Origin of the sequence: Nostoc sp. DedQUE05 (assembly GCF_034530955.1) — a bacterium.
In the GTDB taxonomy this organism is placed as follows: Bacteria; Cyanobacteriota; Cyanobacteriia; order Cyanobacteriales; family Nostocaceae; genus Nostoc.
Genome location: NZ_JAVRCB010000011.1, coordinates 109,814 through 167,484 on the forward strand (window position 1 = coordinate 109,814; position 57,671 = coordinate 167,484).

General features: G+C 39.9%; 46 protein-coding genes and 3 pseudogenes. 23 read left to right on the forward strand and 26 right to left on the reverse strand.

The features are described 5' to 3' along the window. The 3 genes and pseudogenes from RMZ42_RS10360 to RMZ42_RS10370 form a co-directional block, all read left to right on the forward strand. Positions 1–323 (forward strand): annotated as a pseudogene (locus tag RMZ42_RS10360) (calcium-binding protein); the annotation flags it as partial. Between the two features lie 231 nt (positions 324–554). After that, positions 555–1,448 carry an RnfABCDGE type electron transport complex subunit D gene (locus tag RMZ42_RS10365; RefSeq protein WP_322671344.1) on the forward strand — a complete coding sequence of 298 codons (894 nt, stop codon included), beginning with the start codon at positions 555–557 and terminating at the stop codon, positions 1,446–1,448. Positions 1,449–1,474: 26 nt separating this feature from the next. Continuing rightward, the gene (locus RMZ42_RS10370) at positions 1,475–2,848 is read left to right on the forward strand and encodes a DUF2330 domain-containing protein (protein ID WP_322671345.1); all 1,374 of its coding nucleotides are present in this window, start codon (positions 1,475–1,477) and stop codon (positions 2,846–2,848) included. Positions 2,849–3,054: 206 nt separating this feature from the next. Here the strand turns inward: RMZ42_RS10370 and RMZ42_RS10375 are convergent, their stop codons facing one another. From RMZ42_RS10375 to RMZ42_RS10425, 11 genes are all read right to left on the reverse strand, one after another. After that, positions 3,055–4,344 (reverse strand): MFS transporter, encoded by a 1,290-nt coding sequence (locus RMZ42_RS10375; protein ID WP_322671346.1) that lies wholly within the window; start codon positions 4,342–4,344, stop codon positions 3,055–3,057. An 11-nt stretch (positions 4,345–4,355) separates the two neighbouring features. Further along, positions 4,356–5,276: a phosphatidylserine decarboxylase gene (locus RMZ42_RS10380; RefSeq protein ID WP_322671347.1), complete on the reverse strand. Its 921-nt coding sequence runs from the start codon at positions 5,274–5,276 to the stop codon at positions 4,356–4,358. 6 nt (positions 5,277–5,282) lie between these two features. Further along, on the reverse strand, positions 5,283–5,918 hold the full coding sequence (locus RMZ42_RS10385) for a CDP-alcohol phosphatidyltransferase family protein (protein WP_322671348.1): 636 nt from the start codon (positions 5,916–5,918) through the stop codon (positions 5,283–5,285). A gap of 161 nt (positions 5,919–6,079) precedes the next feature. Beyond that, positions 6,080–6,997, reverse strand: a complete 918-nt coding sequence (locus RMZ42_RS10390) for a phosphatidate cytidylyltransferase (protein WP_322671349.1) — start codon at positions 6,995–6,997, stop codon at positions 6,080–6,082. Between the two features lie 8 nt (positions 6,998–7,005). After that, positions 7,006–7,815, reverse strand: coding sequence for an SDR family oxidoreductase (locus RMZ42_RS10395; protein ID WP_322671350.1), 810 nt, complete (start codon positions 7,813–7,815; stop codon positions 7,006–7,008). Continuing rightward, on the reverse strand, positions 7,812–9,545 hold the full coding sequence (locus tag RMZ42_RS10400) for an FAD-binding oxidoreductase (RefSeq protein WP_322671351.1): 1,734 nt from the start codon (positions 9,543–9,545) through the stop codon (positions 7,812–7,814). The genes RMZ42_RS10395 and RMZ42_RS10400 overlap by 4 nt, the downstream gene beginning before the upstream one ends. Beyond that, complete coding sequence (locus tag RMZ42_RS10405; protein ID WP_322671352.1) at positions 9,526–10,230, reverse strand: lysophospholipid acyltransferase family protein; 705 nt, start codon at positions 10,228–10,230, stop codon at positions 9,526–9,528. Before RMZ42_RS10405 ends, RMZ42_RS10400 begins: the two co-directional genes overlap by 20 nt. A 140-nt stretch (positions 10,231–10,370) precedes the next feature. Further along, positions 10,371–11,756 carry a thioester reductase domain-containing protein gene (locus RMZ42_RS10410; protein WP_322671353.1) on the reverse strand — a complete coding sequence of 462 codons (1,386 nt, stop codon included), beginning with the start codon at positions 11,754–11,756 and terminating at the stop codon, positions 10,371–10,373. Beyond that, positions 11,753–12,064 (reverse strand): acyl carrier protein, encoded by a 312-nt coding sequence (locus RMZ42_RS10415; protein ID WP_322671354.1) that lies wholly within the window; start codon positions 12,062–12,064, stop codon positions 11,753–11,755. The genes RMZ42_RS10410 and RMZ42_RS10415 overlap by 4 nt, the downstream gene beginning before the upstream one ends. A gap of 49 nt (positions 12,065–12,113) precedes the next feature. Then, positions 12,114–13,043 (reverse strand): acyl-CoA desaturase, encoded by a 930-nt coding sequence (locus tag RMZ42_RS10420; protein WP_322671355.1) that lies wholly within the window; start codon positions 13,041–13,043, stop codon positions 12,114–12,116. A 283-nt stretch (positions 13,044–13,326) separates the two neighbouring features. Continuing rightward, positions 13,327–15,030 (reverse strand): fatty acyl-AMP ligase, encoded by a 1,704-nt coding sequence (locus RMZ42_RS10425; RefSeq protein ID WP_322671356.1) that lies wholly within the window; start codon positions 15,028–15,030, stop codon positions 13,327–13,329. A gap of 411 nt (positions 15,031–15,441) precedes the next feature. On the opposite strand from RMZ42_RS10425, the gene RMZ42_RS10430 reads away from it, so the two are divergent. After that, complete coding sequence (locus RMZ42_RS10430; protein WP_322671357.1) at positions 15,442–16,092, forward strand: sigma-70 family RNA polymerase sigma factor; 651 nt, start codon at positions 15,442–15,444, stop codon at positions 16,090–16,092. A gap of 227 nt (positions 16,093–16,319) precedes the next feature. Here the strand turns inward: RMZ42_RS10430 and RMZ42_RS10435 are convergent, their stop codons facing one another. Beyond that, positions 16,320–16,991: a LuxR C-terminal-related transcriptional regulator gene (locus tag RMZ42_RS10435; protein ID WP_322671358.1), complete on the reverse strand. Its 672-nt coding sequence runs from the start codon at positions 16,989–16,991 to the stop codon at positions 16,320–16,322. 100 nt (positions 16,992–17,091) lie between these two features. On the opposite strand from RMZ42_RS10435, the gene RMZ42_RS10440 reads away from it, so the two are divergent. From RMZ42_RS10440 to RMZ42_RS10475, 8 genes are all read left to right on the forward strand, one after another. Continuing rightward, complete coding sequence (locus RMZ42_RS10440; protein WP_322671359.1) at positions 17,092–17,748, forward strand: DUF3386 domain-containing protein; 657 nt, start codon at positions 17,092–17,094, stop codon at positions 17,746–17,748. Between the two features lie 163 nt (positions 17,749–17,911). After that, the gene (locus RMZ42_RS10445) at positions 17,912–18,421 is read left to right on the forward strand and encodes a HugZ family protein (protein WP_322671360.1); all 510 of its coding nucleotides are present in this window, start codon (positions 17,912–17,914) and stop codon (positions 18,419–18,421) included. Positions 18,422–18,679: 258 nt separating this feature from the next. Then, positions 18,680–19,564: an alpha/beta hydrolase gene (locus tag RMZ42_RS10450; RefSeq protein ID WP_322671361.1), complete on the forward strand. Its 885-nt coding sequence runs from the start codon at positions 18,680–18,682 to the stop codon at positions 19,562–19,564. A gap of 556 nt (positions 19,565–20,120) precedes the next feature. After that, positions 20,121–20,906, forward strand: a complete 786-nt coding sequence (locus RMZ42_RS10455) for a hypothetical protein (RefSeq protein ID WP_322671362.1) — start codon at positions 20,121–20,123, stop codon at positions 20,904–20,906. Positions 20,907–20,911: 5 nt separating this feature from the next. Further along, positions 20,912–21,871 (forward strand): DUF1822 family protein, encoded by a 960-nt coding sequence (locus RMZ42_RS10460; RefSeq protein WP_322671363.1) that lies wholly within the window; start codon positions 20,912–20,914, stop codon positions 21,869–21,871. A 20-nt stretch (positions 21,872–21,891) separates the two neighbouring features. Next, positions 21,892–24,240 carry a CHASE2 domain-containing protein gene (locus RMZ42_RS10465; protein ID WP_322671364.1) on the forward strand — a complete coding sequence of 783 codons (2,349 nt, stop codon included), beginning with the start codon at positions 21,892–21,894 and terminating at the stop codon, positions 24,238–24,240. 13 nt (positions 24,241–24,253) lie between these two features. Then, positions 24,254–25,063 carry a DUF928 domain-containing protein gene (locus tag RMZ42_RS10470; RefSeq protein WP_322671365.1) on the forward strand — a complete coding sequence of 270 codons (810 nt, stop codon included), beginning with the start codon at positions 24,254–24,256 and terminating at the stop codon, positions 25,061–25,063. A 163-nt stretch (positions 25,064–25,226) separates the two neighbouring features. Then, positions 25,227–27,728, forward strand: a complete 2,502-nt coding sequence (locus RMZ42_RS10475; RefSeq protein WP_322671366.1) for a filamentous hemagglutinin N-terminal domain-containing protein — start codon at positions 25,227–25,229, stop codon at positions 27,726–27,728. An 80-nt stretch (positions 27,729–27,808) separates the two neighbouring features. On the opposite strand, the gene RMZ42_RS10480 is transcribed toward RMZ42_RS10475, so the two are convergent. Beyond that, positions 27,809–27,937, reverse strand: a complete 129-nt coding sequence (locus RMZ42_RS10480) for a hypothetical protein (RefSeq protein WP_322671367.1) — start codon at positions 27,935–27,937, stop codon at positions 27,809–27,811. Between RMZ42_RS10480 and RMZ42_RS10485 the strand changes: the two are divergent. Together RMZ42_RS10485 and RMZ42_RS10490 are read left to right on the forward strand one after the other, a co-directional pair. Continuing rightward, positions 27,927–28,091: pseudogene (locus RMZ42_RS10485) on the forward strand (ShlB/FhaC/HecB family hemolysin secretion/activation protein); the annotation flags it as partial. The gene RMZ42_RS10480 and the pseudogene RMZ42_RS10485 sit on opposite strands and share 11 nt — an antisense overlap. Before the next feature lie 181 nt (positions 28,092–28,272). Then, positions 28,273–30,933: a CHAT domain-containing protein gene (locus RMZ42_RS10490; protein ID WP_322671368.1), complete on the forward strand. Its 2,661-nt coding sequence runs from the start codon at positions 28,273–28,275 to the stop codon at positions 30,931–30,933. A gap of 211 nt (positions 30,934–31,144) precedes the next feature. Here the strand turns inward: RMZ42_RS10490 and RMZ42_RS10495 are convergent, their stop codons facing one another. From RMZ42_RS10495 to RMZ42_RS10505, 3 genes and pseudogenes are all read right to left on the reverse strand, one after another. Then, a complete protein-coding gene (locus RMZ42_RS10495; protein ID WP_322671369.1) occupies positions 31,145–33,877 on the reverse strand; it encodes a zinc-dependent metalloprotease in 2,733 nt (910 codons plus the stop codon). Between the two features lie 402 nt (positions 33,878–34,279). Beyond that, a pseudogene (locus RMZ42_RS10500) lies at positions 34,280–34,687 on the reverse strand (Coq4 family protein); the annotation flags it as partial. Between the two features lie 12 nt (positions 34,688–34,699). Then, positions 34,700–34,879, reverse strand: coding sequence for a hypothetical protein (locus tag RMZ42_RS10505; protein WP_322671370.1), 180 nt, complete (start codon positions 34,877–34,879; stop codon positions 34,700–34,702). A 557-nt stretch (positions 34,880–35,436) separates the two neighbouring features. Between RMZ42_RS10505 and RMZ42_RS10510 the strand changes: the two genes are divergently transcribed. Continuing rightward, positions 35,437–35,733 carry a hypothetical protein gene (locus RMZ42_RS10510; RefSeq protein WP_322671371.1) on the forward strand — a complete coding sequence of 99 codons (297 nt, stop codon included), beginning with the start codon at positions 35,437–35,439 and terminating at the stop codon, positions 35,731–35,733. A gap of 581 nt (positions 35,734–36,314) precedes the next feature. Beyond that, a complete protein-coding gene (locus tag RMZ42_RS10515) occupies positions 36,315–37,763 on the forward strand; it encodes an AAA-like domain-containing protein (protein WP_322671372.1) in 1,449 nt (482 codons plus the stop codon). A 111-nt stretch (positions 37,764–37,874) separates the two neighbouring features. On the opposite strand, the gene RMZ42_RS10520 is transcribed toward RMZ42_RS10515, so the two are convergent. Next, the gene (locus RMZ42_RS10520; protein WP_322671373.1) at positions 37,875–38,252 is read right to left on the reverse strand and encodes a hypothetical protein; all 378 of its coding nucleotides are present in this window, start codon (positions 38,250–38,252) and stop codon (positions 37,875–37,877) included. A 636-nt stretch (positions 38,253–38,888) separates the two neighbouring features. On the opposite strand from RMZ42_RS10520, the gene RMZ42_RS10525 reads away from it, so the two are divergent. Continuing rightward, a complete protein-coding gene (locus RMZ42_RS10525; protein WP_322671374.1) occupies positions 38,889–39,380 on the forward strand; it encodes an orange carotenoid protein N-terminal domain-containing protein in 492 nt (163 codons plus the stop codon). 354 nt (positions 39,381–39,734) lie between these two features. On the opposite strand, the gene RMZ42_RS10530 is transcribed toward RMZ42_RS10525, so the two are convergent. Continuing rightward, entirely contained in the window at positions 39,735–41,378 is a 1,644-nt protein-coding gene (locus RMZ42_RS10530) for an acetolactate synthase large subunit (protein WP_322671403.1), read from the reverse strand. A 198-nt stretch (positions 41,379–41,576) separates the two neighbouring features. Further along, complete coding sequence (locus tag RMZ42_RS10535) at positions 41,577–42,944, reverse strand: NAD-dependent succinate-semialdehyde dehydrogenase (protein ID WP_322671404.1); 1,368 nt, start codon at positions 42,942–42,944, stop codon at positions 41,577–41,579. Between the two features lie 224 nt (positions 42,945–43,168). On the opposite strand from RMZ42_RS10535, the gene RMZ42_RS10540 reads away from it, so the two are divergent. After that, positions 43,169–43,792: a Uma2 family endonuclease gene (locus RMZ42_RS10540; protein ID WP_322671375.1), complete on the forward strand. Its 624-nt coding sequence runs from the start codon at positions 43,169–43,171 to the stop codon at positions 43,790–43,792. 44 nt (positions 43,793–43,836) lie between these two features. Here RMZ42_RS10540 and RMZ42_RS10545 read toward each other — a convergent pair whose 3' ends face one another. The 4 genes from RMZ42_RS10545 to RMZ42_RS10560 form a co-directional block, all read right to left on the reverse strand. Continuing rightward, positions 43,837–44,307, reverse strand: a complete 471-nt coding sequence (locus RMZ42_RS10545; protein WP_322671376.1) for a hypothetical protein — start codon at positions 44,305–44,307, stop codon at positions 43,837–43,839. Positions 44,308–44,583: 276 nt separating this feature from the next. Then, positions 44,584–45,552: a lipase family protein gene (locus tag RMZ42_RS10550; RefSeq protein ID WP_322671377.1), complete on the reverse strand. Its 969-nt coding sequence runs from the start codon at positions 45,550–45,552 to the stop codon at positions 44,584–44,586. A gap of 751 nt (positions 45,553–46,303) precedes the next feature. Then, entirely contained in the window at positions 46,304–47,956 is a 1,653-nt protein-coding gene (locus tag RMZ42_RS10555) for an adenylate/guanylate cyclase domain-containing protein (protein WP_322671378.1), read from the reverse strand. 185 nt (positions 47,957–48,141) lie between these two features. Then, the gene (locus tag RMZ42_RS10560) at positions 48,142–49,482 is read right to left on the reverse strand and encodes a DEAD/DEAH box helicase (RefSeq protein WP_322671379.1); all 1,341 of its coding nucleotides are present in this window, start codon (positions 49,480–49,482) and stop codon (positions 48,142–48,144) included. Between the two features lie 216 nt (positions 49,483–49,698). On the opposite strand from RMZ42_RS10560, the gene infC reads away from it, so the two are divergent. Together infC and RMZ42_RS10570 are read left to right on the forward strand one after the other, a co-directional pair. Continuing rightward, positions 49,699–50,211, forward strand: coding sequence for a translation initiation factor IF-3 (gene infC / locus RMZ42_RS10565; RefSeq protein ID WP_322671380.1), 513 nt, complete (start codon positions 49,699–49,701; stop codon positions 50,209–50,211). Between the two features lie 581 nt (positions 50,212–50,792). Continuing rightward, on the forward strand, positions 50,793–51,416 hold the full coding sequence (locus RMZ42_RS10570; protein ID WP_322671381.1) for a PAS domain-containing protein: 624 nt from the start codon (positions 50,793–50,795) through the stop codon (positions 51,414–51,416). Positions 51,417–51,431: 15 nt separating this feature from the next. On the opposite strand, the gene RMZ42_RS10575 is transcribed toward RMZ42_RS10570, so the two are convergent. Together RMZ42_RS10575 and RMZ42_RS10580 are read right to left on the reverse strand one after the other, a co-directional pair. Beyond that, the gene (locus tag RMZ42_RS10575; RefSeq protein ID WP_322671382.1) at positions 51,432–52,139 is read right to left on the reverse strand and encodes a Crp/Fnr family transcriptional regulator; all 708 of its coding nucleotides are present in this window, start codon (positions 52,137–52,139) and stop codon (positions 51,432–51,434) included. A gap of 80 nt (positions 52,140–52,219) precedes the next feature. After that, on the reverse strand, positions 52,220–52,834 hold the full coding sequence (locus RMZ42_RS10580) for a TetR/AcrR family transcriptional regulator (RefSeq protein ID WP_322671383.1): 615 nt from the start codon (positions 52,832–52,834) through the stop codon (positions 52,220–52,222). A gap of 344 nt (positions 52,835–53,178) precedes the next feature. On the opposite strand from RMZ42_RS10580, the gene RMZ42_RS10585 reads away from it, so the two are divergent. The 3 genes from RMZ42_RS10585 to RMZ42_RS10595 all read left to right on the forward strand — a co-directional run bounded on the left by RMZ42_RS10585 (position 53,179) and on the right by RMZ42_RS10595 (position 56,656). Beyond that, positions 53,179–54,489, forward strand: a complete 1,311-nt coding sequence (locus RMZ42_RS10585; RefSeq protein ID WP_322671384.1) for an HlyD family efflux transporter periplasmic adaptor subunit — start codon at positions 53,179–53,181, stop codon at positions 54,487–54,489. Positions 54,490–54,683: 194 nt separating this feature from the next. Continuing rightward, a complete protein-coding gene (gene devC, locus RMZ42_RS10590) occupies positions 54,684–55,856 on the forward strand; it encodes an ABC transporter permease DevC (RefSeq protein WP_322671385.1) in 1,173 nt (390 codons plus the stop codon). Between the two features lie 95 nt (positions 55,857–55,951). Continuing rightward, positions 55,952–56,656 (forward strand): DevA family ABC transporter ATP-binding protein, encoded by a 705-nt coding sequence (locus RMZ42_RS10595; RefSeq protein WP_322671386.1) that lies wholly within the window; start codon positions 55,952–55,954, stop codon positions 56,654–56,656. Between the two features lie 57 nt (positions 56,657–56,713). On the opposite strand, the gene RMZ42_RS10600 is transcribed toward RMZ42_RS10595, so the two are convergent. After that, positions 56,714–57,343, reverse strand: coding sequence for a nuclease A inhibitor family protein (locus tag RMZ42_RS10600; protein WP_322671387.1), 630 nt, complete (start codon positions 57,341–57,343; stop codon positions 56,714–56,716). Positions 57,344–57,671 lie beyond the last annotated feature (328 nt).

Consider the following 57,671-nt stretch of genomic DNA (forward strand, 5'->3'; position numbering starts at 1 on the left):
ATGATGCCAATAATCTTCTCAGCGGTGGAGCGGGTAATGACTTCATCGATGGTGGTTATGGCACTGACGTACTCACAGGTGGTGCTGGCGCAGATAAGTTTGTCTTCAATAGCAAATTTGAAGGTATCGATATCATCAAAGACTTCGAGTGGAAAGAGGGTGACAAAATCCAGATTTCCAAGTCTGCATTTGGTGCTAGCTCTAACAACCAGTTCAGCTACAACAGCACTAATGGTGACTTATTCTTCGCAGGGTATCAATTCGCCACCATTGAGAACAAGCCTTCTTTATTCTCAGTTAATCTGGATGTTGTGCTGGTATAAATCTTTTCCTTTTATTCCATATCTTCATACTTCGGTGAATTAACTTGAAGAAGGTAGAGATGCGATCGCATCCCTACCTTTTTTGGCGATCTTTAAGTTCAAACAGCAGAGCGATCGCTTTGGTCTGTCAATGCTTTATTTTGTAACAAAATCTGTAACAGCAATGCCATTTTACTTAGTACTCGTCTAAATTGATGAGAAATCTACGGGATATCCCTGAATAAAAGGGTAATGTTGCTCAAAGATATACGAGATTATCAAATTCTATTTCTCGGCTTATTTCTAGTCTTGGGAATCGGTACACGAGATTGGACGTTGCGACCAGAGTTGATTGGGGTAGCGATCGCCACAAGTCTAGCAACTCAATGGATATTGTCATTAGTCATTAGTCATTGGTCATTAGCAAACAACAAAGGACAAATGACAAATGACAAAAAACAAATGCCGAATCTTCGCAGTGCTTTAATTACCTCACTGGGACTGAGTTTACTGTTGCGGGCTGACCACTGGACGACAATGGCAATAGCCGCAGCAATTGCGATCGCTAGCAAATTTATCTTTCGAGTCGGCGATAAGCATTTCTTCAATCCCGCCAATTTTGGCATCATATCTGCCTTGATTCTCACCCCCGATGCTTGGGTTTCGCCGGGACAATGGGGTGAAGAGTGGTGGTATGGGCTATTATTTCTCGGTACTGGCGGCATGATTTTGCAGCGCATCGGTCGCTGGGACACCACAGCAGCTTTTTTGGGTTCTTACTCTTTGCTAGAGGCGATTCGCAATTTCTGGCTGGGTTGGACTTGGGATGTTTACTGGCATCGATTGATGAGTGGATCTTTGCTGCTGTTCGCCCTATTTATGATTACCGATCCGCGATCGATTCCCAATTCCCGAATTGGGCGTGTAGTTTGGGCAATCTGCATCGCCGGATTGACTTTTATCCTGCGAAATTATTTCTTTGTTTCCACAGCAGTTTTCTGGGCGCTATTTGCCCTTGCACCCTTGAGCATCCTCCTAGATGTTTTCTGGTTAGCCCCAAGATTTACTTGGCAAGAAAAAGATGAGGAAGCAGGGGAAGAACTTCACTCTTGTACAGACGCGATTCATCGCGTCTCTAGTCTCTAGCACTAAAAAAATAGAGGTATAAAATAATGAAATTTTTTCGACTTTTAACACCATTATTGTTAGCAATTGTAGCTGTTTTGTGCTTTGCACCAGCAGCTTGGGCATTTTGTGGATTTTATGTAGCCAAAGCTGATACAAAACTGTATAACAAAGCTTCTCAAGTGGTTATAGCGCGGGATGGCGATCGCACTATCCTAACAATGGCAAACGATTTTCAAGGCGAAGTCAAAGATTTTGCAATGGTAGTACCAGTGCCAACGGTGCTGCAAAAAGAACAAGTTCGCGTCACTGAACCCAAGATTATCGAACGCCTAGATGCTTTTAGTGCGCCGCGATTGGTAGAATATTTCGACCCAGATCCTTGTGCCCCAGTTTACGATAGAGAATTATCAGCACCAGCGCCAGCAGCACCGAGAAGTGAGGCGGGGAATGCAAGGGGCGATGCTAGTTTGGGTGTGACGGTTGAAGCACGTTTTAACGTTGGCGAATACGACATCCTGATCCTCAGTGCGAAAGAATCTGGTGGATTGGAAACTTGGCTTAAACGCAATGGCTACAAAATCCCCAGAGGTGCGAAACAGTTACTTCAGCCTTATATTCGCTCCTCAATGAAATTCTTTGTTGCTAAAGTCAACTTAGATAAATTCGAGCAATCTGGCTACCAGTTTCTCCGTCCGCTACAAATTTCCTACCAATCACCTAAATTCATGCTGCCAATTCGTTTAGGCATGATCAATGCTACGACAGAGCAGGATTTAATTGTCTACATTCTCTCGCCCCAAGGACAGGCAGAAATCACTAACTACCGAACGGTGAAAATCCCATCCGATGCAAATATTCCCTTGTTTGTCAAAGATGAATTTGGTGAATTCTACAAATCCATGTTTCAAACTGTCTACACCAAAGAAGACAGGAAAGTTGGTTTTTTAGAATACGCTTGGGATATGGGTAGTTGCGATCCTTGTTCCGCCGAACCCCTGACTCCAGAAGAACTCAAGCAAGCAGGTGTATTTTGGCTAGATGACAATTCTACAAGTAATGTGCCAGTACCCCCTAGTTTTCGTCGTCCCTCTCCTAGTAGTAACGTCTTCATCTCTCGATTGCATGTTCGCTATACCCGCGACAAATTCCCTGAAGACTTGATATTTCAACAAACTGCCAACAGTGAATCTTTTCAAGGACGTTATGTTTTACAACATCCGTTCCAAGGGGAACTCAAATGTCAGGCTGGCAGACAATATAAGCAGTCTTTACCCAAACGTTTTGAACAAGAGGCGCAAACTCTAGCTAAACTAACCAACTGGAAAATCCAAGATATTCGCAACAAAATGAAGTTGAGTGTAGGTAATCTGCAATATTCTTGGTGGGAAAATGTCCTATCCTGGCTGGGATTATATTAAGGAGAGTGGGGAGTGGGGAGTAAGATTAATTCAAAAAATACTCCTCACATAACCTCTTAGGGCGATGGAACTTATTCTAGCTGCATCCTAGCTCTTTTGTCGCTCCATCAGATACCGCTTACGTCCCTTAATTTTTTTGTCAGGATCGAAACCACTTGTTTTGATACCATCGTTGCAGTTTCAACGCTTTGGCTATCCATGATTACCTAGACAGGTTTTACAAAATCAGGTAAGTCGTCTTCTACTCTGCGAATATAGGGATAGTTATAAGCGACAATTGTTGCCAGCATGACAAAAATTCCAACTAAATTAAATAACAAACCAATACCCCGTCCTGGGCCAACACCAATGAGTAGTCCAATACTGTTTGCTAGCAATCCATCTGGAAGTAGTAAAGGCTGAAATACATAGTCTGCTAAAGGGCCAGCCAAGAGATAAGCAAGGGGAAAAGCGGCCCAGGCGATCGCACCCCGCAAGGCAAAAACCCGACCTTGAACTTTCGGGTCAACCTTAACCTGCCAAATCGAATTATGAGAACTAATAATAATCGGAACGCTGAAAAAAGCAAAAAAAGCCGCAATAGTAATTAAGATTGCTGAAGGTTGCATACCAGCAACTAAAATCGATAAACCTAATATAAACTCAAAACATAAAACTGCATTAACTTTACGTTTAAAACCGCTCCATGTACTCATTAAAATTGCCCCAAATAACCAACCACTTCCACCGATGGAAAAAATTTGACCGAGGATTTTAGCATTAGCAAAGCTTAAAACCATTGGAGTTATCAAAACTTGTACTAAACCAATAGTGAAGTCAGTAATAAAAAAGAAAACCAGTAGCGTCAATAAACCAGGGCGAGCTTTTATATAATTCCAACCTTCACCGATATTATTTAATAGTGAAGTCTGAGAATGTTGAATATATTGGGAACTGGAAATACTAGGAAAAGGGATTGTCAACAGGATCAATAGAGCAACAATAAAGCTGATAAAATCAATTAAAATAACGCCGTAAATTTTAATTATATCTACCAATATCCCAGCTAAAATAGGAGATAATAATTGTCCCGCTCCTTGAGCAAGCTGAATCATGCCATTAGCACGACCAAAATGTTTTGGAGAAACAAAAAGAGTTGGGGTTGTATAATAGGCGGGTTGTTGAAATCCTTTGCAACCAGAACTGACTGCAACTGCTAAGTAAAGATGCCAGATTTGTAACCAATCTTGCCACATTAATAGAGCAATAGAAAGAGTACAAACAGCAGAAATACTATCACTGAAAATTATTAGCCAGCGTCGATTCCATCGGTCGGCGATCGCACCCCCAAAAGGAGCAAGAATAATATAGGGAAGTTCAGCACATACATACATCAAAGAAAATTGTACTGATGAACCAGTAGTCTGATACAACCACACTCCCAGCGCAAAGCTAGTCAATCCAGAGCCAATTAGAGAAATTAGCTGTCCAAACCAGATGAAAAGGAAAGTCCGCATTTTTCCATTCCTTAACTTTGAATTTGGTTTTTTTTTCCAATTTGATTACCAGCCTGAACGTAAACTTCAAGACCTTCTAGTGAATGTTGAATTAAATCGTCATCAAAACAAATAGTTCCAGGTTGGAACAACAGAACTAAAGTAGAACCTCCATACTGAAAATATCCTTTCTCTTGACCTTTATAAACTATGCCAGGAGTATAAGTTTGAATGATACTGCCAATAGTAAAAGCGCCTATCTCTATATAGGCGATTCTGCCAAAATTATCAGAAATAAATTCTGTTACCATTCTTTTATTGAGAGAAAAAATATTACATACTTTGGCAAGTGCAAGTGGATTAACGGAGTGATATTTTCCTTGAATATATTTTGCTGTTAACGCTTTTCCTGTATCAGAAAAATGGAATCGATGATAATCATAGGGAGCAAGACGCAGACAAAGTGCTGAACCTTGGCAATAGATTTGAGCTAATTTTTCACAGTTTAGTAATTCTGCGATCGTAACAGAAGAACTTTTCACAGGAATCTGAGTTTCTGCTGTCAATTTTGGATAAACTAAAATTCTACTATCTGCTGGAGCGCAAAATATATTTGACTCGGTAGTAAATACGCGAGCATTAGGTTTGAGTCGGCGTGAGAAAAAAGCATTAAAGCTGTGATAATTTTTCAGTGGCAATTCAGTCTCTTTAATATCAATTTGATACCGACAAACAAATTTATTAATTTGGCTTTTAGTCAAAGGTAAATCTTGATATTTGCCATAAAGCCAACAAAATGTTTTGTTATTAAGTAAATAGGTAAAAACTATAAACCCAAAATAATTTTCATATAACAAGCGTAAAGTTTTTTCAGCAAATATCTGCTCATAAATAATTTCTCCTGTCTGACGTTCGAGGTAATAAATTTCAGTTTTCAGCGTTTTACTTGTCATTTATTCCTAGAAGTATATGCCTACAGTACTTGCCCAACCATATACAGCCGTAAGTGCGATCGCGCCAAAAGCAAATATCCCATACCAAACGCCTCGCAGCTTGAGCATTTTAAAATTGCCTATCATTGCTAGAGCTAATAGTAGGTAAACACCATCTAAGATAAACTTCATTGTTTCATCAGGTAAAGCAAATCTAGCTGTAAATGCTAGGGGGATAAACAAAGCCGCGTAAGTTACAGGTAAGCCTGTATAATATTGTTCGCTTCCCTCATTCATTAAACCTGTAGTATTAAAGTATGCTAATCGCAAGGCGTTTGTTGCGAGATAAAATATTAGCACTGCAATAGATAATAAATCCTTCAATCCAAAGCAGTAAGCAAAAATTGCTGGAGCAAAACCAAACGAACAAACATCAACAATACTATCTAATTGCTTGCCAACTTCAGATTGTAATTCTGTGCGGGAAATTTTTTTAGCAACAAGACCATCAAATAAATCAATTATTCCTGCATACATCATGCAGATTACAGCTTCATTATAATGTCCATTCACTGCTAAAAAAACTGAGATTAAACTCAAAACTAGCCCTGTTAAAGTTAAACTGTTAGCTAAATCAATTTGCCGTATAATTGGACTAAACATAGCGTTTTTGCAGATAATATAAAAAACTTATTTGATTACATTTTGTCAGGACGGGTTTAACGAAGATATTGCTAAAATACCCAGATTTCAGCGAAATAAGACCCGACAAGCAAATTTAATTATCTCCAGAAATACGGGAGATTCAGAAAACTATTAAAAGGTTAGTTTAAAGACTGTTTGCAATGCACAATAAAATAAAAAATTGGAATTGTAAACATTACACTATCAAACTTATCTAAAACTCCTCCAGTTACTGCTAAAACTTGACCAAAATCTTTAATTCCTGCTTCTCGCTTTAGCGAAGACGCAATCAAATCACCAGTTAATGCCATCAAAGCAACTCCTCCAGACAATAACAAAACTTGCCAAAGTCGCCATTCTGGTAACATGAAACTAAGACTCCAGCCTAAAACAAGACAAGCTAGGAGTCCTCCAATAGTTCCTTCCCAGGTTTTATTAGGACTAATCCCAGGAATTAGAGGCGTTTTTCCTAATATTTTGCCAATTCCTTGAGAAAAACCATCATTAGTTAATACTAGTAAGATGAGTAGATTAAATTCTTGATAAGCAGAGTCGGCAAGTGTTAATAAGCTGGCTAAGGGGATAGTAATAAAAACTATGCCAAAAGCTGTAGTTAAAATACCGTGCATTGGGGGTGGATGACGCAGGATTAAAATTGGTAAAGCGATCGCCACCCAAGTAGCAACGATCGCACTGCAAAAAATAGCAAAAACATTTCCCCAAACTCCGCCCACAATCCCAATAGTTCCTAATAACTGCAACAGCACAGGTAAAGCGATCGCGCCATATTTAATTTGCACAGTTTCTAGTAATTCCTGCCAGCCAAAATAGGCTAAAAACAAAGCAACAGGTAGTAATCCGTATTTTCCTAGCCCTGCCGCAACAATTAAAATTAATCCAATGCCGATTAATATAGCTAACTTGAGAGCATCATGTTTAACTTTGTCCGGGTCGCGTCGATAAATAATAGCGAAAATCATGAAAACTAGTAAAGCGATCGCTATTTCCCCCCCAGCAATAACAAGCGTCGGCAAAATTAACGGGTTGAAAATTTCCACAACTTCTCTCACTTCTTATAAGAAACTTTAATTTTGAACCTAGATATTATCCATAAAACCAAGCCTGGTAGATGCCGTTTCAGAAAAATAATTACCTTACTGTAATTGGCGATCGCTTTTTCCTTCTTCCGTTGAGAAATCGCTTGCACAATTTCTTTTGCTGCTTGTGACGGCGATATCAGCAACATTGACGGAATAGAATCTTGCCACTCTGGATGCCAAATACCTTGGTTATCTACCTGACGAATTTCAGTAGCAACGTAGCCAGGACAGATATGTATTATCGATACACCATCGGGCGTTAACTCCTGAGATAATGACTCGCATAAAGCCCGCAACGCAAATTTGCTCATGCTATAAGCAGAATCACCACTCAAAGCAATGTAACTTTTGACGCTACTAATAACAACTAATCTTCCCTGCGTTTTTTTCAGGTCATCTAAAGTAGCGTAAATTGTGTTGAGAACTCCAAAAATATTTGTTGCAAACAGCTTGCGGTAATCATCCACATTTAAGTCTGCCAATTTGCCTTTTAAAGACCAGCCTGCATTGGCAACAACGATATCAATCTTACCGAATTGACTTCGAGCAAGACTGACAGCTTTTTCTACTTCGCTATCTAAAGTTACATCGCAGGATATAGCTAGTACCCTCTGATTGCTGGGGTCAATCTCTGCGGCTATAGTTGCTAATCGTTCCGTGCGTCTCGCCAAAAGCACAACCTTTGCACCTTCACGGGCAAGTTCTTTGGCAACTTCTGCCCCAATTCCAGAGGAAGCCCCAGTAATCAACGCCACTAAACCATTAAACTGACTCATATAGTTTTAGCGTCTGCACAAAAATTGCCGATCCCAAAAATGTTTTGTGGATCGTTGGCTTGTTTGATTTCTTTAATCAATTCAATACTGTCAGATGACAAAGTGTTTTTGATAAATTCTTGGCGGCTTTTCCCTACACCATGATGATGAGAAATAGAACCACCATTTTCCATAATTGCTACTCTGATATAATGCTCGATTTGAGGAGAAATTATTTCTGGAGATTCAACTCCTTTACTATAAAAGCCAAACATAAAATATAAACAAACACCTGTATGATAAATTTGACTAATTCGGTAAGATAAATAAGGTTTTCCAGGTAAGTTAAACTTTTCATGCTGCTCTTTTAATGTCTGGTCAACAGCATGACAAACCTGGTGAATTTGACTCCAAGAGACAGATGTTTCAAAACTTTCGCCAAGAATAAAAAAACTAGCTAAAAAATCTCGCATATAGGCAATAGCATAAGTTAGCATATAGCCTCGTTGTCCGTTTTCTGCCCCCGATGCCAAGCCTTGAAATTTTTTAGCTAACGCATATATATTAGTTTGTTGATAAGCGATTTCTTGAGCAGATCCTTCCATAACAATAGTAGCTGCTACCATTTGATAGGGATTAAAGCCACGCATCTTTAATAAATAAAACTTTTTGAGTTTATCAATCCAGCCTTTGATATTAGTTGGCTGTGGTTTCAAGGCTTGACCGAAGCGAAATTGATTATTATCTACCAAACGAATACTAGCTGGAACAAATCCGCTATGAGCTAAACTGTATAAAAATCCTACTCCTAACTCGAAGTTAGGAAAAACGAGAGATCCATATTTTTTTACCTGGGGAATAGGATGAATTTTAATCACAGCTTTGGTAATTAATCCTAAGTTCCCCTCACTACCAAACAAAATATTTTGAATCTGCATTCCCATTGAAGCGCGGGTAATTGGTTGTATTTGCTCAATTGTGCCTTTGGGGGTAATTAGAGTAATGTTTTCTACAATTTGCTCAATATTGCCATAGCGATTTTTTTTCATTCCACTCGCATTTGTAGAAATCCAACCCCCTAAAGTCGAAAACTCTAAACTATCAGGTTCATGACCGCAAATAAATCCATCTTTTCTTAACTGTTCCTCAAGCTGCTGACCTGTAATTCCTGCTTGTACACAAGCGCGGAGATTATCTCTATCTATCCATTCAATTTTATTCATCCGCCGCATATCTACAGAAACTACCATTCTTTTTTCATCTTCTGGTAGCTTCAAGGCGCAGCTAACATTAGTTCCACCACCAAAAGGAACAAGACAGATATTGTGTTCTATGGCAAGATTTATAATTTTTTGGGCATCTAACTCTGATTGGCAATAAAATACCATATCTACAGTTCGATCTAATTTAGAGTAAAGAACTTTGTAAACTTCTTTAAAAGCACTTTGCCCATGACTGTGAAAAAGACGTTCTTGCTCGTCAAATGTGTATTGATTACTAGGAAATATATTTTCTAATTGTTGACAAAAGCTTTTATTGATATTTAAAGGGTAAATAAATTTTTTTGTTATTTCTGGTTGCTGTTCATGTGGATTAATTTCAATACCTAATTGTTCTTCTATATGGGAAATAAAATAAGGCATTTTGTAGCCTGATAAATTATAGCGATCGCCTGTCAAAGTTACCGAGCGATCGTCATTGATGATAAACTGGGTATCGGCAAACCCCCATTTATGTCCCCAAGTTTCCATAATTCACTCCTCCTCTTAAATTGTCGTGCAGTTGGGCGATCGCTACATACACATCATTAATAATTTGTTGTTGAATTTGACGGGTGTCAAGCATATTCTGTTTAGTTTGATAATCCCTAAAGTCTAAAGGTAAGCCAAAACTCACATAAATTGGATGTCGTTTGGGAAAATGTTTACCTTTAGGCAATGCTTGATAAGTTCCATGAATATAAACAGGAATTACAGGAACGTTTAAATGCAGCACTAACAATCCTAATCCCAGTTTTAGGTGTTGAAGTTCACCCGTTATCGAGCGAGTTCCTTCTGGGAAAAACAGAATTACTTTGTGTTGTTCGACAATTTTTTGACAGGAACGCAGAGAATTTAAAAAATTACCTTTGCGTTCAAAGCAAATCATGTTGAAAAAATTCTGGCACATCCATGCTTTGAATGGTTGATTGAAAAAGTAGTCTTTTGCTGCCAAGCTGTAAACATTTTTAAAATGTTTGCCTTGGGCCGCTATCACTGCTGGGCCGTCAAGATGACTAACATGGTTAGCTGCAATTATATAAGCTCTATCCTGGGGAATATTTTCTAGTCCTTGACATTTAAGCTGAAACCAATGTTGGTAAAGCAATTTACCACTTATCCAAATGATATTTTGACCTATATTAACTAGCCAATTTAAAAGTTGATTTTCTGTCATTATTTTATCTTAGTCATTGGTCAGTAAATATTTATCAGCTATGAGTCATTAGGAAAATTTTTTCTTTGAATTTACTTATATCTTCACAAATTTTTAGAATTAGCTATGTTTGGTAATCTGATATTTACCTAGTTTTAACTTTATGAAGCTGGTTCTAAATAACCACTACTAAGGAAATACGAAAAATATATTTTAAGTAAAGCAGTATCTACAGGAGGGCAAATAATCGCAGTTTCTCTCAGCGTATTAAGAGTTTCTTGACAACTAATTTTTGGTCTTATATTTTGCTGGTATAACTCAGGAATTGTGATTTGTTCTTGTCCCCATTGTTTACAAAAGAAAGGTATTAGAGATGTTAAAACGTTTTGGTTTGTTCGCATAGTGGCAGACAACTGTTTTTGCCACTGTTGATAAGGAATGAGTTGGATAGAATAACCTAAAGAACAAAGCCAAGCAAACAAATCTTGCCAATGGTAAGGATGAGGATTATTCAGATGATAGCACTTGCCGATCGCTTGCTTTTGTCTGGATAAATAAACAATTCCTTGGGCTACATAGTCAACTGGAGATAAATCTAAAAAATAGTCGAGTTGAGGCATACTACCCATCTGGATATAACCCTTAATCATCCGGCAAATAATATCATTGTTTTTCCAAATTCCGCTTTGACTATCCCCAGAGATAAAAGCTGATCGATAAATATTTATTGGCAATCCGCGATCGCGGGCTTCCATAACCAACTTCTCTGCTACCCATTTACTTTGAGAATATCCCAAATAAATATCTTCCCAATCAGATAGTGATTCGTTTTCATCAACTATTTTTTGGCAATACGTTGATGATTCAAATACAGCAAAACTTGAAATGTAATGCAGAGATTTGGTTTTACTTTGGCAGGCTAATCGTAAAATTTCTTGTGTTCCCAAAACATTGCAAGGTTTCAATCGAGCATAAGAGTACACATAACTTAGTAATGCTCCACTATGATAAATACTGTCAATCTCATTTGCTAGTTTGCTAAATGTTGCTGTTGTCAAACCCAGTTGTGGCAGAGAAATATCACCTAAAACTGGTATAATTCTTGACTGGAAAGAACTATTCCACAAGTTGTAAAACTTTAAATTATTTTGCAATCTCCCTTGGGCAGTTTCAAGTTCGGATGCGCGCACAAGACAATAAATTTTTGCTTGAGTTTGTTGTAACAGTTCGGATAGTAAAAAAGCCCCTAAAAAACCTGTTGCTCCGGTTAAAAAAATAGAAGTGGGTTCAGTTACCCATGAGGTAGCGGTATTTTCTGGATAAATAGTTGATTCTAAAACTGCTTCTGCGGATAAATCTATAAATTTTTCAATTTTTTGATGATTTTGAGTCATAAATTCCAGAATTTCAGCTTTCCGTTCGCTGAGAATCGTCTGAATTTCTGGAGATAATACTCCTTTCGGCGCACGCAGATGTAGTTTCCCATCCTGAGCCGATAACTTAATTCCTTGTTTATTAAGCCAATCAAAAAGTTGATAGAGATTCATAAGGTTATTTCCTCTATATCACCCAAATGTTGAGCTAAAGCTTCAATAGTTGGGTAATCAATTAGTAAATCCGGTTCTAACTGACATTCCAGAAAATCACCCAGATCGCCAGTCAAACTGACTGCGGCACTAGAATCTAATCCGTAACTATGTAAAGGCAAAGTGACATCTATTTCATCTGAAGCTATTTCTAAAGCGCTAGCTAGATATGAAATTAACCAGGCTTGAATTTCTGCTACAGTAACCTTTGTTTTCAATACTTCTGAGATTTTTAATGTTGAGTCAATTTGTAAATTTTCAAGTTCCATTTTTTAATCTTTGAAAGTTTTCTTAATTATTTTTAGCTGATTGAGAGTATTATTGTGAAATTTCATTCAGTTTTTTGAATTCAATTGCATCTAAACTAGGATGCTTTACATCCCAAACTAAACCTATAGCTTGTAAAGTAAAAATCACCCAGTATCCTGGATCTATTTGCCACCACTTTAAACCAAATTTTGCTGAATTAGGAAAAGCATGATGATTGTTGTGCCAACCTTCACCAAGGGTAAGAATCGCCAACCAAATGTTATTTTTACTTTGGTCTATGTTTTTAAACAAGCTTTTTCCATAAACATGACCTATAGAGTTAATAATGTAACCACTATTAAAGCTGAAAAAAAGTCTGAGCATTCCTCCCCAGATAAATCCTTGTAAGAAACCCAGCCAACTCCAAGTAATAATTCCCCCTAAAATAGCTGGAAGAATTAAACCTAAAATAATCCATATCCCATATAGTCGGTTGATTTTTTGATAAATAGGGTCTTGGAGTAAATCTTTAGCAAAAACAAGAGAATTGGGGAGTTCTCCATCTAATAACCAACCAAGATGGGCATACCACAAACCTTTGAGCCTCCCGCCAATTCCTTCACCGTGAAGATGAGGAGAATGGGGATCTCCAGGGCGATCGCTATATTGATGATGACATCGATGAACAGACACCCAAGAAATCACCGAACCTTGACCTGCCATAGAACCAAGAATAGCTAGAATAATGCCGATTACTGGTATACTTTTGAAAGTTTTGTGAGCAAAATATCGATGAAAGCCAACAGTAATTCCTATACCAGTCAGGATTAACATGAACAACAATAGACCTATTTTCCAAGCCGTAATACCTAATAGAAAAAAATCAGCTAAAGCCGCTAGACATCCAAATAAAGATATAAAAAAAATTCCTAAAATAAAACGTCGCTTAATGTTTTCTAAATAACTACTTGATACTGAAACTTTAAGTTGAGCGGACATTTTTTACCCCTAGCAATAAGTTTAAATATAAAGTTATAATCAATAAATGAGTGGATTTAAACCCACCAAAACAAGACCACAAAATTGTTAATTTTATGGTGAATTTAAACCCATTTATACTCTTACTAAAAAGCAAGATACATCCGTAGATCGCGCAGAATTTAATTAGATAATTCTGGTGACTAACGTCCTTATTCTTTATTTCTGACTTATAGATTTCTCTTTCAGAGTAAAATTGATATTACTATAAAAGCTGCGGACTGCAATGCATTTTTATAGTTATTTACATATCTATCATTTGTAAATTTCCAGATAAAAATGCCTCTCGGCAAGCAAAGCGCTGAATTTTACCACTAGAAGTTTTAAGAAGACTGCCCGTTTTAACCAATACTATAGTATTAATCTGTATCCCATCTTCGGTTGCAACTGCTTGGCGAACATTTCTAACTACCTCTTGAACATTTAGCTTATGCAAGTAAGTACGCTCGACTTCCTGAACTACTACTAATTTCTGTTCGCCGTTTAAATCTACTACAAATGCCGCACCAGAACCGACAACTAGAGCAGGATGGCTTTGTTGCACTGTCTGTTCAATATCTTGAGGATAATGGTTGCAACCTCTAATGATAATTAAATCTTTAATTCGGCCAGTTACGAACAACTCACCATGCTGTAAAAATCCTAAATCCCCAGTTCTGAGAAAGGGGCCTTCATCTGCTAGATAAGCATTAAAAGTTTGTTCTGTTAGGTCTAGTTGCTGCCAATATCCCATAGCTACGCTTGCACCCGATACCCAAATTTCTCCTACTTTACCCTCTGGACATGGGATTTGTAACTCAGGATCGACTATCGCTATTTTCTGGTCTAATCTTGCGTAACCACAACCAACCATTTTCTGAAGATTTTCTGAAGTATTGACATCTGCAACTATCTGGTGTTTCTCTAATGCTGCTTTGTCAACTTGGCAAACACTAGGTAGAGATGTTTTCAAACCGCCAGAAACCAATAAAGTTGCTTCTGCCATACCATAACAGGGATAAAATGCTTCCTGCCGAAAACCACAAGACTTAAAAGCTGTTGCAAATCGTTCTAAAGTTTCTATACGAATAGGTTCTGCTCCATTAAAAGCTAATATCCAGTTACTCAAGTCAAGTTCTGCTTTTTGTTCTAAAGTAATTTTTTTTACACATAATTCGTAAGCAAAATTTGGCCCGCCACTGGTAGTTGCTTTGTAGCGAGAAATAGCTTGTAGCCAGCGCCAAGGTTTTTGGATAAATGCCACAGGTGACATTAAGATCGTAGGCGCACCAACATATAACGGTTGTAGCACTCCACCAATCAATCCCATGTCATGATAAGGTGGCAACCAAGACACTCCCAAACTATCTGGTGTGTCTTGAAAACAACTCTGGATTAGCTGACTGTTATGTAGCAAATTGCTATGCGTAATCATTACACCCTTTGGTATCCCTGTAGATCCGGAAGTGTATTGCAGAAAAGCCAGGGTGTCTGGTGAGGCTTGATAGGGGGTAAAATTTTCACTACTAAGGATATTGTTAGTAGCTATATAGTGCAAGTTGGGGAATTGTTGATTTTGACTTAGTTGATTGCTGATATTTGCAAATAAATCAGATGTGGTGAGAACAACTAGCGGTTGAGCATCTGCAATAATTGCCTCTAACCTAGACTGATGTTGATTTCGTCGAGGTGGGTAAGCGGGAACTGCAATTACCCCAGCATATAAACAACCAAAGAAGGCAGCAATAAAATCAAGTCCAGGTGGGTAGAGAAGTAGAGCGCGAGCGCCAGGATTTATGATACTTTGTAGTTGAGATGCGATCGCCTTTGCTTGTTGGTCTAACTCTTTATAGGTAAGCTTGGCAACTTCTGTTTCTCCGTCTTGCAGAAAAATAAAAGATGTTTTATCTGGCTCAATCAAGGCTCTCGCTTTAACAATATCAATAAAATTGGCAATCTCCAGGTTCATCCCACGTAATTTTCTCAAGTATAAATATTAAAGAATTTACCAAATTATATTAAGAAAAAATACCAGCAATTCTAAATTTAAGGATTGATAAGGAATTCAGCTGACTTTTCACGGGATGTGGAACCCGGATTTGTCAGCGAACGCGAACGCCAACGGCATGGCAAAGCTTAGAGCGAGTCCGCGTACTCTGTAAGAGTTGCAAGTTAGCAAGAGCGTCTGTCTGCGACACGCTGTTCGCGAACGTAGAGAGCGTCCGCAGGAGACAGGAAGAAAGAGGATTTTAGCCTACTTTACTTTTATTAAAATAGTATGATTTTTTCCACTCCTTCTACTTATCTTGAGGAAAGGTAATTCTTCGGGTGTTGTTATACGCAATACTAAGATATTCTTGCTTTCTTCGCCAAGATTGTCATGGTTCAATTCGATGAACAGCTACGCCGCTTAGTTACAGAAGCCTGTGGACACCAACCTGGAAGCCCTCAGCGTCAGAAGCTGCTCACGCAAATTATTCGCTTGACAGCAAATAGACTCTGGAGGGAAACTACTCCCTACTATCAAGACGCACTACAACAAACTTGGTTGTATTTCTGTCGCAATGTTTGTGAAGGTTTGACAGGTCAAATCTACGATCCAAATTATGGCAGTGTGATCACCTGGCTGAATGCTTACCTAAAACGGAGACTACAAGACTTTTACCTTAAGCAGAACCGAGAACAAGCCACAACAGTCCCTCTGAGAATTCGTCAGTCTACATCCGGTGGAACAAGTGAAACTATCGATCCTGTAGATAACCTACAGGCTACCCCCCAAGCACCTCCGATTTTGGAAGAGTTGGAGATATGGGCGAAGACAGATTCGGATGGAGAACTGCGCGGTACTTACATTAAAGGGCGTCCAGATGTGAATTGTCAGGTATTAATTCTCAAACGCTTACCCCCAGAAGTTAGCTGGAAAGATTTATCTGAGGAATTTGGGTTGTCAATTCCGACATTAAGCAGTTTTTATCAACGCCAATGTTTACCGCGTTTGCGTAAGTTTGCAGAATTGGAGGGATTATTATGATCGGTGCTGTTAGCGATGCTGAGATAACAGTTATCAGTTATCAGCAAGAATCGGTTGGTAACTGGTCACTGGTCACTAGTCACTGTTCACGAGGACACGTAGTGCAAGAAAAAATACCTTCTTATTTCAACTATGGGGTTATACTCAGCACGGGCTAAACCCCCGCTATCCATGTACAGCACTCAGCACTACTGAAACCAATGAACTGCCTCCTGCTTTTACCTCCTTCAAGAAACTTGTATATCTTGTAGCTTTGCTACCATTTCTGCACGCGCCGAAACCTTCAACTTCCGAAACATTCTCTTCAAAGCTTGTTTGACGGAATTTTGCGTAATCCAAAGTTTTTCTCCGATTTCTGCATTCGTTAACCCCTGTGCCACTAACTCGGCAATTTCTAACTCACGCGCTGTCAAAGGACTAACTAAAAGGGAATTGGATATTTTGGGTTTTGTTCGTAGGGTTGCCATTTTTGCTGACAAATGAATGCATAAAGCGCTCAAGTCAGCTAAATCGTTACCATTAAAAGCAGGATTTCCCTTGTCACGAGCCAAGTTAAGGGTTCCGACAAGACGACCGTCGCAAACAATTGGCCCGGTCATCACGTGTTCGTGATCGGAACGCGAACAAAAATGCTTCCAGTCTCCTGGCGATAATAATAACTGTTCGTGGGCGGGAGCATGACGCTCAACTACATAGCGTCCCACTGGATTGCTCTCTAAGCATACTGCTGGAATGCCTGGAACATTAATCTCAGTGGTTGGTTGCTCATCTAGGAGATAAATACCCCAATTTTGCACGCCAAAATGCTCGCTAATTTTATCCGTGAGAGCGAGTCTTAACTCTTGCTCATTTTGGACATTAGCGATCGCCTGAAATACAGCGTGTAGAGAATTAGCCATAAGTGTACCCAGTTGGGGACTATCCAAGCCTCAACAATTACTTCTATGCTAATACCAAGGAAACTAAAACGCTAATTACAGTAGCGACTAGGAGAAGCACATGACAGTTACACAACTCTCTGCTCAGGAACTTTTCCGGGCTGCTTATGAAAACCGCTATACTTGGGACAAGAATTTCCCTGGTTATACTGCAAATATTACCTATAAGCATGATGATAAAGTGTTTACAGGCAAAGTTATCATCAGTGCCAATCTCAAAGCCGAAGTTTTGGATGTAGATGATGAGTCAGCCCAGAAAGCAATTCATGGTCAAGCCTGGGAGATAGCAATTCACCGCGTCCGCCGCAGCTTTGAAGACACTCACAGCGCCAATACGTTTAGTTATGGTAAAACTGACGAAACAGGTGCGGTTGAGCTTTTAATGGGTGGTAAGGCTGAGGGCGATAAATACAAAGTCCGCAATAATGAAGTCTGCCATGTTCACCGTCTAATCCACGGGACTTACGTTACCATTGACACCTTCAGCAGTCACGATACCGGGGAAGGCTACTTGTCCCATACCTATGACTCTGTGTACCATGACCCCAAAACTGGGGAACAGAAGGGCGGTAGAAGCGAATTTATTGATGAGTATGAAAAAGTTGGTGACTATTTCATCCTAAATCGTCGGGAGATTCGCACCGAGACAGCAGGACAATTTTCTACTCAGGAATTTATTTTCTCTGACATTAAATTGTTGGAACCTGTTGCTGCTTAAGCTGTATTCTGTAAGTTAAAAATTAGCGATCGCTCTTGAGTTAAAGGGAGCGATCGCTTTTATTTTTTGGGCATTCCATGCGTAGCTGTAGCTCCTCATAGACATCGCTCAATCACGTTAAGATACTTAATTAGGTGTTCCTAATCAAGCGGTAATCTACTTTATGAGTCAACTTGAAAACATTCAAGCTGAGTACGAAAAGTTCCCTGAAGCATTTGAGAGTGTAATTATTAGCACTGTGAGCACACAGGCAATACCCAATGCTAGTTATGCTCCCTTCGTAATGGATGATTCTAAAAATATCTACATTTACGTGAGTGGTCTTTCGACTCATACCAAAAATCTCTATGCCAATCCTCATGTTAGTATCTTGTTTATCGAGGATGAAGCTAAAAGTAATCTAATTTTTGCCCGTCGTCGTTTGAGTTTTGATTGTACGGCGACTTTGATAGAGCGTGAAACTGACAATTGGAATCAAATTGTTGAACAATTTCAAGGGCGGTTTGGTGAAATTATCGAGGTGTTGCGCGGCTTATCTGACTTTCGGATTTTCCGATTAACTCCAAGTGAAGGTCGCTTTGTAGTTGGTTTTGGGGGAGCATATCATATTAGTGGCGATAACCTTCATCAACTTGTTCAAATCACAGGAGATGCCGAGAAAAAGCAAGGGTAAATGATGAATTATGAATTGCAATAATTCAGCATCTAGGAGTCATAATTTAGAATTTAGAAAGAATCAAGTCTAATGGATACAGCGAATTTCAAGTTAGAGAGGTACACAATCTAAGTTTAAAAGCCAGGTTGAAAGCCTGTTTTACTTCTGAATTCAGAAGGACTGAATTCTGCTATATAACTATTCAGACAGATGTATTTTGACTCCTGAATTAGTTTGACTGTAGGCAAATTCAAATAAACTAAACTTTTTAATTTTATGCTTCAGTTTCAACCTCCTGGCTTTGGGCATAAAGTCATTCATACATTCTTGGGGGCAATGGTTTACTATACCCAAACGAATGCACCTTGGACGATTGCTGACACTGAAGATTTACCTCCACTACTATTTCTCCATAACTTTGGTGGGGGAGCGTCTGCCTATGAATGGTCTAAAGTTTACCCAGCTTTTGCCTCTAATTACCACATTTTAGCTCCCGATTTAATCGGGTGGGGAGAGTCGGCCCATCCAGTGCGGGATTATAAAATTAGGGATTATCTCAGCACGATCGCAGAGTTTATCATCCAAACTTGTCGCCAGCCGGTGACAGTGGTAGCCTCATCTCTTACAGCTGCTTTTGCTATTCGCCTAGCTATTGTTCAACCCAATTTATTCAAAGCACTGTTTTTGGTTTCCCCTTCTGGATTTGATGATTTTGGACAGGGTGCTGGACGCAGACTTCCGCTTTCGGTAATCAATGCGCCTCTGTTGGACAATTTTATTTACATGATTGGTGCTGAAAATGAAATTGCAGTCCGAAATTTTTTACAAAGTTTTCTCTTTGCTAAGTCACAACGAGTATCTCAAGAGATGGTAGAGGCTTATTTAACCTCAGCACAACAACCTAATGCCAAGTTTGCTGCTTTAGCATTTTTGCGAGGCGATCTTTACTTCGACTTGAGTTTATATATTCAACAACTAACAGTTCCCACCGTCATTTTTTGGGGAGAAAAAGCACAATTTACCAACATCAAATTAGGACAACGCTTGGCAAATTTAAATCCAAGGGCAATTCAAGATTTTTATGCGATCGCAGATACCGGAATATTACCTCATTTGGAAATACCAGAAGTTTTCATTGGTCTGTTGCAGCGGTATCTTTAAGAATTAGGAAAGATTTTCATAGTCAAATCATAGTCAATCTAAATACATGGCTCGATCGAGTGTATCAAAATTTCAAACGCGATTGAAAACACGTACATTTAATGCCTTAAAGATAAAATAAGTATTTATGGCTCGGTCGATTTCTACAGGCTAATAGCGATCGCCATTGTTGTTACGCATTCTGTGCCAGTAGTCTGGCTGGGATTAATCGTGATGAGTATTTGAAATTTCCTTTCGAGATCGAGCCTATACTTTTATCTTCAGTGAATAATCAGCTAGTTATGAAACAAGAAATTGCTCATCAATATTCTCTCTACGTATAATTTTTAATTACTGTGTAAATTTTATTACATGTAAAAATACGGTAATCTTTTAATTAACATCGCAAACCTGACTATGACTGCCATAAAAGAACATTGTATAGTCATTGCAATTGTCATAATTTTTACATTATTCATATCTCTGCAAGTACTATTCCAAAGTTTTCATAATTTTCTGAATTTTAACTGATATACAAATAAGGTCAAAATAATGCTTATAACTGTGCTGCTGTCTCGTGTCTACTGTACTTTTTTTGGTTAAAGCTTTTATGGACGATCGGGATGAACGCCTGCGCCAATTGATTGCAACAGTGTGCCAACACCCAGATGGCAGCCGAGAATGGCGAAAGGCTATGAGTCGGCTTCTGATTTTAATTCAGGGACTACCAGAATTTAGAAAATATTCAAGTATAGACTGCCCCGATTATTTTTTAGATGCCCTGAATCAAACTTTGGAGTGGTTCAGCCAAAATATTAGAAACTTTCAACCACGTACATCTTCAGTTGGAGATGATTTAATAAGATGGATCAAAAGCTACCTTTACTGGGGCATCAAAGATTTAAATTCACCATCTCCACCTTGGGGAAAAAAATTTCATTTGTCTTTGGATGAAAGCATTTTGAATTTTGATGCAGAAATAACAACTTGGTTGGAACGAGTATCAGAACAAGGACAACTATTAGGAACACCAGCAAATCCATATATTTTGAGTGGACTAGAAATTTATCTGGAAAATTTAAAGCAGCAGTCACAACAACGTTTAGTAGACAACCTGGCAGTTTACATTGAGCAAGATCCAGACAAGCAACTACAAAATTGTTATCCTCGCAAACATCCCGAATGCAACTGTCAAGTACTAAGCCAAAGATTGCTGTTTATTTTTAAGAACCCACCAGATACACTTGCAGATATTGCTCGCGAGAGCCAAATCAATTACCAAACTCTGGTATCTCATTGGAAATTAAAAGCAATACCGCTCCTACAAAATGTTGCAATTCAACTTGGATATCAATCTAATTAACAATCATGAGTAGCACAGAAACGCTTTATTTAAAAATTCCACTTGGACGAGAAGCCCATGCGATCGCCCGCCAGTTTGCTCTTGAACAAACTACATCTCAAAAAGGTAAACAAATCTATTTGAATACACTAGCAGTTTATGCTGTTTACAGTTACTTGAAATGGTTGCAGATTGATACAGCTTTAGAGAAAAGTGATAGTTGGCATCCCCTAAAACGAGCTTTCTTTGATGTTGCCGATTTAGTTATTCCTAACATTGGTAAGTTAGAGTGTCGCCCAGTTCGACCTGGAGAGACGGCAATTTACTTACCTCCCGAAGTGATGAAAAATCGGATTGGTTATGTAGCTGTCCAATTTAGCGAACGCCTTCAAGAAGCGGACTTGTTGGGATTTGTGAGAACAACTACTATTTCTATTACTTCAGAGCAAATATCATTAACAAGCCTTAAACCCCTTAATTTCCTTTTTGACTATATTCCTAACACTGTCACTCACCCTGCACTTAGGGCAAGCCAGATACAGGTGAACTTAAGTCAATGGTTCGAGAATCTATTTGAAAACAGTTGGAAGGCTTTAGAAGAAATTTTCGGCAATATAAATGAGAAAAAATTTGCTCTCAGAAATATTTCATCGTTGGGTGAAAATAGCGTAGCGAGAGCAAAAATCATAGATTTAGGACTACAACTGGGAAATCAATCACTAGTGCTGCTTGTAGCGATCGCACTATTCTCTCAACAGAAAGTAGAAATACTAGTACAAATACATCCTTTATCTGAAAAACTCTATTTGCCATCTAATCTGAAAATTAATTTATTCTCAGACGCAGGAAAAATTATTCAAGAAGTCGTATCACGAAGTAATGATAATTTTATTCAATTAAAAAGGTTTCGAGGGGATTTTGGAGAAAGCTTTCATATCCAAGTGTCTTATGGTAATTTCACAATCAAGGAAACTTTTGTCATCTGACACTTTTTTGTAGGAGTGTAATGAGTAAGTTAGTTGTCTTGAATTTAGGTAAGGGCGACCTCCATAAAGGTTTTCCTGATGTCACGGTTCAACTTGGGTTAATAAATGACCCACGTGCGATGGAATTTCGCGGAAGTTTACCACCAGCACCAGAAATTTCTCAACTTTATCGAAATTGGCAAATATTATATTCAGCTCTCTATCGTTACTATGGATGGTGGACACGTCTGGAAGTTGAAGATAATGACATAACAAATTTTTCGGAATTGGAATTTAACGATTTATGTCAGCAATTATCATCTAGAATCAATATTTGGCTCAATTGTGAGCAGTTTCGCAAAATCGACCAAAAATTACGTACGCAATTAAATCCAAATGAAGAAATTTGCTTTGTAATTGCAACTTCTGATAAATTACTACGACGACTTCCTTGGCATCTATGGAACTTTTTTGAAGATTATCCAAATGCTGAAGTTGCGCTTAGTCCCTTAGAACCACAAAGACTAAATAAAATATATACTCAAGAAAAAAAAGTTAAAATTTTAGCGATTTTTGGCAATAATCAAGGAATTGATATTAGTAAAGATAAGTATTTATTAGAGAAATTATCAAACCAAGCTCAAATAAATTTCTTAATTGAGCCACAACTCAAGGAGTTAAGTAACGAACTTTGGGGGAAAGGTTGGAATATTCTATTTTTTGCTGGACATAGTTCTAGTCAAGAAAGAGGAGTTCTGCAAATTAATCAAACAACAACAATTACTCTAGATAAATTAAAATATGGACTTAAGAAAGCAATTGAAAGCGGATTGCACTTAGCAATTTTCAATTCTTGCGATGGCTTAGGTTTAGCAGAAGCATTAGAGGATTTACACATTCCCCAAGTCATCGTTATGCGCGAACCAATCCCGGACTTAATAGCACAGGAATTTTTAAAACATTTTTTAGGTGAATTTTCTAGCGGACAATCACTATACTCTGCACTGCGCGAGGCGCGAAAAAGGCTCGAAGGAATAGAAGATAAATATCCTTGTGCAACTTGGTTGCCAGTAATTTGCCAAAATCCCTTGTCAGCACCAATGATTTGGCAGTCGCACCGAAAGATGCTCACCACTAAGAGTGTTTTAGTAATATTGCTAACAAGCTTGTTGATAACAAGTTTAGTCATGGGAGTGCGGTATGGGGGTTATCTGCAAACGTCAGAATTACAGGCTTTTGACCATTTTATGCAGTTGCGATCGCATTTTGTCACCGAAAAACCTGACGAGCGGATTTTAATTATCACAGTTGATGAAGCAGATATTCAATACCAACTCAATAAAGGAATGCAAATGCGATGGTCATTATCTGACCAAGCCCTTGCTTTATTATTAGATAAATTAAATAAATACCAACCACGAACTATCGGTTTAGATATTTATCGTGATGGTAGTGTAGATCCAAAATACTCAAAATTAGCTACTCGTTTTCAAAAGGATAATCGTTTATTTTTTGTATGCAAAGTTCCTACTACTGGTGATGATGGGGATAGTGATGGTATTCCGCCACCTTCTGGAGTTTCAATAGAACGCTTAAGTTTTAGTGATTTTGTTGCAGATGAAGATGATCTTGCTCGTCGCCAGCTTTTAAATTTGACTCCTCCCCCAACATCTCCCTGTTCTACAGAAGACGCTTTTAATCTCAAACTAGCACTTCATTATTTAAAGAAAGAAGGTAAAACATCAAGTGTTACAAAATCAGGTTATTTACAAATTGGTGATATTGTGTTTCAGCAATTAAACGAACACACTAGCGGTTATCAAAAAGTAGATGCATCCGGTTATCAAATCTTGTTGAATTATCGTTCTCTTGACTCTGTGGAAAAAATTGCCGAGCAAGTTAGTTTGAGAGATGTGTTAAATGAAAAAATCTCATTAGAAACAGTTCAATCACTCAAAGACCGCATTATTCTGATTGGTCTTTCTGCCCTCACCAATACAAATGATTATTGGAAAACACCTTTCAGTTCCAATGCCAAACCGAAGCAAAAGCAAACACCGGGGGTATTTGTACAGGCGCAGATGCTAAGTCAAATCCTCAGCGCAGTTTTAGATAACAGACCTTTATTGTGGTGGTGGTCTGGATGGGTAGAGGCACTTTGGATATGGGGATGGTCATTGGTAGGAGGTATTACAGCGTGGTATTATTCAAAACCTCTGCACCTGGGATTGGCGGTGATAGTCACACTTTTAACAGTATTTGGATTATGTTTTGGTATTTTTGCACTAGCTGGATGGGTGCCATTTATCCCCTCAGTATTAGCGTTACTAGCTACCCAAGTAATGGTAATCTCATGGTTTAGACGTTTGCATATTCATAAGAGAAAATAATTAAATTTTGATTATGATTAAAAAAAAATTACTTGACCAACCAATTCAACGCGCTTGCGTAATTTATTTGGTATTTATTGGTTTGATGAGTTCCTCGCAATCAGTGCAAGCACAACAGACAAATTCGATTCCAAACACTGTTAAAAATTCGCCTTCCCAATCCTCTCAGCAACCGAAATTGCCTAGAAACGGCGCACCCACAGGTCGGCGCAGAGCTGGGGCTGGGCGCACTGATTGTCCTAGCAATCTTACACGTCTGACAGCTTTAGTACCTGGTGATGCAGAAAAATCAGTCTTAGCATCAACAGTTGCAGAAAATCCAACTTTTTGGTTTTATATTCCCCAATTACCACAAACCACACGTTCTGGAGAATTTGTGTTACAAGTGCTAGATGGTAAAGATGTACAAAATGTCTATCGAACACCTCTTACTCTGTCTGGAAAACCAGGAGTTATCAGCATTACTTTGCCAGCACAACCGCAATATTCTTTAAAAGTAGATAAGAAATATCATTGGTACTTTCATATTTATTGCGGCGATGTACAAAAAACATCTGACAATTTTTATGTCGATGGGTTTGTGCAAAGGCAAGTTCTGACAGAGGCTCTTGATAGTCAGTTAAAGTCAGCAAAATCAAAAGAGTACATTGTTTATAATGCCAATAATATTTGGTACGATGCCCTAACTAATTTAGGTCAACAACGCCGCACCAATCCGCAGAATGCAACTCTTAATAAAGATTGGCTGGACTTATTAAATGCAGTTGGCTTGCAAGACATTGCTAAAGAGCCAATTGTAAAGGATTACAACTTGGAAAAATAAGACTAGTCACACGATGCAGTTACTGATTTACGTAATTGCGAATTGCGTTAGCGCAGCGTAAAGCCTTCGGCATGGCTTCGCTTAGAGCGAGTCTTCTCCCAAGGGGAGACGCCAAGGGCGAACGAGCGTCATTGCGAATTGCGAATTGTTGAATGGGGGTGCTATGTCAGGGATTCAAGATTGGCGGTGTTGGTGTAGTAGTTTGACGGTGGGAAGTGTTTTAATTACTTGCTTACAAAATAGAGTTTTTGCCCAAAAAATTACTCCAGATAACACCTTACCTAATAACTCTAGCGTTGCAAAAGAGGGTAATACCTTTAATATCACTGGAGGAACCCAAGCAGGAAGTAATTTGTTTCACAGCTTTAGCGAGTTTTCTGTACCTACTGGTGGCACTGCTTCTTTTAATAATGCTTTGGATATTCAAAATATCATTACTAGAGTCACAGGTGGGTCTATCTCGAATATCGATGGCTTAATTCGCGCTAACGGTAAAGCTAACCTATTTTTGCTTAATCCCAATGGCATTATCTTTGAAGTGAATGCACGATTAGATATTGGTGGTTCATTTTTAGCAACCACAGCCAGCAGTTTCAAATGGAGCGATGGTAGTACCTTCAGCGCCACCAATCCTCAACTTGCCTCTGAATTACTAGCAATCAATCCTTCGGCACTGTTTTTCAATCAACTGCAAGCAGCCAAAATTAAGAACAGGTCAACCACCGATGCCGGAAATAATCTTAAAGGGCTGAGAGTCCGAGATGCGCGAAGTTTGTTGTTAGTGGGTGGAGATATTATACTTGATGGTGGCTCCTTGAATGCTTTAGGTGGACTAGTAGAATTGGCAGGAGTCTCTGGTAATGGGACTGTGGGATTAAATGTTGATAGTCAAGACCTGAGTTTGAGTGTCCCTAATGGTGTACAAAGAGCCGATATTTCTTTGAGTCATGGCGTAGTGGATGTGAGTGCTGGTGGGGGAGGCTCAATTATAGTCAATGCTCGGAATTTAGATTTAAAACAACAAAGTCAACTTATTGCTGGGATTAAGTCAGGTTTGGGTACAGCAACGGCTACAGCAGGAGATATTAAAATTAATGCTACCGATACTGTTGCCTTGGATAACAGTCCCGTTAGGAGCAGAGTAGAAGAAAACGGGCAGGGCAAAGCCGGAGGTGTATCGATTACTACAGGCTCATTAGCAGTAACCAATGGTGCCCAAGTCAGTGCCAGTACGCTTGGAAAAGGGGATGCAGGCAGTGTCACCATTTTTGCTAGAAATACTGTCAAGTTTGATGGTGAAGATAAGTATGGATTTGACAGTGGGGCATACAGCCAAGTCAGACCTGGAGGAGAGGGCAAAGCCGGAGGTGTATCGATTACCACTGGCTCATTAGCAGTAACCAATGGTGCCCAACTGGGTGCCAGTACGTTTGCAAAAGGGGATGCAGGCAGTGTCAGCATTTTTGCTAGAAATACTGTCAAGTTTGATGGTGAAGATAAGAATGGAGTTAACAGTGGGGCATACAGCCAAGTCAACTTTGGAGCAGAGGGCAAAGCCGGAGGTGTATCGATTACCACTGGCTCACTAGAAGTAACCAATGGTGCCCAAATTGATGCCAGTACCTTTGGAAAAGGAGATGCAGGCAGTGTCAGCATTTTTGCTAACACTTTTGAAGCTAGCAATGGTGGTCAAGTATCTACCATAACTTCTGGTGAATTCCACGCTGGTAATATTACATTCCATGTCAAAGACAACATTACCCTCTCTGGTTTAAAAACTGGTCTATTTGCCAGTACCAGTGAAGGTTCTATTGGTAATGGCGGTAATATTATCATCGACCCCAGAATCATGACAATTCGAGATGGTGCTACAATTGCCGTTAACAGTCAGGGAGAAGGTATTGGTGGTAATATCCAACTGACCGCAGGCTTCCTCACACTAGATCGAGGCACAATCTCCGCCGCAACTCGTAGTAATACTGGTGGTAATATCACTCTCAACCTGCAAGAGTTATTATTACGCGATCGCAGTCAAATCACCACCAATGCTGGCGTTGATCAGTTTGGTGGTAATGGTGGCAATATCAAAATCACTGCCCCCAATGGTTTCATCCTCGCTGTGCCTAGTGAAAATAGTGACATCACTGCCAATGCTTTTACAGGCAGTGGTGGCAGAGTGGATATTCAAGCCACTGGCATTTATGGTATCGAGTTCCGTGAAAGTCCAACTGTGTTGAGTGACATCACTGCTAGTTCAGAATTTGGTACACAAGGCACTGTAGAACTCAACACCCCAGATGTTGACCCCAACAGTGGCTTAGTACAATTGCCAACAACACTAGTTGACACTCAGGTGGCTCAAGGCTGCTACAGTCCAGATTATGCTCAAAACCGATTTGTGATTGCTGGACGCGGCGGTTTACCACCCAATCCCCAAGACATTCTCACTCCTGATGTGCCTCAAATCGATTGGGTGTCTGTTAAACCTACTAACAACAATCGTTCCATACCACCTGTTAGCAGTACAACTATTTCCACTCCTAAACGCATTGTTGAAGCCACAGGTGCGACGCTAAACGCCAAAGGACAAATAGTCTTGAGTGCTAATTCATCTGCCGCCCCCTACACTTTCAGACACAACCCTATTCAGTGTCATGGTCGCTAAAGTTACTCATATTTTGATAGTGTCCTGCTTGCTGATGTTGTTCAACAGCCTGATAACTACACTCAGCAGGGCACAGACACTCAATCGCGTACAACCATCCCAAAACAATTCTGCTTCGCTTCGGCAACTTCCGCCACCGCAGGATGTCCAACCACCCTCACCCAAAACACCAACACCACCAACACTACCGCAACTTCCGCTACTAACACTCTAGCTTCTGTTGGTTTGGGTTTACGTTGGTTACAGGGTAATAACTTTACTGCTGGTGTTGAGTGGGGTATCCCTTTAGTTTCTGTTGATACTCAAAGCAATACATGGCAAGAAAACGGTTTATATTTTTTTGTACACTATAATCCGTTTTAATTTTACACAAAATTGCAGAGCTACAGAGAGTTATATCAGGTTTGTATTCTCACTAATTAGAAGGATTAAATATAGCAGGAGGCAGAAGGTAAAACTATTATTCCTAGCTTTCACGCTTTCAAAATGTCCTAAACTATGTGACTACGGCTATACTATTTAAGAAAGTAAGTTTTAAAATTATATGAAATTTTCCCAGCATTTTTTTATAGCATTATTGACTGTATTACTTTGTGCCTTTTTGCCATATTTGTTTGATTCATTTAATTATTTAACAGCAGCATTTGCAAAATCTAAAGTTGGATTTAATTCTGTTTTAGCAACTACACCTGCTGTTAACCCAACCCAGACTTCTAGCTTAGTACAGCAAAGTCAAGTACTTTATGAAGCAGGACAGTTTATAGAAGGGGTACAACTTCTCAAAAAAGCAGTAGCTGAATTTAAAGCTACTAATGATGTATTGAATGAAGCTATAGCTTTAAGCAATCTTTGTTTAGCCTATCAGCAATTAGGACAATGGCAAGAAGCAACTGAAGCTATTACACAAAGTATTAAACTATTACAAACTCTCAAAGATGCAAATTCTTCACAAATCTTAGCCCAAGCTTTAGATGTTCGAGGTGGACTGGAATTAGCACAGGGACAAACTGAAGCAGCCTTGGGTACTTGGCAATCAGCAGCTGAAATTTATCAACGCTTAGATCATATATCTGCACTGATTCACAATCGTGTTAATCAAACCCAAGCAATGCAAGCTTTGGGAAATTATCTCCAAGCAGATAAAACCTTAACCTCAGCCCAAGAAATTCTTAAAAACCAACCAGACTCTTCTGTTAAAGCTACAGGATTGTATAACTTAGGGAATGTCCGGCGAAGTTTGGGTTATTTAGACGATTCGCACAAAATTCTCGAAGAAAGTTATTTTGTGGCTAGACGAGTCAAAGATGCGATCGCTCAAAGTAATGCTTTACTAAGTTTAGGTAATACAGCCCGCGCTCAAATCTATGCTCAACTTAGTTTGGGTAACTCAAACAACGCCAAAGATTACACTCAAACAGCAATTCAATACTATCAACAGGCAGCACAGATTGCATCAATTAAACCTACTGTACGTCTTTTGGCTCAACTAAATTTATTAAGACTACTGGTAGAGCAAAAGGAATTTAGCCAAGCAAAGGCATTATTACCTCAAATTCAGTCTCAGATAGACAGTTTACCTCCAAGTCGGACGGCTGTTAATTACCGAATTAACTTTGCCCAAAGTCTGAGCAAAATGACACAAAACTCAGTTCAGCCAAAAGATGTTGCTAAAATGCTAGCGCAAGCTGTCCAAATAGCTAAGAGTTTAAAAGATGAACGAACCGAGTCTTATGCCCTTGGTACTCTTGGTGGTTTGTACGAACAAAGTGGACAGCTAGCCGATGCTAATAGCCTTACACAACAAGCCTTGGTGAAAGCCGAGTCTGTTGATGCTCAAGACATTACTTATCAATGGCATTGGCAGATGGGACGGATACTGCAAAAGCAATCCGATATCCCAGCAGCAACAGCTGCTTATAATCAAGCTTATAATGCCCTCAAATCTCTTCGTAATGATTTAGTTGCGATTAATCCTGACGTACAATTTTCTTTCCGTGAAAGCGTAGAACCCGTATATCGACAGTACGTTGATTTACTGCTGCAACTTCCGGAAAATACTCTTCAAAAGCCAGATAATCTCGTTCAAGCCCGTCAGGTAATTGAATCTCTCCAGTTAGCAGAATTAGATAACTTCTTTCGTTCGCCCTGTTTGCTACCAAGAATTGACCTTGATAAATTAGTTGAAAAGCAAAAATCTACAGTAGTTATCTATCCAATTATTTTAGATAATCGACTGGAAATTATTACTAGGTTGCCAGGGCAAGATGCAATCTCCCGTCAAACAACTAAAGTCTCTAAAGATGTATTAGAAAACGTTGTAGAACAACTACAGAAATATTTACCCATTGCTAGTCGTGAGCCTAATGTTAAGCAGCATTCGCAACAGTTATATGATTGGTTAATTAAACCTATAGAATCAGATTTAGAAAATGCAGAGATCGCATCCATAGTGTTTGTGCTTGATGGTTCTTTGCGGAATATTCCAATGGCGATTCTTTATGATAAAAAACAGCAGAAATATCTGATAGAAAAGTATGCTGTTTCTTTAATGCCCGGACTACAACTCCTCGATCCTAAGCCTTTACATAACGTGCGGCGGCTAAACGCTTTAATTGCTGGGGTTGAGCAAGAACGCTTGATTGAAGGTAAATCATTTCCCAAACTCTCAAATGTCACACAGGAATTAAAACTAGTCCAATCTGAAGTCAAATCAACTAAAGAACTCTTAAATCAAGAGTTTACTATAGCTAATCTGCAAAAGCAAATTCAATCTACTTCCTTTTCAGTGGTGCATCTAGCTACTCATGGGCAATTTAGTTCAGATATTCAAGAAACCTATATTCTTATGTGGGATAAGTTACTCAGGGGTAGAGAGCTAGATAATTTACTTCGAGCTAGGGGTGAAAATCGACGAGGAACAATTGAATTACTCGTCCTTAGTGCCTGTAAAACTGCCACAGGAGACAAACGAGCTGCTTTGGGATTAGCTGGAGTAGCAGTACGGGCGGGCGCACGCAGTACCCTAGCAACTTTGTGGACAGTAGATGATGAATCTACTAGCGACTTTATGGGTGAATTATATCGACAATTGGATGCTGGAGTAACTAAAGCCCAAGCTCTGCAACGCGCCCAACTTGCGATTTTAGCTAAAGAAAATCGTCCATATTTTTGGGCCCCTTATGTTCTTCTGGGCAATTGGTTATAATTTTTGAAAAAATCTGCCAATCAATGTTTTCATAAAGAACGCGGTATCTTGAGGAAGTGGGGCATTGGGCATGGGACATGGAAACAAGAGAATAAGCAGGGGAGCAGAGGGCAAGAGAGACAAGGGGGACAAGGAGGAATTATTGAAACTCTCTTCTTTGTCTCCTTTGTCTCTTCTCCATGTCCAATGCCCAATGCCCAATTTATTATGTCTACCTAGAAAGTAATTGTGCGTTTAATGCTTTAGTAATGCGATCGCCAGAAGCTTCTAAGTGAGCTAAGGTGTAAACATCAAGGCTTTCGCCAAGTTGTTTGAGTTTGACATCAATGGCTTTTTGGAGTTGGCGCAATTTATACCAAGCCAATGTCCGACCATCTTCAGGTGTATTAGTAGTACCCAACATCATCTGTAACAAAATATTCAGATGCTCCCGTTGCAATGAACGCCGGATGCTCGAAATTGGCTTTGGTTCTCCGGGGGCGAAAATTTCTGTCCAGATGCCTGTTTGCAGAGTGTCGAACAGTTCTGGCATGGAAAGCGCTTCTCCAGGCAGAGTTTTTAATTCTATATCTTGTAACCGATTTAGGCGATCGCTGTCTAATAGCGATCGCAATATCATACTTTGAAAACTCAAAATGCGATCGTGAATTGGATAATCAAGGCGGTTATTAGGTGCAGAACTACCCCAGTCTCCCCAACGCGATGGTGCTAGTTGATTGAGCAATTGTGGTGAAAAGCTGAAAGCATCATCTGCAAATACATATTCTTGCAATTTTGTCAATGCTTGGCGTTGTTTTAAAAGTGAAACTGGTACAAATGCCCAAGCAGCATCATTACTGGTATGGAGACGCCGAAACGATTGTCCGCCAATGTATTTAGAAAGCAAAGTGGCGTTCCGAAAATAATATTTAAGTACTCTATTAAACTGAAGGCGTAGGTTACTATAGCTTTTGGCTTTCGATAGATAACCCTTATCAAGACGCTCCCACATAAAACGAGCATTATCCATTTGCCACTGCGAATACAGTAGCACATCACTACTCATATCCCAGACATTTGCTAAAGGATTAATGTCCCAGATATCTTCATCGCTTGCATAAGATAATTCTGGTTGAGGCGACGCTAGGGCAATCTGGTCTAAAAAACTTTTTTCTGATTCTGGAATAGTTACCTCCAGCGCTGTTGATGGAAATTTTTTATAACCATACTCAATTGCCCATTCGTCATAAGGCCCAATAACTCTTGGAAAATAGTCACCTTGCTGTACTCCCTGTGGTGCTATGTTCACAGGTACATAGTCCATCACCGAACCCACTAAACCTTTGGTGCGAGTGATTTCAGTATTATTTAATTCTTCTGGCGCTAACATGGTGCTGCCGTAAAAGTTGTGGCGCAAACCCAGAGTGTGCCCGACTTCGTGAGCGATAAGAGAACGCAAATATTGATGCACATACTCCTTCATCGTTTCACTACTAGATGTAGTGTTTGGTAACATTGATAACGCCAGCGCCCCCATAGCTGCTTGATTTGAAGATTCCATACCATAGCAGGACTCTGAGGAGAAAAAGCGAGCAGAGGAAGATGACGCAAATCTATCCAGGAATTTCCCCGCGTCTTCACGTCCTTTCGTTTTTTCTTGACATGAATTTGCTTCCATCAGTGCGTGATATTCTTGCTGAACTAAACGCACCATATTGGCATCCACAATGATATCTGCATCCAATATTTCCCCGGTGAATGGGTTGACGCGCATCGGCCCTTTGGCAAAACCTGCATCTAAAGAATTGAACCAGCGAATGGTGTTGTAATGTACATCTGCTGGTTTCCAATCAGCATCATCTGGCATTTGTTGCACTTCAATGGCATTTTGAAATCCAGCTTTTTCAAATGCTTTGTTCCACATCAAAACACCTTCACGAATCGGATCGCGGTATTCTAGTGGTACAGCATTTTCAATCCAATACACAATTGGTTTTTTGGGTGGAGATAAGGGGGCATCAGGATTGGATGGTTCTAGATGCCAGCGATTAATATAACGTACAAATGATTCGCGAGCATTATTATTAGAGAAATCTTGGAAAGCAGTAGTAAAATATCCAACTCTGTCATCAGCAAGTCTGGGAATATAACCATTGTTTTTTCTCAGTTGAGAAAAACTGTAGTGTACCTTTAGAGTGAGTGCCCTGCTATCGGGTACAGCGATTAAATTTGAGCCTTCTAATGATGAAAAACCGTAAATCGAATCAATCTCTACGTTTTCAGGGAAACTGTTAACATCACCAAAATATGATTTGCGTACATCTAAACGGTAATCAGCTTGTAAAGAATATTTTAATAGAGGAGTTAATCCAGGTAAATCCTGCATTAGCAGTCCATTCAGGTCGAGCAGAATATTTTTACTTTTTGGATCGATAGTAGCTATTTCGAGTGAATAAAGAACTGAATCGCTAAATGAGCGAGCAAGCGATCGCTGTTCTGGTATACTATCTGTACGGAATTTTAAATTACGTACAACAAAATGCAATCTATTATTTACTCGTTGGAAGTAAAAGATAAAATCAGAGAGAGGTAATCCACTATAAACCCCACTTTCCCCAACCCCTGATTCCAATGTCACTATAGCTAGATAATCTTTATTTAGCTGCTCTGGCTTAAGTTCTAAGAAAACTTTTCCCGAATCCTCGCTGCAATAAAGTGTGAAAAGTCCCTCTAGTTTATCTACCTGATTAACAATCCCATTAAATCGGCAAAAATCCTCCTTTTTAATCTCAGCAATATTCTTGTCAGCACTTGCTACGTTTTCAACTACTGGCAGTGTATTTAAGTGCTGTACATCAATATTAGAAGTATTTGAAAGTTGGGTTGCTCCTGCATAATCATTTGATAGAAACAAGTTAGACAGTAATACTATACAAAATACTAATTTCGTTATCCAGTATTTCATCCTTTGGCTTTCCACCTGAAGCAGTTATCGTGTTAAGGAAAAATGTGGATTAGTTTGTCATCTGCAAGTCCTTCAAATATCTAAGGACTACTATATAAATCCACTTAGTCAGATAAACAATGTCTCTAACCTAAAAGTCTGTAAATATTAATTGTTATTAGTAGCTCTTTAGGAATTACCCATTAAGTATTTATGTCTTAAAGCAGATAATTTTTACCGCTAAAGATATATGTTTTTTTTGCTTATATCTGTATTAAAAACCAAATGTAGCATTAAAAATGTATTTAGCGCTACATTTGACAGCCTAAGCAATATCAAGCATTTTTTATAAAAAAAGAGCAGGGCTTTTAAAAAAGCTGTTATTAAGCAAGTAAATCCTTTTTTCGGATGAATTGTGGAAATTTATGGTAATCTCAACTTTTTTCTCAGATGGTCAATTGGTTCTTCCCAATGGTCTTCAAAGCGGTAGCCCAACAGAAAATCAGCTTTCTTGCCTAGTTCTCGCCCTTTCTCCAGGTTGGCGAAAATCGCTTTGATTTGTTGGCGAGCTAAAATTGGATAGAGCAATCTAGCCAAGCACAGACCGATTTCAAGTGATTTACTGTAGTTTTGTGTAGCAGCAAAAGCAAGTACACCAATTTCTCCTGCATAAGTGGTGTCAAAATCAAGTAAGACATGAAAAATATCATGGGTAACTAAATATCGCAGAGCAAATAGATTACGTTTGGCAACGTCTTCTAGTTTAGGACTGATATTTAATGGTTTTAGTTGATTTATCCGCATCTGATTGGCATATTCTCGTCCAAAGGAGCCTTGAGGATATTAACTTAATTGGTTCAAATCAATTACGGGATAATATCCTACTATTGGTTGTAGTTTGGAAGCAACTTTTGGAGAAACTTTAGTACCAAAAAACTTGGATTTAAGAATGGCAATATCAACCAAGTTTTCTGAGTTTTTATAAGCCAGAAGTGCTTTGAGTTGTTGTATTTGTTTGAGCATAATACTTTTCCGTAATGGGCTAACAACAGTTGAGAAAGAGCCGGGGGTAGACTTTGATACAAAATTATCTAACATTGAATAACTGTTAAGGACAGAGTTAGGTGAGTATGCTAAATAACAGACTAGAAATATTGACAGATAAAAATAAGAAACCCTTGTTGTGACTAGTTTTTATAAATACAGGTGTAGCTTTAGTTGACGAATGTAGACACAAAGAGGCTTCCCGCAGAGTAACCTAACACCAAGAATCCTTGCTTTTGTTGGGGGTTTCACTCTGTTCAACCCAATCTACAAATATTGTATTTTTTCAGATCCACAAAAGAGCGTAAATAAGTTCTCTCTTCCCCAGGGTTGAATAAGCCTTTCTTTTTTATAACTAAGATATGCCTTTTGCTAGAAGGATGATTGCCTTTTTATAGTTAGTCTTTACTAGTACTCCAAAAAATAAGTTAATTGGCATGATAAATTTGGTTTCTAGGACGATTAGTCACATCAATTCCTTGCTTAAAGGACTTCAGATAAAAGGTTTTTTAGCTGTTGTCCTAGTTGGTTTTATAATGCTGACAACGAATGTTAGTGATGGGCAAAATGACAAGGGCTTAAAAGAGAGAGTTCGTGAACAGGTAGAGCAGAATGATGCTCAAAGACCGAAAACAGTAGGGCAGTGGTTTAAAGACGCTCGTGAAACAGAAGCTTCTCCTGGCGAACGACTTCAGAAGATTGGGCAACAGTCAGGAGAAGCCTTTAAAGAATTTGGATCTGGGTATGTAGAGGGCGCTCAAGAAACTGCTAGTGATGTAGGGGATAGTGCGGCAAAGGCGGGCAGAAATATCACAAACAAAGTTGCACGCTAAATGCGTCAGAATATCCTATTGGCAGCAAGTAGTAATAACTTTTCGCCAATAAATTAGTTACGCATAGAGACGTTGGTAATAAATCAACAAAGTCTTCAAATACTTCTTGGGTAACGCGCTTACTCTTCTTGATGAAAGATTATAGCGTTTCTCAGTTGCCTAAAATATAGGTCTTTAGTAGGGGTGCATAGTTAGCTATGCGCCCCTACTGCGTGTTGCATTCAAAATACCTCACCTCCATTCCTCTCCTACTTATACGGTGTAATTGTTATAACACTTAATAAAACAGTATAAATAAAGTGAACTATTAAGGCTTGTGATTTTTTATTTGCAAATGGTAAAGGATGCTTGATACAGAAATGTCTGCACCTTTCCATAGAAATAGCAAAAATGGCAATTGATGTAGTGACGTTTATTTATACCTACCCATCTAACTATCTTCAAATATAAATGTATATTTTTTTACTAGCTGAAAAACACTTTAAGAACAGGTAAGTAACTGTTCAATAACTACTTAAAAACATGAAACAATGAGGAGATAGCTAAGACGGTCAGAAAAAAGTAGATAGATAATTAATGATATGAAGCAATCTAAGAGTACACGAAAGCGGGGACTTATCTTAACGATCGCTGGGCTGAAGCGTTTACAAAGGGCAATTCTGGCTATAGAAAAGGTAGAAAACAATGGACATCGCTTCACTCTAGAAGATTTAGGCGATCGCATGAAGGTATCTACCAAAACTCTAAACCGATTATGGTCATTGAATACAGGCGTGGATCAAAAAACCTTGAAATTGTGCTTTAGCGCTTTTAACCTAGAATTATGCAGCGGAGACTATGCAATCCTGAGTGAGCCAGATCGTAATGAAGCTTCTCCAACTCTCTCAATGAGTTTAGATACAGGAGAAAGAAAATTATTTCCGTCTTTATCCTTAGATTCTCTTGCGACTCAACACCACAACCAGCTCGAAAATCTTTGGTCATACCCAGATGGGCCAGTACCTGTAGATTCCCCCTTCTATGTCGATCGTCCCCCCATCGAGGAACTTGTTTATCGAGAAGTAATTCAACCAGGCTGTGTGATTCGGATTCGAGCACCAAGAGAAATGGGAAAAAGTTCTCTTGTGCTGCGGCTGTTAGCCTTTGCCAAGATGCAAAGTTATCGCTCGGTGAATGTGAATTGTAACCAAATCGATTCAAGTTGTCTGACAGACTTAAATAAACTTTTGCGTTCTCTTTGTTGGCAAATTGCAACAGAATTAGGTATTAACCCAAAGCTAGATGAAAACTGGGATGAGGAAATAGGTTGTAAGTTGAGTTGCAGTTTATATTTGCAATCTTATTTGCTCAAGCGGTGCAAAAGTCCAGTAGTTTTAGTGTTAAATGAGGTTGACCGCTTTTTTGAATATCCAGAAATTGCTCCAGAGTTCTTTGGTTTGTTGCGCTCTTGGTATGAAGAAGCACGACAAGATTCCAACTTACAGAAACTCAGACTAGTGGTAGTTTACTCCACAGAAGTATATGTCTCGCTGGATATCAACCGTTCTCCATTTAATATTGGACTACCGATCCGTCTGCCAGAATTTACTGCCCACCAAGTAAAATACTTAGCCCTACGACATGGTTTAGATTGGGCTTCTGATAACGAAGTTAAGCAACTGATGTCTCTTGTAGGGGGACATCCGGCACTGATTCGGATTGCTCTATATTATCTATGCTGTCAAGGAATGACCTTAGAAGAACTGATAGAAGATGCGATCGCTAACGGCGGTATCTATCGCTATCATCTATGGCGACACTGGGCAATCTTACAAGAAAATCCTAGTTTAGTAAAGGCGTATGTTGGCGTTGTAGCGGCAAAGCAAAGTATTTCTCTCAATCCCATTGACGCTCATAAGCTCGAAAGCTTGGGTTTGATCGCTTATGAAAGCGATCGCATCTTACCGCGTTGTGAACTCTACCGTGCTTACTTTAGAAAACAACTAGGTGTTGCTGAATTTGAATATGAATCATTGCAAAAACGTGCTTGAGAACAAACTGTCACAAACTCTTTTTCTGAGGTTCACGTAATGGCTGGCTTCCTTTAATCCCCTGTCTTGCGATTCTCTAAGGATTAGAACAAGGTTCCCAACGAAAAATAATTAATTGTTTGACCAATAAAGCTGATAATTCTCGATATAAAATTTTCCATTATTGGAAGACATTTTGAAAAAGAAGTAATAATCTTCTGGCTCCCAAATACCAAATTCTTGCTCTTGTTCTTGAAAACTAGCTGTCGAACCACTATTGGGGATAGTCATGCCAGCAGTTAGTGTTCTATTTTGTGCTCTCATTAGAAAAATTTCTAGCAGACAGAAACCCTGTAGTTCAGCAGAATAACGAATTTTGAAACGGATTTTTCCACCATCGCGTAGGGTCTTTTGAATAGAAAAATTTTCAGTTTTAACGGGATTGCCAGATAGATAAATGCCTTGACCTTGCGTTATTATATAACTTTGTCTTTCGTTGAATGAATTCACAAATTTTTCTTCTCCCAAAGAATAGAATTGATTGATATAATTGTATTATTAGCGAGCAAATAACTGTTTTTAAAGATGAGTTATTTCTGTGCTTCTGAATATCACGTTTGTATTTTCCAGCTATCTTCAAAAAAATGCAATGACAGTTAAGACAGTTAAGAAGACAGTTAAGAAAATAATGAAAAACTGAATTATGCAGAGCGATGCCTGCGGCGGGCTACGCCAACGCAACCCGTGAAAATAGAGATTAACAATTCTTCATTTATGAAGAAGAGGGGAATGGGCAAAGGGGAAAGGGGAAAGGGGAAGGGGTAAAGGAATGGAATTTTTCCTTTCCCTTTAACCTTTTCCCCTTTTCAGTAATTACTAATAATGTTCGCAAACTCGCTATCACTGGATTTGCACAATTACAATAAAAATAACATCTATCCAGGGAAATAGCTTTTAACAATTATTCAATTTGGCAGCAGACTTTTAATTGCCAACTATTTCATTTGGCACTTGTCAAGCATTATTGTGGCTTTGAACGATCTTCTTTATGATTTTAAGACATATGTCTTCAGTAGGGTAAAACTCTAAATATACATTTGGTAACATTGCTTAAGAATAAATAAGTAATTGCAATTGAAATTAATCATGACATACACACAAACCAACGATCCAACTATTCGCGAACACGTTCAAGCTTGGCAAAACTTAAATGTGGATCAACAACTTGCTTTGTTTTGGTTTATCTATAAAGAAATGGGGGGTTCAATTACTCCAGCTGCTCCTGGAGCCAGTACTGTTTCTCCAGAAATAGCCGAAGGTTTATTTAATCAAGTTAAGGAATTATCTCACGAACAACAATTACAAGTTCAGCGTGATTTGATTAATAAAGCGGATAGCCAAATTTCTCGTGAGTATGGCTCTTTGGGTGATACCACAAAACTCCTATTTTGGTATCGATTATCTCAAGGAATGGATGATGGGACTATCATTCCTGTACCTGGTGATTATCAACTTCCTTCCGAAGCTAAAGCTTTGTTTGGCAAAATTCAAGGATTAGAGTTTGAGCAGCAGATTACTCTTTTCCGCGATTATGTTTCGCCAATGGGTACTGAAGCAAAATCAGGTGCTGAAATTTAGAATTTTTGAGGATGGTTAAGGCTATCTATTAACCCAAGTTGCGGGTTATCAAGTACAAACTTAGTATTGATTGCGATCGCAATCAAATTCGCTTGCGGGTGGGATTGCTTCTTCGTTCCTCCTGTCTACGAGACGCTGCGCGATCGCAATAACAATTTAAATCGTTGCAAGACTTCCCAATCCTTTATAGGTACAGTAGGCTCAAAGGGATCTTCATAGTGAATAACTGTTCCCCGTAAAGAATAAAGTGGTGCGTTACACCAAGTGCGAACGCACCCTACCAAAACACTAAAAAAGTTAGGAATAAATAACTCCTAACTCTTGTACAGACGCGATTAATTGCATCTCTGCTTTTTACAACGCACAAGTCAACTCGCCGGCTTTTTGACTGAAGCGGTGATTCTCCCGATAATCTACGGGACAATCTATCACGGCGGGTACATCTTGAGCGAGGGCTTCTTTCAAAGTGGGAATCAAATCTAAAGCCGATTCAACTCGGTAGCCTTTTAAACCCATGCTTTCGGCTAATTTGACAAAATCAGGATTGCTAAAATGCACAAAGGATGAGTTTCCTTTGCCAAATTGATTTTCTTGCTTCCACTCAATTAACCCATAGCCACCATCATTGAAAATTATCGTCACAAAAGGCGTACCGACACGCAAGGCTGTTTCTAATTCCTGAGAATTCATCATAAAGCCGCCATCGCCTGTGACAGCAATAACTTTGCGCTTAGGATGAACAAGTTTTGCTGCTAAAGCGCCAGGAATTGCAATACCCATAGCTGCGAAGCCATTGGAAATTATGCAAGTATTGGGACTATGGCAATGATAATGACGAGCCATCCACATCTTATGTGCGCCAACATCAGAGATGACGATATCATCTGGGCCCATCACTTGGCGTAAATCATAAATTAACTTTTGCGGCTTGATCGGAAATCCGTCATCATGGGCATACTGTTCGTAATCAGCCCGAATCTCCGATCTTAAGCTAATAGCAAAGGGATCGGGTTTGCCTTGTCTGTCTGCTAATTTTAAGATTTCATAGAGGGAATCGGAAATATCTCCCACAACTTCGGCGTTGGGAATATAACTACTATCAATTTCTGCCGGATTTACCCCAATATGCACAATCGGAATTTCACCATTACGATTCCATTTCTTCGGGGAAAACTCAATCAAATCGTAGCCGATCGCAATTACTAAATCTGTGTTATCAAAGGCACAGGTAATGAAATCTCTTTGCTGTAATCCCACTGACCACAAAGCTAGTTGATGTGTGTAGGGGATCACGCCTTTACCCATGAAAGTATTGGCAACAGGTATATTCAACAAAGTAGCAAATTGCGTTACGGCATCACTGGCATGAGCGCGAATTGCTCCATTTCCGACTAAAATCAATGGGTTCACAGCTTGGCAAATTGCGGCAGCTGCTGCCCGAATGCTAGCAAAAGATGCATAAGTTTTTTCGCTATTATCCTTACGCAAAGGTTTGCCTTCGACGGGCATGGCAGCAATATTTTCTGGCAAATCGATGTGAACTGCACCAGGTTTTTCAGATTGCGATCGCTTAAATGCTTTCCGTACTACTTCTGGTGTAATACTTGGTCGGACAATCTGCTTATTCCACTTGGTAACAGGTGCAAACATTGCCACCAAATCTAAATATTGATGAGATTCAATATGCATTCTATCTGTTCCCACTTGACCGGTAATCGCCACTAAGGGCGCACCATCGAGATTAGCATCCGCTACCCCAGTCATTAAGTTGGTTGCTCCAGGGCCAAGAGTAGAAAGACATACTCCGGCTTTTCCGGTTAAGCGTCCATAGACATCGGCCATGAATGCTGCACCCTGTTCGTGACGAGTCGTAATAAATTTAATTGAAGAATGTTTTAGCGCTTCCAAAACGTGAAGATTTTCTTCACCAGGAAGTCCAAAAATGTATTCCACTCCTTCATTTTCTAGGCACTGCACCAATAACTCTGCTGTATTCATTTTATTTTCCGACAACTCTATTAACGAATAAGACTTTTGTTCTTTGTCATTAGTCATTTGTCATTTGTCCTTTGTCATTTGTCTTTTGTTCTTTGTCCTTTGTCATTTGTCTTTTGTTCTTTGACTAATCGCTAATGACCAATGACCAATGACTAATGACCAATGACCAATGACTAATGACCAATGACTAATGACTAATCATTTAACCCACACGGTTTTAACATTGACAAACTCATGTATACCTTGGATACTCAATTCTCTGCCATATCCAGAACGCTTGATGCCACCAAAGGGCAACCGAGGATCGGATTTGACCATACTGTTGATAAACACTGCACCAGCTTCGATTTCTTCAACCAAGCGATCGCTCTCTTGGTCGTTGGTTGTCCAAGCACTTGCACCTAAGCCAAAGGGTGAGTCATTAGCGAGTTTAATGGCTGCATCAATATCTGGAACCCGGAATAACAAGGCTACCGGGCCAAAGAATTCTTCTTTGGCAATTGGTGTGTCGGTGGGGATATCTATGATAATCGTTGGCGGATAAAAGTTTCCAGGACGATCTGATAAAGGATGTCCGCCGGTGAGGACTTTACCACCGCTGCTAATAGCACCTTGCACTTGTTGTTCTAAATCCTGGAGAATACCAGGAGTTGCCAGTGGGCCTAAATCGGTATCTGGTTGCATGGGATCGCCAACTTTCAGCGCCTCAAATTTTTCTAAAAGCAATTTTTCAAATTTGTCTGCGATCGCATCTGCGACAATAAAACGTTTCGCTGCAATACATGATTGCCCGTTATTTAACATTCGTGCTGTAGTAGCTGTGACAACTGCTGTCTCTAAGTCAGCACTTTCTAACACAATAAACGGGTCACTTCCTCCTAATTCCAAAACTGTTTTTTTAATTTGTTTGCCGGCGGCGACGGCGAGGGATGCACCTGCTGGTTCGCTTCCGGTCAAGGTAGCAGCTTTTACGCGGTCATCAGCCATTAAATCGGCAACTTTGGCAGCACCTATTAATAGAGTTTGAAACGCACCTTCAGGAAAACCTGCGCGTCGGATAATATCTTCAATTGCCAAGGCGCACTGCGGCACGTTGGAAGCGTGTTTGAGTAAGCCGACATTCCCCGCCATCAGGGCTGGTGCGGCAAAGCGGAACACTTGCCAAAAGGGGAAATTCCACGGCATCACTGCGAGAATTGCACCTATTGGTTGATAACGTACAAAACTGTGGCTGGCATCAGTTTTTACACTGACATCAGCCAAGAAATCAGGGGCGTGTTCGGCATAGTAGCGACAGACGAGGGCGCATTTTTCGACTTCTGCGATCGCAGCTTTAAATGGTTTACCCATTTCTAGAGTCATCAATTTAGCAAATTCTGCTTTGTCCTGCTCTAAAATATCAGCAGCTTTTGAAAGCCACTGCGATCGTTGAGAGAAACTAGTCTGACGATACTGTTCAAAAGTCCGATCGGCTAAATCGAGTTTAGCGGCAATTTCTGCATCATTGAGCGCCTCAAAGGTTTTAAGCGTCTCCCCAGTGGCGGGATTAATGGTGGCGATCGCCATTACCTGACCTCCCGTTAAAAATAGCTTCGGTAGGCTTCCTAGTGTTACACAGATCAATTCTGGAAGCTACACCCAAATTCTAGTCTTATAACCCAGAATTAGTTGCTGAATATTACAATTTTGCAATTATTTCTGAAATAAAATATACCAATCAATAAGTATTAATATTGATGAATTCAATAGAAGTAAAGTTGCTATAATTTGCACAATTGAGGAATCAAGCCATGACTCAAGTCTTACGCAAAGTAGTTACATTCGATGAATTCGTTGCTAAATATCCAGATAACACAGGACAACGTTACGAATTATATGATGGAGTAGTAGTAGAGATGCCACCACCAACAGGCGACCATGAAGAGGTGATTGGATTTTTAGCTACAAAAATTACTTTAGAATATAGTCGCTTAAATCTTCGTTATTTCATCCCTAAAACAGTATTCATTAAACCAGTTGAGAACGAATCTGCTTATTCCCCAGATATCCTGATACTAAATCAGCCTAATTTAGTTAATGAACCTCGGTGGAAAAAAGAATCAACTGTTACTCAAGCAGCATCAATTCCTTTAGTAATTGAGGTGGTAAGTACAAACTGGCGTGATGATTATCTGAAAAAATATGCTGATTATGAAGAAATGGGAATTCCTGAATACTGGATTGTCGATTATGCTGCATTAGGCGGTAGAGAATTTATTGGCAAACCCAAACAACCTACTATTTTGGTTTGCTCTTTAGAAGAAGGTGAGTATCGCGTTAGTAAGTTTCGAGGAGATGACCGTATCCAGTCGCCAACTTTTCCAGAGTTGAATTTGACCGCAGAGCAAATTTTTCACGCTGGCACAGTCAGCTAAATTGAGCATCAGGCTATTAAATTTGATCTCAAAATTAAGTAGGATCAGCCAAATAATAGCTTTGGTACTATTGCTGTAGTAATTATTAATATAATCCAGAAAGCGGCTGCACTCCCAAAAATCCAACTTCTCCCATTTGTTGGAAGATTCTTCTCGAATCCAAATTCAAATTTAGGGTCATTTGGATTTGAGTTTTTGGGAATATTAAGCATTTCTTCAATGTTTTTTATATATCTGCTTCGGTGCCGTAACTCAAGCCAAAGAGTAATCACTCTAATTGTGAACAAGAAAGAAGTAACAAATGGCAACCAACTTGCAATTATAGTTACCCTTTGTGGAGGTTTTTGTGTTAATAACCATGTCCAAACTAAACCTGCAATGATTACTGCATAACGAGCCAAATTATTAGTTTCTTCAAAGTAGGATTGGTTCTGTCTGCGAATCTCAGAATACTCTAAAAGAATGAATTCTTTCTGAAAGTCAGACATTGATATCTTGTCTAAATCATCACACATTTACTTTTTACTACCTATATAAGACACGAAAATCAACTGATACTAGGGTTAAGTATCTCCCATATTTTATAAATTGATTCGCTTTGAAAACTAAAAACTTAAGTCTTGATCACCTCCAATTTAACATTTTGCATAGTCACACCAATTCTTTATGAAGACGCATAGAAAGAACCCCACCGCCTGCGGCACTTCACCTTGTTAAAGGGAGATTGGGAGGGATCAAAATAATGTGCAACTTCACAGAGAATTGGTATCAGCCAAAATTTTACTAACAAATTATTTTCTAAGATTAAGTGGATCTTGACCAATTCCATTCATATAAACCCCATGCAAATTGTGATGCATTTCTAGAGCAGCTGCGTGAAATGTAAAATAGACAGGTGTACCAGTATGTACGTAATCTGGCATTCTTCTTTTTCTTCTGTTATACATTTCTTTGAAAAACCCAAAAATTGGATTTGGATTTTCATCCACACCGTTTACTCCACCTTGACCAAGTTCTGCCTCTGGTGCTTTCATTGGTGATTCCGCTCTAAAAACATTTCCTGTTGGGAATGGAAGCGTCGTCACAAAATCTTCAGTATTTGCAATTCTCCAGTGCTGTATGCCTGTCTCTTGAAAGGCAGTAGCAAAAGTCCTGTCCCCACATCGTGGACTGGCAAAGGTATACAGTTCAATCTTTTGATGGTTGTTAAACTTAGTATTGTTGAGAATATCCGGAATTGCCAAAGTTGCTAACGCAGCACCGAGGCTATGTCCCGTTACAAAAATTCGATAATCTGCCGAGCATTGATCGAGTGCTCTAATCATCTGTTGCCGGAGATTAATGTAGATCCCTCGAAAACCTGCGGTTACATCGCCAAAATCATTAGTAGTCGGAATTTCGCTTGAAGACTCCTGAGTAACACCATCAGCAATATCCCAAGTTGCTTTCACCATTGGCCCATTCTTTTCTGTGCTATTTCTGTAAGAAACAAGTTGAATATTTACGTCTTTGAACCACTCTATAAATCTTTTTGTGCCTCGAAATACAACCACTACATTATTGCTATCAGTTTCAGAGACAACAAAACCAAAGGGAACTTCTTCTGTACCAAGTTGACCAACTAATTCGTAAGACCCTTCAAGTTTCCAAATTCCTGTTCCTCTTAGGTCAAATTGGTCATAGGCTTGTTGAATGAATCCTGCAAGTTTTCGAGCTTGAGAAGCATCAAATTTCTCATAGAGAGAAGCAAATGAAGTCATAAGTTTAACCTTACAGATGTCTAAGATACTTGTTACTTAGGTTGTTCACTACCTGTAATTCCAATCGGGGATTTTGAAATTGGTACTGTTACAGAGTTTTCCTATAGCAACAATAATATACTAGAGCTTCTCCGCTTATTTACTTAATTTGTTATAAATATATAGAAACTTTCTCTGTAATATTTCTTCTTGAGCAACAGACAAACTTTTTCCGTATATAGGCCCCGTTTAAAAAACAATATAGAAAATTTCCGGTGTTGCTGAACCAAAATATGAATCAAGCGATCGCTGCAATCAGAGGCTTAATAAACATCTTCAGTGCTGAACAGTGCCACTGAAGAGAAAAGTGATGGCGTACCTACCCACCGTAGGCGATCGCATTTGTAGACTTATATCACAGCTAACTTAGTATAAAAGTAGACTTTCTTATATAACTAAATAGCTACTGAAATTATTGAACTTCTAGAAAGTTGTTACCAACTTTCAAAAGTGCGATCACTATAAAGGGGGCGGATACACCATCACTACTCAAGAGAAAAGTGATCCCAAGATTAAATAAATTAAATTAGTTGATTTCAGCAACCTTTTGAGTAGGATGACTTATTGACAATTGTTCTTTAACTTTAAGTTGACACCAATGGGGCGGGTGAGACACCCAGCCCACAAGAAATAGTTAGATATTTTTTATTTAGAAGCCCCTAACATAATTCATAATTAGTGATTTTTTCCTATTCCCCATTATGCCCAATCCCTAAAGATTCATGATTGGAGCAATGATTGTTGGTACTGGTTGCAATTTTGTCTGATAAACCTTAACTAGTCGCTCAATACCTTTGAAACGATAATCTCCCATTTCTTGAAAGTCTGAGGGTTGTGAAAGCATTGTATGGGTGGCTTCACTAATCACGCATTCACTAGGGGGACAAACTGCTTCCATCCGAGCAGCAAGATTAATCGTTGCGCCTAATGCCGTATAATCTACCCTTTGGGAACTACCGACATCTCCCACCACTGCTTTACCGCTATTAATCGCAATCCGTAATTGCAGGGGTTCGAGCCAAAAACCATTGGCATTCAGATGTTCGAGACGAGTGAGCATTCCCTTGGCAGCTGTAACAGCGCGATCGGCATGATCTGCTTGCGGTTCTGGAGCGCCAAAAAATGCCATAATACAATCGCCAATATATTTATCTAAAGTGCCACCGCAAGTAAACACTTCTTTTAGCATTTCTTCAAATAAATTATTTAATAGTTGAGCGATCGCAGTTGGTGTTAACCTTTCAGAAATTGCCGTAAAGCCAACTAAATCAGCAAACAAAATACTGATTTCGCTCTCAGTGGGAGCTAAACGGCCACCCGGTAATCCGCCTACAGAGATCAACTGCTGTACAACTGCTGGAGAATGATAGCGTTCTAGTCGGTGACGAATCATCTCTTCAGTTTTGAGTTTTTCTACTAATAGCCAACGCTGCACGCTAGAAGCTACAAGGTTTGCTAAAGCGGAAAAAAAGCTCAATTCTTCTTCACCTTCATTTGCCCAATGGTAAGAAGAAAAATTGGCATCGGCATACAGTACGCCCACAACTTTATTTTCATCCCATAAAGGCACTGCCATCGCGCTACGAATGCCTTTGACTAAAATACTCTGTTCGCTAGCAAACCGTTCATCCTGATGAGTATCACCGGTTTGAATGACGACTTTTTCGTCAAAGACTTTTTGACAGATACTACGACTAATCCAACTACCATCAGAAGGGAGATGTTTCTGTTGGGAAATATTTCTAGTGGCAGCATTCATTAATTCCAACTGACCGCCACCATTGACATCAATTAATAATGCCAAGCGATCGATACTATCAAGATAACGAAAAACTACTTGCTGCACCTGAGAAAAAATCTCTTCTATAGATGCGGCTGCACAAAGATTTTTTGCTATGTCAACTAAATCTTTGAGACGGGCAATAGTTTTGTCCTTATTACTGATGTTGCCATCTTTGCTATCAGCTGCAATCCATTGCTGTTGTAATTGCTCAACATTATGAAGGATTGTTCTTTGCTCGTTAATGTCCGAAATTCCGGCATACTCATGTGTCGGTTGAGAAACAGGGGTTGTGAGCAGCACTACCAGGCTAACATTGCCCAGCCAAACAATATCACCATGATGTAACTCTTGGGGATAGTTAACCAGATATTTATTGACTTGCGTCCCGTTTTTGCTGCCCAGATCCTCAATAGTCCACACACCGTCAGCCGTTTTTACTAGGCGAGCATGGTTGCGGGATACTCCACCAAAAGGTAAGTACAAGTTACATTCCGGCAAACGACCAATTGTAAATACATCTTGGTCAACTGCGATCGTGGTTTCGGTATCTCCCTCTTGTAGGCGTAGCGTCAGTTCAGTCATGAGTGTGATAGATCCATCGAAGCTAGAGGTCAAGCAACTCTAAGGTAAGTTATACCCTACAGATTAACCTTCACCTTTTGTTTATGACACTGTTAACTGCATTCCGACAACTGTATGTGACAGAGATTACATTGAATATTTTCCAGGAGCCGTGAAAAATCAATCTATTGAACAGCTAACGAATGTTAGCGATCGCCTTTAGCAGAACGGCGCGATGCCGATGAACGAGCGCCAGGTTTCTGGCCATTGGTGGCAGGTGGCGCTGCTTTACGTTTAGCCGATTTCTGTGGTAACGGTTTAGGAGTACGAGCCGGACGCTTCTCACCTCCAGGCTTGGCTCTGTGTTGCCGTCCATTTGGGATTGGTTCGGGGTTGGTATCGGGGTTAGGCGCAAAACCAGCAACCACTTCCTTCGGCAAGCGTTGCTCAATCAGTTTTTCGATATCTTTCAAGAGATGCTGTTCATCGATACACACTAGCGATACAGCTTCACCTGATGCGCCAGCGCGACCGGTGCGACCAATACGATGAACATAATCTTCTGGTACATTGGGCAAATCAAAGTTAACAACATGGGGCAGTTCGCTGATGTCAAGCCCCCTAGCAGCTATGTCTGTCGCCACCAATACTTGTAAGGTGCCATTTTTGAACTTGGCCAGAGCGTTGGTACGCACAGGCTGGCTCTTATTACCGTGGATTGCCAAGGCTTGAATGCGGTCTTCGCCCAATTGCTTCACCAAACGATCGGCGCCATACTTGGTACGAGTGAACACTAGCACTTGATACCAATTATCTCGCCGAATCAGATGAGCAAGTAATTGGCGTTTCTTGTCACGGTCTACTTGGTAAACTTTCTGGGCGATCGTGTCGGCGGTAACGTTGCGGCGTGCTACCTCAATCATCGTCGGATTATTGAGTAGTCCGGCGGCTAGTGTCTTAATTTTGTCTGAGAAAGTAGCGAAAAATAGCAAATTCTGTCGCTGTTTGGGCAAAAGTAAGAGGATGCGGCGGATATCATTAATAAAACCCATATCCAGCATCCGATCGGCTTCATCCAGCACCAAAACCTCAATCTGCGATAAATTCAGCGTACCCTGCTGTACGTGGTCTAGCAGTCGCCCTGGAGTCGCAACCAAAATATCCACTCGACCCCTCAAACGCTGTTTTTGCAGATTAATACTGACTCCACCAAACATCACCATTGAGTTAAGATTTAAGTACTTGCCGTACTCGCGCACGCTTTCTTCCACTTGGGCAGCGAGTTCGCGAGTCGGAGTGAGAATCAGTGCCCGGATTGGTGGGTATCCATTTGGCGTAGCTTTGCTCTTATTAGACGACAATCGATGCAAGAGCGGCAGTGTAAAACTAGCGGTCTTTCCAGTGCCAGTTTGTGCCCCAGCTAATAAATCTTTACCCGACAAGACAGCAGGAATCGCCTGCATCTGGATTGGCGTGGGTTCCGTGTACCCTCGTTCGGTAACTGCACGGATAATTTCATTGGACAAGCCGAGATTGGAAAAAGACATAAGACTCCAAAAATAACATCGGCCTGTCGCCAATGATGGCGTCAGTCTTAGGCGGACGGATAAAAATCATTGAAAAGCTGGATGGGCAGTAGCGCAAAGACTGAGAGCGAGTGCCGCAGTGCTTCATTCTAACAGATTGGCGTTCATTGTGTTGTTTAAAGTTGCTCTGATTCTGTGTTGTGTTAAATTGGCATTACCTGCTTGTAAAGCAAAGTATTGAACAAATGGGAGAAATTCGTTATCGCAATCCAAAAGCAACTGATTAATTCACAAATCAAGTCACCTAGCGTCTTCTTGATCGACCATGAGAATAACAATCGTGGTCTAATCGACACCAATGAGGCGTTACAGCTAGCCGAAAGCTTAGAGCTTGACTTAGTTGTAGTCTCTCAAGGTAAAGACGCTCCAATCGCCAAGATTCTCAACTATGGCAAGCTTCAGTATCAAAAGAAAAAACGTCAAAGCCAAAGTGCTAGACCCACGGTAAAAGAAGTTCGATTCGGTCTAAACGTGGGTCTGGCTGATTACAATTTACGCATCGAACAAGCAGGTCAATGGTTGAGTAAAGGCGATTCTGTCAAATTTGCCATTCGTTTACGAGGCCGAGAACATCAATATCGTGACAAAGCGGGAGAGATGCTAGACCGAATTGCAAACGATCTTAGTAAAGTAGGTAAGATCCAGTCGCTAGATAAACGTGCCCTAGTTATTCAAGTCATTCCTGCCTAGTTATCTAGCGATCGCTGGAGGATATAGTTGTAGCAGCTTGTAAGGAAGGCACTGTAGCTTCTATGAAAAAAACATTGGCATTCTCTCTGTTTAAGACAGCAAGGGGATTTTTTCATTGTGCATCAAGTCGTGCTTGCACAGAGCTACGCTGGAGATGATGAAATCTTAAACCAGTGGGGGATGCCATAACCCCAAGTACTGGGACATCGAAATATCCCAGATACTTTTTACAAATATTAATAGAGCCAACCCCATCTCTGTATAACTCAAAGCCGCACTAACAATTAAAGGTGCGGCTTTTGGGTTTATATCGTTTATCACTTTTTAGAGCGAAGATAATAGACCTCTTGCAGGTCTATTGTACGGAATCGTACTGACTAGGAGCCACTAAGTTTTTTAGTCTTTAAACAATACTTAAATCTAAGTAACCCCTAAGTCTAAGAAATTTGAGAACAAATTCATCAATGGCAATATCTCTTAACTTCTCGTTACTAGGTTTATAGCCAGTAACGAATGATTGGTGGGATAAAACCCATTAGGAATTGGTTAACAGTCTCTTTCTATTCAGGGATTGAACTTATATGTCACCTGAATTGATCATGAATCTAAATATGTTTGCCCAGAAGTTACAGTCACTGCAAGAGCGTTTAGCTAACTTGTACGAAGATGCCAACACCACAGTACAGCCAGAAAGCGATTTGCTGCTGGCAGTCTTGAAAGAACTTGATACTGCTTCAAAAACACTAGAGATAGCTACAGAGAAACTGTTCGAGCAAACTCAAAAATTGGTAAATGTACAAACGCGGCTTAGAGAAGTATACAAGCGCTACCAAGACCTATTAAATTTCATACCAAATGCTTACTTGGTGAGCGATACACAAGGGAAAATTCTGTCAGCTAATCGTGCCACTGCTACACTGTTCAATCTTCAACAACGATTTTTGGTAGACAAACCGTTGGTCTGTTTCATTGCAGTAGAAAAACGTCAGGCGTTTCGTTCTCAACTAAACCAGATGCACAGTTCTGAGTGTGACTATGTGCAAGAGTGGATATTACAGATACAGCCCCGTGACTGTGAGCCTTTTGAGGCTGCTATGACTGTAGCTCCTATCCGCGATGTTAAAGGCAAGTTAACAGGCTTGCGCTGGATGGTGCGCGACACCGATCGCGTCTCGTGCCAGCCTCTATTATCGCTAGAAAGGTGAGAAGGACTTTGTTCGTTATCTCTCTAGCTTAAACTTTAGCAAGCGATCGTATTCCTGTTTGATTACCTCATAACACTCACAAGAAGCTTTTTCTAGTCCCTGCCGATCGATGGTTTTGATTTTCTTTCGGCTGCATTCGATGAGACCTTTCTTTTCTAGGATGTGGGCGGTTTCGGTAATACCAGAACGGCGCACGCCCAGCATATGGGAGAGGAACTCATGGGACAAAAATAGTTCATCGGAGTAGAGACGATCGCTCGACTCAAGCAACCAACGGGCCATGCGTTTTTCTATAGTATGAGTGCGGTTACAGGCAACATTCTGCGAGATTTGCGCGATATAAGCCTGTGTGTATTTGAGCAGCACGTCCCGCAACGACTTATTGGTGTCGAACTCGTGAAGCAGCAGATGTGCCTTCATTTTCACCGCCTTACCGGGAATCTGTATGATGTACTCGGTCTGCGTCGTCTCCTCACCGCCCATGAAAGCGTTGATCCCTACCATCTCGCGGCTTCCGACCACTCCGGCTTCTACTGTAATGCCGTCCATCATCGTGATAGTGACTGAAATCAGGCAGGTGAGGGGGAAGTAGACATCTTCGATGGCTTCGCCCGGTCTGTTGAGTATCTTGCCAGATGAAAGGTCTAGCTGCTCCAGTTTGCTTTCTATCCGCTTGTACACCTCGTGGGGCAAGGCGGTGAGCAGAAGGTTTTCAATAGCCATATTTTTGTTAGGGCTTGTTTTTAACTATCAGTCTATGACCTTTCGACCAAACAAGCGCTACGCACCGGGAGATAACCAAATCAATCAGCACATTTAGTGATTAGGTGTGTCAAGGCATCAATCAGGCGATCGCTTTCCATTGGTACGATGTCCTGTCCATGCATCACATTTTGAGTAATATGAAAATGTACCAATGTTCCTAAGAGAATTCTTGCTGTTGCCTCTGGGTCGGGTATGTTTAATTCTGGAGCCGCCAAGTAGTGAGTGAGAGTTTCTGCTACTGGTTTAATCATCACCCGAACACAAATTTGAGCTAACTCAGGAAAACGCCCAGATTCTCCGATTAGTACTCGCATAAATGCACTATGTTCTTCGTCATTAAGCATCTGATCTAATGCTTTGGTTGCTACCTGGCGCAGTATTGTGGCTGGTTCTCCCTCAATCGGTTCTGTGCCAAAAATGGAGCTATTCTTTTTACTTGTCAGTTGCTCTAACAGTACTTTAAAAAGTCCTTCTTTATCTTGAAAGTGGCTGTAGACTGTCGCTTTAGAAACACCTGCTGCTACTGCTACCCGATCCATGCTTGTACCAGCATAGCCATGTTGAAGGAATTCTTGCATTGCCCCTTGCAGAATTTGCTCCACTTTATCAACGGAATTATCTCGATCCACTTCGTCAGCTTTGATGCGTACCATTTATTAATCATCCTTTCTTATAAACAATATTAATAGATGCTGCAAAATGCCCCAGGATGAAATGGCGAAAATGAAGGAGGCAGGGGGCAGTCTTCCTCATGCTTTCGGTGATAAATATACCCTTCGATAAAGCCCAAAAGCCTCTATTATCAGCTTTTCTCTCTGCTACTTTCTTGTGGTAGACAATCAATCTTAATCGGAAATAGCATTTTGCTGGATAATGCCGAGTAAATTGATTGACAAGTTTGGTTGTATCTTCTTGACTAAACTAGTCCGTTTAGTTTAGCATAAATTGAACTGGACAGTTTAGTACAAGTTGCTACTGGTGGTAAGGGGAAAATAGTATGGAGCAAAACAGGAATTCAGAGGGTTTAAGGTCTTCTCAGAATCTTTTGCGATCGCCTCTTCTACTTGCAATTATTGCAGCTTTTGTGACAGGTGCATTCAGTGTTTATACAGTATCGAGGCTTCAGGCTACAGGTAATGAAAAGCAAAAAGCACCAGTAGCAGTTCAGCCTGTGGTAAAAACAGTAACAGCATTAGGGCGGTTGGAACCAAAGGGAGAGGTAATAAAACTGTCAGCGCCTTCTTCAATGGGTGAAGGAAATCGGGTAGAGCAACTATTGGTGAAAGAAGGCGATCGCGTCAAAGCTGGGCAGGTAGTTGCGATTATGGACAACCGCGCTCGCCTACAAGCTACTTTGGCTGAAGCACAAAAACAAGTTCAAGTTGCCAAATCCCGCCTTAACCAGGTAAAAGCTGGAGCCAAACAGGGAGAAATTGGAGCGCGTCAAGCTACGGTGAATCGCGTACAAGTAGAACTACAAGGAAACATTAAAACTCAGCAAGCCACAATTAATCGTCTAGAAGCAGAACTCCTTGGGCAACAACGAAGCTTGCAAGCAACAGTAGCTCGCGTAGCCGCCGAAAAAAATAATGCCCAAGCTGACGTACAGCGCTACGAAACTTTATACAAAGCAGGAGCAATTTCTAGCGAAGAAGTTGATAAAAGACGCTTAAGCGCTGAAACTTCTACTCAAGCCTTAATTGAAAGCCAAGCCACCCAGACAAGAACTGTAGCGACCCTACAACAGCAGCTTAACGAAGCAAAAGCCAACCAAAATCAAACCCTTGCCAGCTTGCAACAGCAGATTAACGAAGCAAAAGCTAACCTAAATCAAACCACTGAAGTTCGTCCTACAGATATAGCAAATGCACAAGCAGAGATAGACAGCGCTCAAGCCACTGTAGAGAAAATTAGAGCAGAACTGGCAGAGGCATACGTTGTGGCTCCTAAAGCCGGTCAAATTTTGGAAATAAATACACGAGCCGGAGAAACTGTTGGCAATGAAGGAATTGTGGCTTTAGGTCAAACCGACCAGATGTATGCAGTAGTAGAAGTCTACCAAAGTGATATCAAGAGAGTGCGTCCGGGACAACCTGTGCTGGTAAGCAGTGATTCCCTCCGCAATGAATTAGGGGGAAGAGTGGATTGGATTGGTATGCAGGTAAAGCGGCAAAATCTGATCAATGCTGACCCCTCTAGCAATATTGATGCCAGAGTAGTAGAAGTGCATGTGCAACTAAATAAACTATCCAGCCAAAATGCTTCTAACTTAACTAATTTACAAGTCAAGGCGGTGATTGAACTTTAAAGGGAATTGGGCATTGGGCATTGGGCATTGGGCGTTAGGAGTGCTGAGTTAGGAGTTAAGAGTTAAGAGTTTTGTTTATCTCCTTGTCCCCTTGTCCCCTTGTCCCCTTGTCCCCTTGTCCCCTCATCTCCCCTGCTCCCCCTGCTTCCCCTGCTCCCTCCTCTCCCTCATTTCCCCACTCCCCACTCCCTCTTATGAAATTAATCGAACAAGTACGGCGGCGAACGCCTTTAGGATGGCTGCAACTAAGTCATGAAAAAGGTCGTCTTTTGGTGGCATTGTCAGGTATTGCCTTTGCCGATGTTTTGATGTTCATGCAGCTAGGGTTTCAGAATGCCCTGTTTGAAAGTAACACAATGCTGCATCGGAGTATGCAGGCTGATATGTTTGTCATCAGCCCGCAAGCACGTAATCTAGCATATATGTCTAGCTTTACGCGGCGGCGGTTGTATCAAGTAATGGATGTACCAGGTGTAAAGTCGGCAGAAGGAATGTATGTCAACATTGTTGATTGGAAAAATCCCCAAACACATCAGAAGACGACAATATTAGTTATGGGGTTCAATCCCGATCGGCAAATGTTGAACTTAGCGGATGTGAATCGCCAGATAGATGCTATTAAGCTACCAGATACTGTTCTGTTTGATCGCGCCTCTAGAGGAGATTATAATGATGCGATCGCCAAAATTGAACAAGGTAAAACTGTCACAACCGAAATAGAACGGCGGACAATTACCGTTAGCGGCTTATTTTCAGTCGGAGCTTCCTTCATAGCCGATGGTACTTTAATCACCAGCGACCAGAACTTTCTGCGATTATTTCCCAGACAAGAAGCCAGTAGTGTCAGTTTAGGTTTGGTGCAGTTGCAACCAGGCTATGACCCGAAACAGATGAAAGCAGCTTTAGAATCTCATTTAGATAATGATGTTAAAGTTTTAACCAAAGCAGAATTTCTCGAATTTGAAATAAATTATTGGAAAACAAATACGGCGATCGGATTTATCTTCAGCCTGGGTGTAGCAATGGGGTTTTTGGTGGGCGTGATTATCGTCTATCAAGTTCTTTCTACAGATGTGAATTCTCATATCAAAGAATACGCTACTTTCAAAGCAATGGGGTATAACAATCTCTATTTATTAGGTGTGGTGTTTGAAGAGGCGATAATTTTGGCGGTTTTAGGTTTTATCCCAGGAGCGATCGCACCTTTAGGACTTTATCATTTAACTCGTAATGCCACCAATTTGCCAGTTTACATGACCGTAGCACGAGCTTTGACGGTATTAACTCTGACGATGATTATGTGTATAATTTCTGGTGCGATCGCTACTCGGAAATTACAGTCTGCTGACCCCGCAGATATGTTTTGAAATTAGTCCTTTGTCATTAGTCATTTGTCATTTGTTACTCAAAAGGACTAATGACCAAGGACAAATGACAATCATCACGAGTAATCAAGCTATTTATGAGTAGTCAACCTGTAATTTCTGTTAAAAATCTCGACCACTATTTTGGTCATGGTCAACTCCGCAAGCAAGTTCTCTTTGATATCAATTTGGATATTAACGCTGGCGAAATTATTATTATGACTGGGCCTTCTGGTTCTGGTAAAACTACACTTCTCACTTTAGTTGGCGGCTTGCGTTCTGCCCAATCTGGCAGTTTGCAGATATTAGAACAAGAACTGTGTGGTGCTAACAAAGGACAACTTACCCAAGCACGACGCAATAACGGTTATATTTTCCAAGCCCACAATTTGCACGGTAGCCTGACAGCGCTCCAGAACGTCAGAATGGGTTTGGAAGTGCATAATAATATTTCGGTGGCAGAAATGAAAACCCGGTCAGCCCTAATGTTAGAGGAGGTAGGATTAGGAGAGCGCCTGAATTATTATCCTGATGATTTATCTGGGGGACAAAAACAAAGAGTTGCGATCGCTCGTGCGTTGGTCGGTCGTCCTAAAATTGTCTTAGCAGATGAACCCACCGCCGCCCTTGACAGTAAATCGGGACGAGATGTAGTTAACCTGATGCAAAAACTAGCTAAGGAACAAGATTGTACCATTCTCTTGGTTACTCATGACAACCGCATTTTAGATATTGCCGATCGCATCGTTTATATGGAAGATGGTAAGTTAGTAAATGACAGTGCTGTTGTTGCAGCATCTTAAGCAGATTCTTTGTGAGCAATTCTCACAAATCCAATACAATCAACGAGCAACATATTTTTAGGGATTGTAATCAAAATCACTTTCTATATAAATGCCAGTTACATCTCCAGCATTGGTTTGACCAATGACATATATACATTCACGATTCCAAAAACTACATCTAATCATTCTTAAATCGGAAAGATTTTGTGTCAAAAATTGATTTATTTTTTGATACTTGGGGTAAAAATTAACCATTTCATCTTTGTCCCATCTCCAAGATAAAGCTTCTGGGCTAAATTCATAAAATTTAGCAATATCAACCATTCCTGCTCGATGTAGAGCTATTAACAGAGCTTTTTCTTTAGAGTTTGCTATCCCCGTGACTAAATAATGATTGAATCTATAATCATAACCACCACCGTAATAACCATAAATACTAATAGGTTGTAATTGATTGATGATTTGCTGAAATTCATCTTTCAATTTAGCGGTATTGCTATCCAAAGATGACTGCATTGTTAAATCAGGTATATTAGAGCATTTTATTTCTCCTTCTAATCTTGTCTCTCTAGCAACAGTTTGAGAAAAACAAAACCAATTATTTTCTTGGTTTTGCCCTAACACAACATAAAATGAATAGGCAGGAATTTGACTGAATTTAAAAACTTCTATATTGTAGATATTTTTTTGGATGGTATCAGCCAATGTCTGATATATCTTTGCTCTTTCATCAGCTAATTCAGAACTGATAATATCTTCATCTTCATAGTCACCAGGATCATCATCTGGGTTTAAATAACCGCGACGTTCTAATGCTTGCCAACTTTTTACAGCAACATCAATATCCGTTAGAGTTATCCATCCTCGATCGTATCCAAGATTAAGTAAACTAAAATCCCCTTTTTGAGTTACATCCCAAAAGAAAGGTTCTAAACAGGAATTTTCATTATTTGGTAAATGGAAATTGAGGTATTGCTCAGTTATAATTTCGAGAGTAGCTAAGATTTTTTCGGTTTCAAAATTTATAAATTAG

Bases quoted from the DNA above. Each gene is read 5' to 3' on its own strand.
- RMZ42_RS10505 (WP_322671370.1), bottom strand. From the start codon at position 34,879: ATGCTCAAACAAATACAACAACTCAAAGCACTTCTGGCTTATAAAAAC.
- RMZ42_RS10595 (WP_322671386.1), top strand. From the start codon at position 55,952: ATGAGTAGTCAACCTGTAATTTCTGTTAAAAATCTCGACCACTATTTT.
- RMZ42_RS10385 (WP_322671348.1), bottom strand. From the start codon at position 5,918: ATGTTTAGTCCAATTATACGGCAAATTGATTTAGCTAACAGTTTAACT.
- RMZ42_RS10415 (WP_322671354.1), bottom strand. From the start codon at position 12,064: ATGGAACTTGAAAATTTACAAATTGACTCAACATTAAAAATCTCAGAA.
- RMZ42_RS10495 (WP_322671369.1), bottom strand. From the start codon at position 33,877: ATGAAATACTGGATAACGAAATTAGTATTTTGTATAGTATTACTGTCT.
- RMZ42_RS10450 (WP_322671361.1), top strand. From the start codon at position 18,680: ATGCTTCAGTTTCAACCTCCTGGCTTTGGGCATAAAGTCATTCATACA.
- RMZ42_RS10545 (WP_322671376.1), bottom strand. From the start codon at position 44,307: ATGTGTGATGATTTAGACAAGATATCAATGTCTGACTTTCAGAAAGAA.
- RMZ42_RS10550 (WP_322671377.1), bottom strand. From the start codon at position 45,552: ATGACTTCATTTGCTTCTCTCTATGAGAAATTTGATGCTTCTCAAGCT.
- RMZ42_RS10370 (WP_322671345.1), top strand. From the start codon at position 1,475: ATGAAATTTTTTCGACTTTTAACACCATTATTGTTAGCAATTGTAGCT.
- RMZ42_RS10465 (WP_322671364.1), top strand. From the start codon at position 21,892: ATGAGTAAGTTAGTTGTCTTGAATTTAGGTAAGGGCGACCTCCATAAA.
- RMZ42_RS10380 (WP_322671347.1), bottom strand. From the start codon at position 5,276: ATGACAAGTAAAACGCTGAAAACTGAAATTTATTACCTCGAACGTCAG.
- RMZ42_RS10460 (WP_322671363.1), top strand. From the start codon at position 20,912: ATGAGTAGCACAGAAACGCTTTATTTAAAAATTCCACTTGGACGAGAA.
- RMZ42_RS10425 (WP_322671356.1), bottom strand. From the start codon at position 15,030: ATGAACCTGGAGATTGCCAATTTTATTGATATTGTTAAAGCGAGAGCC.
- RMZ42_RS10405 (WP_322671352.1), bottom strand. From the start codon at position 10,230: ATGACAGAAAATCAACTTTTAAATTGGCTAGTTAATATAGGTCAAAAT.
- RMZ42_RS10400 (WP_322671351.1), bottom strand. From the start codon at position 9,545: ATGGAAACTTGGGGACATAAATGGGGGTTTGCCGATACCCAGTTTATC.
- devC (WP_322671385.1), top strand. From the start codon at position 54,684: ATGAAATTAATCGAACAAGTACGGCGGCGAACGCCTTTAGGATGGCTG.
- RMZ42_RS10440 (WP_322671359.1), top strand. From the start codon at position 17,092: ATGACAGTTACACAACTCTCTGCTCAGGAACTTTTCCGGGCTGCTTAT.
- RMZ42_RS10580 (WP_322671383.1), bottom strand. From the start codon at position 52,834: ATGGTACGCATCAAAGCTGACGAAGTGGATCGAGATAATTCCGTTGAT.
- RMZ42_RS10410 (WP_322671353.1), bottom strand. From the start codon at position 11,756: ATGAATCTCTATCAACTTTTTGATTGGCTTAATAAACAAGGAATTAAG.
- RMZ42_RS10525 (WP_322671374.1), top strand. From the start codon at position 38,889: ATGACATACACACAAACCAACGATCCAACTATTCGCGAACACGTTCAA.
- RMZ42_RS10420 (WP_322671355.1), bottom strand. From the start codon at position 13,043: ATGTCCGCTCAACTTAAAGTTTCAGTATCAAGTAGTTATTTAGAAAAC.
- RMZ42_RS10585 (WP_322671384.1), top strand. From the start codon at position 53,179: ATGGAGCAAAACAGGAATTCAGAGGGTTTAAGGTCTTCTCAGAATCTT.
- RMZ42_RS10575 (WP_322671382.1), bottom strand. From the start codon at position 52,139: ATGGCTATTGAAAACCTTCTGCTCACCGCCTTGCCCCACGAGGTGTAC.
- RMZ42_RS10445 (WP_322671360.1), top strand. From the start codon at position 17,912: ATGAGTCAACTTGAAAACATTCAAGCTGAGTACGAAAAGTTCCCTGAA.
- RMZ42_RS10570 (WP_322671381.1), top strand. From the start codon at position 50,793: ATGTCACCTGAATTGATCATGAATCTAAATATGTTTGCCCAGAAGTTA.
- RMZ42_RS10490 (WP_322671368.1), top strand. From the start codon at position 28,273: ATGAAATTTTCCCAGCATTTTTTTATAGCATTATTGACTGTATTACTT.
- RMZ42_RS10470 (WP_322671365.1), top strand. From the start codon at position 24,254: ATGATTAAAAAAAAATTACTTGACCAACCAATTCAACGCGCTTGCGTA.
- RMZ42_RS10375 (WP_322671346.1), bottom strand. From the start codon at position 4,344: ATGCGGACTTTCCTTTTCATCTGGTTTGGACAGCTAATTTCTCTAATT.
- RMZ42_RS10365 (WP_322671344.1), top strand. From the start codon at position 555: ATGTTGCTCAAAGATATACGAGATTATCAAATTCTATTTCTCGGCTTA.
- RMZ42_RS10530 (WP_322671403.1), bottom strand. From the start codon at position 41,378: ATGAATACAGCAGAGTTATTGGTGCAGTGCCTAGAAAATGAAGGAGTG.
- RMZ42_RS10430 (WP_322671357.1), top strand. From the start codon at position 15,442: ATGGTTCAATTCGATGAACAGCTACGCCGCTTAGTTACAGAAGCCTGT.
- RMZ42_RS10540 (WP_322671375.1), top strand. From the start codon at position 43,169: ATGACTCAAGTCTTACGCAAAGTAGTTACATTCGATGAATTCGTTGCT.
- RMZ42_RS10515 (WP_322671372.1), top strand. From the start codon at position 36,315: ATGAAGCAATCTAAGAGTACACGAAAGCGGGGACTTATCTTAACGATC.
- RMZ42_RS10555 (WP_322671378.1), bottom strand. From the start codon at position 47,956: ATGACTGAACTGACGCTACGCCTACAAGAGGGAGATACCGAAACCACG.
- RMZ42_RS10395 (WP_322671350.1), bottom strand. From the start codon at position 7,815: ATGAGTCAGTTTAATGGTTTAGTGGCGTTGATTACTGGGGCTTCCTCT.
- RMZ42_RS10435 (WP_322671358.1), bottom strand. From the start codon at position 16,991: ATGGCTAATTCTCTACACGCTGTATTTCAGGCGATCGCTAATGTCCAA.
- RMZ42_RS10475 (WP_322671366.1), top strand. From the start codon at position 25,227: ATGTCAGGGATTCAAGATTGGCGGTGTTGGTGTAGTAGTTTGACGGTG.
- RMZ42_RS10535 (WP_322671404.1), bottom strand. From the start codon at position 42,944: ATGGCGATCGCCACCATTAATCCCGCCACTGGGGAGACGCTTAAAACC.
- RMZ42_RS10560 (WP_322671379.1), bottom strand. From the start codon at position 49,482: ATGTCTTTTTCCAATCTCGGCTTGTCCAATGAAATTATCCGTGCAGTT.
- RMZ42_RS10510 (WP_322671371.1), top strand. From the start codon at position 35,437: ATGCTGACAACGAATGTTAGTGATGGGCAAAATGACAAGGGCTTAAAA.